General features: G+C 53.3%; 54 protein-coding genes and 1 pseudogene (2 of these 55 cut by a window edge). 34 read left to right on the top strand and 21 right to left on the bottom strand.

Annotation, left to right across the window (positions count from 1 at the left end; all coding sequences use genetic code 11):
• The 5 genes from ACZ51B_RS16620 to ACZ51B_RS16600 all read right to left on the bottom strand — a co-directional run.
• A protein-coding gene (locus ACZ51B_RS16620) for a transporter substrate-binding domain-containing protein (protein ID WP_464294463.1) crosses the window boundary here: on the bottom strand, nt 1–714 show its 5' portion. 1,236 nt of this gene lie to the left of the window's left edge; only the first 714 of its 1,950 coding nucleotides appear in the window; the start codon lies at nt 712–714; its stop codon lies beyond the left edge, outside the window.
• Between the two features lie 363 nt (nt 715–1,077).
• Nucleotides 1,078–2,031 carry a galactofuranose ABC transporter, permease protein YjfF gene (gene yjfF / locus ACZ51B_RS16615; RefSeq protein ID WP_464294462.1) on the bottom strand — a complete coding sequence of 318 codons (954 nt, stop codon included), beginning with the start codon at nt 2,029–2,031 and terminating at the stop codon, nt 1,078–1,080.
• Complete coding sequence (locus ACZ51B_RS16610) at nt 2,028–3,014, bottom strand: ABC transporter permease (protein ID WP_464294461.1); 987 nt, start codon at nt 3,012–3,014, stop codon at nt 2,028–2,030. Before ACZ51B_RS16610 ends, yjfF begins: the two co-directional genes overlap by 4 nt.
• Nucleotides 3,001–4,536: a sugar ABC transporter ATP-binding protein gene (locus tag ACZ51B_RS16605; protein WP_464294460.1), complete on the bottom strand. Its 1,536-nt coding sequence runs from the start codon at nt 4,534–4,536 to the stop codon at nt 3,001–3,003. The genes ACZ51B_RS16610 and ACZ51B_RS16605 overlap by 14 nt, the downstream gene beginning before the upstream one ends.
• Nucleotides 4,536–5,537, bottom strand: coding sequence for an ABC transporter substrate-binding protein (locus ACZ51B_RS16600; RefSeq protein ID WP_464294459.1), 1,002 nt, complete (start codon nt 5,535–5,537; stop codon nt 4,536–4,538). Before ACZ51B_RS16600 ends, ACZ51B_RS16605 begins: the two co-directional genes overlap by 1 nt.
• Before the next feature lie 152 nt (nt 5,538–5,689).
• On the opposite strand from ACZ51B_RS16600, the gene ACZ51B_RS16595 reads away from it, so the two are divergent.
• From ACZ51B_RS16595 to ACZ51B_RS16575, 5 genes are all read left to right on the top strand, one after another.
• Nucleotides 5,690–6,631, top strand: a complete 942-nt coding sequence (locus ACZ51B_RS16595; protein ID WP_464294458.1) for an ArsR/SmtB family transcription factor — start codon at nt 5,690–5,692, stop codon at nt 6,629–6,631.
• A 112-nt stretch (nt 6,632–6,743) separates the two neighbouring features.
• A complete protein-coding gene (locus tag ACZ51B_RS16590) occupies nt 6,744–8,996 on the top strand; it encodes an alpha-L-arabinofuranosidase C-terminal domain-containing protein (RefSeq protein ID WP_464294457.1) in 2,253 nt (750 codons plus the stop codon).
• Nucleotides 8,997–9,195: 199 nt separating this feature from the next.
• A complete protein-coding gene (locus ACZ51B_RS16585; RefSeq protein WP_464294456.1) occupies nt 9,196–10,992 on the top strand; it encodes a chorismate-binding protein in 1,797 nt (598 codons plus the stop codon).
• A gap of 5 nt (nt 10,993–10,997) precedes the next feature.
• The gene (locus ACZ51B_RS16580; RefSeq protein WP_464294455.1) at nt 10,998–11,774 is read left to right on the top strand and encodes a DUF2231 domain-containing protein; all 777 of its coding nucleotides are present in this window, start codon (nt 10,998–11,000) and stop codon (nt 11,772–11,774) included.
• An 84-nt stretch (nt 11,775–11,858) separates the two neighbouring features.
• Complete coding sequence (locus ACZ51B_RS16575; RefSeq protein WP_464294454.1) at nt 11,859–12,539, top strand: phosphonatase-like hydrolase; 681 nt, start codon at nt 11,859–11,861, stop codon at nt 12,537–12,539.
• Here the strand turns inward: ACZ51B_RS16575 and ACZ51B_RS16570 are convergent.
• Both ACZ51B_RS16570 and ACZ51B_RS16565 read right to left on the bottom strand, forming a co-directional pair.
• Nucleotides 12,536–13,855, bottom strand: coding sequence for an MFS transporter (locus tag ACZ51B_RS16570; RefSeq protein WP_464294453.1), 1,320 nt, complete (start codon nt 13,853–13,855; stop codon nt 12,536–12,538). The genes ACZ51B_RS16575 and ACZ51B_RS16570 overlap by 4 nt on opposite strands.
• 267 nt (nt 13,856–14,122) lie before the next feature.
• Nucleotides 14,123–15,406, bottom strand: a complete 1,284-nt coding sequence (locus ACZ51B_RS16565) for a helix-turn-helix domain-containing protein (RefSeq protein ID WP_464294452.1) — start codon at nt 15,404–15,406, stop codon at nt 14,123–14,125.
• Nucleotides 15,407–15,587: 181 nt separating this feature from the next.
• On the opposite strand from ACZ51B_RS16565, the gene ACZ51B_RS16560 reads away from it, so the two are divergent.
• Genes ACZ51B_RS16560 through mnhG form a run of 9 tightly spaced genes read left to right on the top strand, consistent with a single transcriptional unit; the run spans nt 15,588 to nt 24,251 of the window.
• Nucleotides 15,588–16,853, top strand: coding sequence for a GNAT family N-acetyltransferase (locus ACZ51B_RS16560; protein WP_464294451.1), 1,266 nt, complete (start codon nt 15,588–15,590; stop codon nt 16,851–16,853).
• A gap of 40 nt (nt 16,854–16,893) precedes the next feature.
• The gene (locus tag ACZ51B_RS16555; protein WP_464294450.1) at nt 16,894–18,720 is read left to right on the top strand and encodes a CocE/NonD family hydrolase; all 1,827 of its coding nucleotides are present in this window, start codon (nt 16,894–16,896) and stop codon (nt 18,718–18,720) included.
• A gap of 49 nt (nt 18,721–18,769) precedes the next feature.
• Entirely contained in the window at nt 18,770–20,938 is a 2,169-nt protein-coding gene (gene mbhE / locus ACZ51B_RS16550; protein ID WP_464294449.1) for a hydrogen gas-evolving membrane-bound hydrogenase subunit E, read from the top strand.
• Nucleotides 20,935–21,330, top strand: a complete 396-nt coding sequence (locus ACZ51B_RS16545; protein ID WP_464297194.1) for an MnhB domain-containing protein — start codon at nt 20,935–20,937, stop codon at nt 21,328–21,330. The genes mbhE and ACZ51B_RS16545 overlap by 4 nt, the downstream gene beginning before the upstream one ends.
• Entirely contained in the window at nt 21,330–21,677 is a 348-nt protein-coding gene (locus ACZ51B_RS16540) for an NADH-quinone oxidoreductase subunit K (protein ID WP_464294448.1), read from the top strand. Before ACZ51B_RS16545 ends, ACZ51B_RS16540 begins: the two co-directional genes overlap by 1 nt.
• Nucleotides 21,674–23,146, top strand: a complete 1,473-nt coding sequence (locus tag ACZ51B_RS16535; protein ID WP_464294447.1) for a proton-conducting transporter transmembrane domain-containing protein — start codon at nt 21,674–21,676, stop codon at nt 23,144–23,146. Before ACZ51B_RS16540 ends, ACZ51B_RS16535 begins: the two co-directional genes overlap by 4 nt.
• Nucleotides 23,143–23,625, top strand: a complete 483-nt coding sequence (locus tag ACZ51B_RS16530; protein ID WP_464294446.1) for a Na+/H+ antiporter subunit E — start codon at nt 23,143–23,145, stop codon at nt 23,623–23,625. Before ACZ51B_RS16535 ends, ACZ51B_RS16530 begins: the two co-directional genes overlap by 4 nt.
• Nucleotides 23,622–23,912, top strand: coding sequence for an MrpF/PhaF family protein (locus tag ACZ51B_RS16525; protein ID WP_464294445.1), 291 nt, complete (start codon nt 23,622–23,624; stop codon nt 23,910–23,912). The genes ACZ51B_RS16530 and ACZ51B_RS16525 overlap by 4 nt, the downstream gene beginning before the upstream one ends.
• Complete coding sequence (mnhG, locus tag ACZ51B_RS16520) at nt 23,913–24,251, top strand: monovalent cation/H(+) antiporter subunit G (protein ID WP_464294444.1); 339 nt, start codon at nt 23,913–23,915, stop codon at nt 24,249–24,251.
• 12 nt (nt 24,252–24,263) lie between these two features.
• On the opposite strand, the gene ACZ51B_RS16515 is transcribed toward mnhG, so the two are convergent.
• Nucleotides 24,264–26,048: an ABC transporter ATP-binding protein gene (locus ACZ51B_RS16515; RefSeq protein WP_464294443.1), complete on the bottom strand. Its 1,785-nt coding sequence runs from the start codon at nt 26,046–26,048 to the stop codon at nt 24,264–24,266.
• Between the two features lie 78 nt (nt 26,049–26,126).
• Entirely contained in the window at nt 26,127–26,414 is a 288-nt protein-coding gene (locus ACZ51B_RS16510; RefSeq protein ID WP_464294442.1) for a DUF503 domain-containing protein, read from the bottom strand.
• Nucleotides 26,415–26,599: 185 nt separating this feature from the next.
• Here ACZ51B_RS16510 and ACZ51B_RS16505 point away from each other — a divergent pair.
• The 6 genes and pseudogenes from ACZ51B_RS16505 to ACZ51B_RS16480 all read left to right on the top strand — a co-directional run bounded on the left by ACZ51B_RS16505 (nt 26,600) and on the right by ACZ51B_RS16480 (nt 34,418).
• Nucleotides 26,600–27,904, top strand: a pseudogene (locus ACZ51B_RS16505) (DUF4331 family protein).
• 314 nt (nt 27,905–28,218) lie between these two features.
• Complete coding sequence (locus tag ACZ51B_RS16500) at nt 28,219–30,171, top strand: methyl-accepting chemotaxis protein (RefSeq protein ID WP_464294441.1); 1,953 nt, start codon at nt 28,219–28,221, stop codon at nt 30,169–30,171.
• A 223-nt stretch (nt 30,172–30,394) separates the two neighbouring features.
• Entirely contained in the window at nt 30,395–31,645 is a 1,251-nt protein-coding gene (locus ACZ51B_RS16495) for a DUF4331 family protein (protein WP_464294440.1), read from the top strand.
• Between the two features lie 54 nt (nt 31,646–31,699).
• Nucleotides 31,700–32,413: a choice-of-anchor J domain-containing protein gene (locus ACZ51B_RS16490; protein ID WP_464294439.1), complete on the top strand. Its 714-nt coding sequence runs from the start codon at nt 31,700–31,702 to the stop codon at nt 32,411–32,413.
• Nucleotides 32,413–33,540: a tetratricopeptide repeat protein gene (locus tag ACZ51B_RS16485; RefSeq protein ID WP_464294438.1), complete on the top strand. Its 1,128-nt coding sequence runs from the start codon at nt 32,413–32,415 to the stop codon at nt 33,538–33,540. Before ACZ51B_RS16490 ends, ACZ51B_RS16485 begins: the two co-directional genes overlap by 1 nt.
• Entirely contained in the window at nt 33,537–34,418 is an 882-nt protein-coding gene (locus ACZ51B_RS16480) for a prepilin-type N-terminal cleavage/methylation domain-containing protein (RefSeq protein ID WP_464294437.1), read from the top strand. Before ACZ51B_RS16485 ends, ACZ51B_RS16480 begins: the two co-directional genes overlap by 4 nt.
• A 6-nt stretch (nt 34,419–34,424) precedes the next feature.
• On the opposite strand, the gene ACZ51B_RS16475 is transcribed toward ACZ51B_RS16480, so the two are convergent.
• Nucleotides 34,425–35,588 carry an MFS transporter gene (locus tag ACZ51B_RS16475; RefSeq protein ID WP_464294436.1) on the bottom strand — a complete coding sequence of 388 codons (1,164 nt, stop codon included), beginning with the start codon at nt 35,586–35,588 and terminating at the stop codon, nt 34,425–34,427.
• Nucleotides 35,589–35,747: 159 nt separating this feature from the next.
• Between ACZ51B_RS16475 and erpA the strand changes: the two genes are divergently transcribed.
• The 7 genes from erpA (at nt 35,748) to ACZ51B_RS16440 (ending at nt 41,572) form a co-directional block, all read left to right on the top strand.
• The gene (erpA, locus tag ACZ51B_RS16470) at nt 35,748–36,182 is read left to right on the top strand and encodes an iron-sulfur cluster insertion protein ErpA (RefSeq protein WP_464294435.1); all 435 of its coding nucleotides are present in this window, start codon (nt 35,748–35,750) and stop codon (nt 36,180–36,182) included.
• Nucleotides 36,183–36,278: 96 nt separating this feature from the next.
• A complete protein-coding gene (locus ACZ51B_RS16465; RefSeq protein WP_464294434.1) occupies nt 36,279–36,734 on the top strand; it encodes a hypothetical protein in 456 nt (151 codons plus the stop codon).
• Entirely contained in the window at nt 36,731–37,381 is a 651-nt protein-coding gene (locus tag ACZ51B_RS16460; protein WP_464294433.1) for a DUF5612 domain-containing protein, read from the top strand. Before ACZ51B_RS16465 ends, ACZ51B_RS16460 begins: the two co-directional genes overlap by 4 nt.
• A 43-nt stretch (nt 37,382–37,424) precedes the next feature.
• Nucleotides 37,425–37,658, top strand: a complete 234-nt coding sequence (locus ACZ51B_RS16455; protein ID WP_464294432.1) for an NINE protein — start codon at nt 37,425–37,427, stop codon at nt 37,656–37,658.
• Nucleotides 37,659–37,742: 84 nt separating this feature from the next.
• Nucleotides 37,743–39,755, top strand: a complete 2,013-nt coding sequence (locus tag ACZ51B_RS16450; protein WP_464294431.1) for a M3 family metallopeptidase — start codon at nt 37,743–37,745, stop codon at nt 39,753–39,755.
• A gap of 50 nt (nt 39,756–39,805) precedes the next feature.
• Nucleotides 39,806–40,294, top strand: coding sequence for a DinB family protein (locus tag ACZ51B_RS16445; RefSeq protein WP_464294430.1), 489 nt, complete (start codon nt 39,806–39,808; stop codon nt 40,292–40,294).
• Nucleotides 40,295–40,303: 9 nt separating this feature from the next.
• Entirely contained in the window at nt 40,304–41,572 is a 1,269-nt protein-coding gene (locus ACZ51B_RS16440) for a M48 family metallopeptidase (RefSeq protein WP_464294429.1), read from the top strand.
• Here ACZ51B_RS16440 and ACZ51B_RS16435 read toward each other — a convergent pair.
• The 3 genes from ACZ51B_RS16435 to ACZ51B_RS16425 form a co-directional block, all read right to left on the bottom strand.
• Nucleotides 41,547–41,996: a hypothetical protein gene (locus ACZ51B_RS16435; protein WP_464294428.1), complete on the bottom strand. Its 450-nt coding sequence runs from the start codon at nt 41,994–41,996 to the stop codon at nt 41,547–41,549. The two genes, ACZ51B_RS16440 and ACZ51B_RS16435, sit on opposite strands and share 26 nt — an antisense overlap.
• A 323-nt stretch (nt 41,997–42,319) precedes the next feature.
• The gene (locus ACZ51B_RS16430) at nt 42,320–43,117 is read right to left on the bottom strand and encodes a prepilin-type N-terminal cleavage/methylation domain-containing protein (RefSeq protein WP_464294427.1); all 798 of its coding nucleotides are present in this window, start codon (nt 43,115–43,117) and stop codon (nt 42,320–42,322) included.
• Between the two features lie 476 nt (nt 43,118–43,593).
• Nucleotides 43,594–43,881 carry a hypothetical protein gene (locus tag ACZ51B_RS16425; RefSeq protein WP_464294426.1) on the bottom strand — a complete coding sequence of 96 codons (288 nt, stop codon included), beginning with the start codon at nt 43,879–43,881 and terminating at the stop codon, nt 43,594–43,596.
• Between the two features lie 60 nt (nt 43,882–43,941).
• Here ACZ51B_RS16425 and ACZ51B_RS16420 point away from each other — a divergent pair, with 60 nt between their 5' ends.
• On the top strand, nt 43,942–44,709 hold the full coding sequence (locus ACZ51B_RS16420) for an SIR2 family NAD-dependent protein deacylase (RefSeq protein WP_464294425.1): 768 nt from the start codon (nt 43,942–43,944) through the stop codon (nt 44,707–44,709).
• Here ACZ51B_RS16420 and msrB read toward each other — a convergent pair.
• Complete coding sequence (msrB, locus tag ACZ51B_RS16415; RefSeq protein ID WP_464294424.1) at nt 44,693–45,190, bottom strand: peptide-methionine (R)-S-oxide reductase MsrB; 498 nt, start codon at nt 45,188–45,190, stop codon at nt 44,693–44,695. The genes ACZ51B_RS16420 and msrB overlap by 17 nt on opposite strands.
• A gap of 85 nt (nt 45,191–45,275) precedes the next feature.
• Here msrB and ACZ51B_RS16410 point away from each other — a divergent pair, with 85 nt between their 5' ends.
• Genes ACZ51B_RS16410 through ACZ51B_RS16400 form a run of 3 tightly spaced genes read left to right on the top strand, consistent with a single transcriptional unit; the run spans nt 45,276 to nt 48,785 of the window.
• Nucleotides 45,276–46,616 (top strand): MFS transporter, encoded by a 1,341-nt coding sequence (locus tag ACZ51B_RS16410; protein WP_464294423.1) that lies wholly within the window; start codon nt 45,276–45,278, stop codon nt 46,614–46,616.
• Between the two features lie 8 nt (nt 46,617–46,624).
• Complete coding sequence (locus ACZ51B_RS16405; RefSeq protein WP_464294422.1) at nt 46,625–47,389, top strand: sugar phosphate isomerase/epimerase family protein; 765 nt, start codon at nt 46,625–46,627, stop codon at nt 47,387–47,389.
• A 31-nt stretch (nt 47,390–47,420) separates the two neighbouring features.
• A complete protein-coding gene (locus ACZ51B_RS16400) occupies nt 47,421–48,785 on the top strand; it encodes an HD-GYP domain-containing protein (protein WP_464294421.1) in 1,365 nt (454 codons plus the stop codon).
• A gap of 52 nt (nt 48,786–48,837) precedes the next feature.
• Here the strand turns inward: ACZ51B_RS16400 and ACZ51B_RS16395 are convergent, their stop codons facing one another.
• From ACZ51B_RS16395 to ACZ51B_RS16375, 5 genes are all read right to left on the bottom strand, one after another.
• Nucleotides 48,838–49,776: a collagen-binding domain-containing protein gene (locus ACZ51B_RS16395; protein ID WP_464294420.1), complete on the bottom strand. Its 939-nt coding sequence runs from the start codon at nt 49,774–49,776 to the stop codon at nt 48,838–48,840.
• Nucleotides 49,777–50,088: 312 nt separating this feature from the next.
• The gene (locus ACZ51B_RS16390) at nt 50,089–50,727 is read right to left on the bottom strand and encodes a GNAT family N-acetyltransferase (protein WP_464294419.1); all 639 of its coding nucleotides are present in this window, start codon (nt 50,725–50,727) and stop codon (nt 50,089–50,091) included.
• A gap of 97 nt (nt 50,728–50,824) precedes the next feature.
• Complete coding sequence (locus ACZ51B_RS16385) at nt 50,825–51,235, bottom strand: nuclear transport factor 2 family protein (protein WP_464294418.1); 411 nt, start codon at nt 51,233–51,235, stop codon at nt 50,825–50,827.
• Between the two features lie 54 nt (nt 51,236–51,289).
• On the bottom strand, nt 51,290–52,798 hold the full coding sequence (gene amaB, locus ACZ51B_RS16380; protein ID WP_464294417.1) for an L-piperidine-6-carboxylate dehydrogenase: 1,509 nt from the start codon (nt 52,796–52,798) through the stop codon (nt 51,290–51,292).
• Between the two features lie 37 nt (nt 52,799–52,835).
• Nucleotides 52,836–53,624, bottom strand: coding sequence for a glycoside hydrolase family 16 protein (locus ACZ51B_RS16375; RefSeq protein ID WP_464294416.1), 789 nt, complete (start codon nt 53,622–53,624; stop codon nt 52,836–52,838).
• 146 nt (nt 53,625–53,770) lie between these two features.
• On the opposite strand from ACZ51B_RS16375, the gene ACZ51B_RS16370 reads away from it, so the two are divergent.
• The gene (locus tag ACZ51B_RS16370; RefSeq protein ID WP_464294415.1) at nt 53,771–54,478 is read left to right on the top strand and encodes a hypothetical protein; all 708 of its coding nucleotides are present in this window, start codon (nt 53,771–53,773) and stop codon (nt 54,476–54,478) included.
• Between the two features lie 38 nt (nt 54,479–54,516).
• Entirely contained in the window at nt 54,517–55,380 is an 864-nt protein-coding gene (locus ACZ51B_RS16365) for an arylamine N-acetyltransferase (protein ID WP_464294414.1), read from the top strand.
• Here the strand turns inward: ACZ51B_RS16365 and ACZ51B_RS16360 are convergent.
• Nucleotides 55,367–56,548, bottom strand: coding sequence for a potassium/proton antiporter (locus tag ACZ51B_RS16360; RefSeq protein WP_464294413.1), 1,182 nt, complete (start codon nt 56,546–56,548; stop codon nt 55,367–55,369). The two genes, ACZ51B_RS16365 and ACZ51B_RS16360, sit on opposite strands and share 14 nt — an antisense overlap.
• A 40-nt stretch (nt 56,549–56,588) precedes the next feature.
• Between ACZ51B_RS16360 and ACZ51B_RS16355 the strand changes: the two genes are divergently transcribed.
• Nucleotides 56,589–56,924 carry a tRNA-binding protein gene (locus tag ACZ51B_RS16355; protein ID WP_464294412.1) on the top strand — a complete coding sequence of 112 codons (336 nt, stop codon included), beginning with the start codon at nt 56,589–56,591 and terminating at the stop codon, nt 56,922–56,924.
• Between the two features lie 40 nt (nt 56,925–56,964).
• Here ACZ51B_RS16355 and ACZ51B_RS16350 read toward each other — a convergent pair whose 3' ends face one another.
• Nucleotides 56,965–57,043: the end of a succinate dehydrogenase/fumarate reductase transmembrane subunit gene (locus tag ACZ51B_RS16350; RefSeq protein WP_464294411.1), read on the bottom strand. 638 nt of this gene lie beyond the right edge of the window; 79 of the gene's 717 nt are visible here — the last part of the coding sequence; the start codon falls outside the window, past its right edge — the gene reads right to left on this strand; the stop codon is at nt 56,965–56,967.

Genomic DNA, 57,043 nt, shown 5'->3' with positions numbered 1-57,043 from the left:
CGTGTTTGTGACGCCGCCGAACCATTTGTCATAAATGCGGGTGTATGTTCCGTCTTTGTGGATGATAGCGAGACCTGTATTGAGGCGTTGGATGGTTGAGGAGCTGCTGGGCATCCCGGCAAAACAGAGTTGCCTTGAAAACATTGGGTTTCCGTCTGAGGTTATGGTGGCTATTTTCTGTTCTTGTAGGAACAGGCGCCCTTGAAGGAGGGGAACTAGGGCAACATCTCCTCGGCCGGCAATTAGTTGGCGTAGTGCTTCGGGTTCGGACTTTACGGGGATGATGTTGGGGACGCCACGACTTTTTATGTAGTCGTGCATCTGGCTTCCCTCTTCTACAAGGACCTGTTTGGTTGCCAGGTCGCTTATTTTCAGTGGCTTTTTCTCGGATGACTTTTGAAAGACCGAGTAGTCCACATTGAGATAGCCTGCACCAAATCTGTATTTTTTTGCTCGTTCGTTTGAATAGAGCATTCCGGCTAGGAGATCCAAGCGGCCTGCTTCAACCTCTTCCTTGACGTTGTTCCAGGTGCCTGCGTACAGCTCTACTTTTAGGTCCACTGCTTGAGCTGCTGCACGGATTATGTCGACGTCAAATCCGGTCTCGCCGAGCTTGGGATCTTTGAATTCGTAGGGTGGGTAGTCCTGGTTGATTCCTACGCGAATGACTGAGCGAATGGTGGGTTCTGATTGGGCTTCGACGCGGGCTGACAAGAACGATAGGGAACACACCAGTACGGCAACTACCGACCGGCCCCAATGTTTATATTTCGTGCAATTGTCTGTTTGCCTCGATGCCAAAAGGGTTCCCCGTACCTCGCGCATCTGGTCTTCTTTACTTGAGTCGATTTCTCAACTCGCGTTAAGTCGATCACTTCGCCATTGAAAGTAGAGATCTCTTTTTAACATATACCCCTGAGATCTTCTAGTTTTGAATTATATGTGCAAGAAAACTACGTATTCCTGTATTTTTCAGCTTTAAGTGAGTGTACGGGATCACGCAATCTTTGGATAAGTAGGGGGCGAGGGGTTTCGTTGCCTGAAAATCTTCTTCAGGCAACGAAAGGGGACGGGTGTTTAGCCGTGGTTGGTGGCCTTTCGACCGAAGCCGCCTTCGATTCCTCTTTGGACGAGGAGGAAGACGAACATGAGGGCACCGACTACGATCTTGGTCCACCAGGAGCTGAGGGTGCCGTCGAAGGTGATGACTGTTTGGATGACGCCAAGGAGGACGACTCCGAACAGAGTGCCGATGAGATTGCCCGCACCGCCTTGGAGCAGGGTTCCTCCGATGACTACTGCGGCGATGGCGTCTAGCTCTAGGCCGGTGCCTGCGGTGGCGTTGCCAGAGGAGGTGTAGAAGCCTTGTGCCACGCCGGCTAGAGCGGCGCAGAATCCGCTGATGGCGTAGATGCCGATTTTGACGTTTCTGACCGGGAGACCCATCAACAGGGCTGATGCTTCGTTGCCGCCGATGGCGTAGATGGATCTACCGAAGGGGCGGTAGTGGAGGACGTAACCTGCTACGAGTGCTACTCCGAGCATGAGTGCTGGGAGGAACATTTGCTGGCTGCCGAGATCGGAGTAGAGCTTTTGGCTTGCTAGGTCTATGGATTCCAGGCTTATGATGAAGCCTGCGCCGCGGGCCATGAACATGCCGGCCAGTGTTACTAGGAAGGGAGGGATCTTGTACTTCCCTATGACGTAGCCCATCCCAGATCCGAATAGTGTTCCCACGGCAAGGCTGATCGCGATGGCGACCGGGGGTGAGACGTGTCGTTTGTCGATAAGACTTGCGACAAAGATGCTGGTGAAGCCGATGACGGCTCCGACGGAGAGATCGATGCCACCGCTTAGAATCACGAAGGTCATTCCGATGGATGCGATGCCTAGGAAGGCGTTGTCTCGCAGGAGGTTGATAAAGAGGTCTTTACCAAAGAAGCCTGGGTAGCGCATGGAAGCGGCGACCACGACGAGCAGGAAGACTGCGATGGTGGCAAAGAGTGAGATGTTTCGGGAGAAGAACCTCATGCTGCCACCTTCTTTCGTGCGAACTGTGCTCGGAACTCAGGGGATTGGATGAGACACACGGCGAGCACTGCGAGTGCCTTCACCACGAGTGTCCATTCCACTTGTACGCCTTTTGTGAGAATTGTTGTGGTCAGGGCCTGTATCAGGAGAGCACCAAATATGGAACCGACTAGGCTCATCCGGCCTCCTGTGAGTGGCGTTCCACCGAGGACGACGGCAAGGATGGCATCGAGTTCTAGGTAGAGGCCTGCGTTGTTGGAGTCGGCGGCTTTTGTTTGAGCGCACACGACTAAGCCTGCGATGCCTGCGCAGAATGCGACGACTGTGTAGACGAAGAGCTTGGTCCCACGGACGTCGATGCCAGCGTGTCGGCTGGCGGTTGGGCTGTCACCCACGGATTCGATGAAGAGCCCCATGGCTGTTTGGCGCGTGAGGACTGTCAACAGGATGAGTAGCCCGACTACAAGCGTGAGGCTAAAGGGCATTCCGAAGAGGAAGCCTTCTCCGAAGAAGCTGAGGCCGGGGTCTGTGAAGGTGACGATTTGGCCGTTGGTGAGCAGTTGTGCGAGTCCTCGGCCTGAGACCATGAGGATGAGCGTCGCGACCATGGGTTGGACGCCTAGGTAGGCGACCAGGACACCGTTCCAGAGGCCGGACAGCGATGCTAGACCCAGCGTGGTGAGTAGGAGCATCGGCATGGAAGGGTTGCCCTTCGTTGCGATGGAAGCTGCTACGGCGCCTGCGATGGCGATGACTGCACCTACGGATAGGTCTACACCGCCGGTGGCGATCACCAAGGTCATGCCGAGGGCGACCAGCATGGTGGGCGAAGCTCGGTTGAGGACGTCGATTAGGGAGCCGTAGAGGTGCCCGCTCTTCACTTCGATGCTGAAGAAGCCTGGAGTGAAGAAGAAATTGTATAGGAGCAGGACCGCGAGGGCTATCAGCGGCCAGGCCCACTTGGGAAGGTTATTTTGCTTCATCTTCCGCCACGATCATCTGCATGATTGCTCCGACTTCGATGTTGTCCCCTTCTAGTTCGCCGATCTTCTTGCGGTCTCGTAGGACGACCACTCGGTGACTGGTTCGGGTGACCTCTTCTAGGTCTGAAGCGATTAAAAGAATGGCTAGTCCGTCTTTGCAGAGTTGGCCTGTTAGGGCTTCGATCTCTGCTTTGGCACCTACATCGACGCCACGGGTTGGTTCGTCTAGGATCAGAACGTTGGGTTGCGCTGCGAGCCAGCGGGCGAGGATGACTTTTTGTTGGTTTCCTCCGCTGAGTTTGCCGATGGGTGTCTCTGCGCTTGGCGTTGCGATCTGGAGCGCCTTGATGTATTTGTCTGCAAGCTCATTTTGGGCGGCTTTGCTGAGGGGTCTGAGCCAGCCTCTTTTGGCTTGGAGGGCGAGCGCGATGTTTTCTCGCACCGAGAGATTGGGGATGATGCCTTCTACCTTTCGATCTTCTGGTACGAGGCCTATTCCGGCTCGGATTGCTTTTCGCGGCGAGCTTGCCTGGTAGCGGGTGCCTGCGACTGAAACTTGCCCTGTGTCTGGCTTATCGAGACCGAAGAGGAGCCTTGTTAGCTCGGTACGGCCTGAACCCAAGAGACCTGCTAAGCCGACGACTTCACCGGCTCTTACCTCGATATCGAGTGGGTTGAGCATTCTCTTCTTGCCGATGTGAGTTGCTTGAAGGCTGGGTACTTCAGAGGTTGACGTGAGTGCTTCGGAGCGGCTTTGGCCGATTTTCTCGATCTCATCTTCGGCTCTTCCGAGCATCTTGGAGATGAGCGAGATTCTCGGGAGGGTTGGGGCGTCGTAGACGCCGACCAGTTTGCCGTTGCGCAGGACGGTGAATCTGTCGGAGATGGCGTAGACCTGGTCTAGGAAGTGGCTGACGAAGACGATGCCGAGTCCTTCGTCGCGCAGTCGGCGCATGACGGTGAAGAGCTGTTCGACTTCTCCTGCGTCCAAGCTGGAGGTGGGTTCATCTAGTACCAGCACCTTGGCTTTGACTTGGAGTGCTCTTGCAATGGCGATCATTTGCTGGATTGCAATTGAGCAGGATCCGAGTCGGTCTCTTGGGTCAACGTCTAGCCCGAGTCGATTTAAAATCTGTTTACTTTCGTTGTTGAGCCTAGTCCAGTCGATCTTGCCAGCTTTCATGGGGAAGCGGCCTAGGCCGATGTTTTCGGCGACTGTTAGGTTTGGAACGAGGTTTACCTCTTGGTAAACGGTGCTGATACCCTCGATCTGCGCCTGGAGTGGCGTTCGGATATCGAGCAGTTTGCCGTCAAGGGTGATCTGGCCCTCGTCACAGGGGTGGACTCCTGTGAGGACTTTGATGAGAGTGGATTTCCCGGCTCCGTTTTCACCCATGAGGGTGTGAATTTCGCCTGCACGCAGTTCGAAGTTCACACCATCGAGGGCTTTCACTCCAGGGAATGCTTTCACGACGCCCTGCATTTGGAGCAGGGGTCGTGTTTCGTTTGCCTGATCAGCCATCAGTATTTGCGTGTCGCAATCGCTTTTTCGGCTGCTGCTTTGTCGAACTGGTCGTCCTTGACGACGATCTTCTTAGGGAGCTTCTTGCCAGCTTTTGCATCGTTCATTGCGTCGAACAACGTTGCGCCGAGGAGCGGGTTGCACTCTACTGAGCAGTTGAGCTTGCCAGCAATGAGGGCTTCCAGTGCGCCTTTGACTCCATCAATGGAAACAATGATGATGTCGGTGCCTGGTTTCAACCCAGCGGCTTCGATTGCTTGAATCGCACCGAGTGCCATGTCGTCGTTGTGAGCGTAGACACCGTTGATATTCTTGCCATCTGATTTGAGGAATGCTTCCATTACCTCGCGTCCCTTTGCACGAGTGAACTCGCCTGTTTGGGACTTGATGATTTTGACATCTGGGTTCTTGGCGAGGACATCTTGAAGGCCCTTCGTGCGGTCGATGGCGGCAGCAGAACCTGGGGTTCCCTGAAGTTCGACGATGTTGCCTTTCTTGCCGAGTTTGTCGACGAGGTAGGTTGCTGCACGTCGTCCCTCGTCTTCAAAGTCTGATCCGACGAGCGTGACATAGAGCTCTTCGTCGGAAACTTTAACACCACGGTCTGCGAGGATGACTGGAATTCCTGCAGCCTTGGCTTCCTTCAGAACGGGATCCCATCCGGTCTCCACGACTGGAGCGAGGATGATTCCATCAACTTTCTTTGCGATGAAAGCGCGAACAGCTTTGATCTGGTTCTCTTGCTTTCCTTGGGCGTCTGAGAAGGTGAGGTTAATGCCTCGCTTCTTGGCTTCATCTTGGACAGACTGGGTTTCTGCAGTTCTCCATGAACTTTCTGCACCAATCTGGGAGAAACCGATATTGAGGGACTTACCGCCAGTGGATGACTTAGAGCCCCCTGCTGCGGCACCTTCTGAGCTGCCGTTTCCGCAGCCCCACATCGTGGCCATAGCCAAAAGAGTAATCGCGCACGTGGCGAGTGAGAATAACCTGGGCTTCATTGCTGTTTCCATTCCTCCGGGAGTCTTTATCATATTCACGACTGAATGATATTACAACGATTGACCAATTCAAGGAAACCAAACGACGCAAATTAGATCGAAATGAGCCACTATAAGCATAGCGTAACTGTTATATTAACGCTTAGGAACCTATGGCCCGAACCCTCCAATTGACAGGAATTGAAAGTGTCGATACCTTACGTGCTCTGGCATCCGAAACCAGAATGCAGATCCTGACCCTTCTTACGACGAAGGATATGAATATCAATGAGTTGGTTCACGCGCTTGGCATCACTCAGCCTAGCGTGACCAAGCATGTGCAGGTTTTGGAAGACGCTGGGTTGATCACTAGTGATTACTTGCCTGGCACTCAGGGAATGCAGAAGCGGTGCCGCAAATCGTTTGATCGGTTTGTGGTTGAGATGGAAGGCACCCCAATTAGCACCCTTTTGACTGAGGACACTTCCATGCCCATTGGGCTCTACACCGCAGTGGATCCGAAACCGACTTGCGGACTGGCTAGTCCAAAGGGTTATGTGGGCGTCTTTGACGACCCGGTGGCGTTCCACTTTCCGGAGAGAGCCGAGGCTCAGATTCTGTGGATGGCGGATGGATATGTGGAGTATTACTTCCCGAACACGATCCCACTGACTTCGGATATTACGGGGTTGGAGTTGTTGATGGAGATCTGCTCGGAGACTCCGGGATATGACAACAGCTTCCCCTCTGACTTGATGGTTTGGGTGAATGGTGTGGAGTTGGGGAGTTGGCGTTCTCCGGGGGACTTTGGAGGGCGGCGCGGAAGGTTGAACCCTCAGTGGTGGCCGCCTCAGTTCACTCAGTATGGACTTCTTAAAGCTTGGTCCGTTGACAACAAGGGTTCTTATGTTGACGGCATCTCGATTTCTCAGACAAAGGTTAAGGAGCTTGGGTTAGCGCCTTGGAAGCCTACGACGGTTCGGATTGGGGTGAAGCCCGATGCCGAGTTTCGTGGCGGGTTCACCTTGTTTGGGAAAGGATTTGGAAATTATGAGCACGATCTCGTGCTGCGACTTCGGCACACGCCGCGCGAACTAGTCGGACACAGTCGTTAGGACAGCTTGCATGATGAAAATAAGCACAACCGTTACACTCGCCTCTCTCTTGAGCTGCGCTCTTGCTTCCGCGGAGGAAGTGAAGATCGTGCCCCATTTTGATAAACCAGGGGTGAAGATTAGCCCCCGACTTTATGGTGTGTTCTTTGAGGAGATCAACCATGCGGGTGATGGCGGGTTGTACGCTGAGCTGCTTCAGAACCGGAACTTGAAGGAGACTGAGGGTGGCTCGTTTAAGAATTGGACCGTAACGACCTCCTTAAGCAGCCTTGGACAGCCAGCGAAGAACAGCTCCGGTGGGATCATTTTGGGTTCTGGGGAGTCTGCCGTTAACGAAGGTTATTGGGGGATTTCTGTTGGTACGGGACAGGTTTTCAGAGTTTCTGTTGAGGGGACGGTCACCAGCGGAAAGCTGATTGCATCGTTAGTTGATGGTACTGGGAAAGTGCTGGCTAGCTCTGAGGTTAAGGCGGGCAAGGTGGCGACCCTTAAGTCTGCGACCTACTGTTCCAACGCCCGATTTGCTCTGACTGCTGTGGACGGCACTTCGACGATTACGTTTGCTTCCCTTTTCCCTAAGGAGACGTACAAGAACCGTCCGAATGGGTTACGACTTGATCTTGCCGAGCACGTTGCGGCTCTGAAACCTGCTTTCGTTCGCTTCCCTGGCGGATGCTTTGTTGAAGGTGGCAACCTTCTTCGCGATGCTTTTCGATGGAAGGAGTCGCTTGGGCCTGTTTCGTCACGGCCTGGGCATATCAATGGGACGTGGGGATATCGTTCGACGGGTGGCCTTGGTTTCCATGAGTATCTGCAGTGGTGCGAGGACATGAAGTCTGAGCCGCTGTTTGTGGTGAACTGCGGTTTGTCTCATAAAGAGATGGTTCCCTTGAATGAGCTGCAGCCTTGGATTCAGGATGCACTGGACTCGGTTGAGTATGCGAATGGTCCGGTTACCAGTAAGTGGGGAGCGCTGCGCGCGAAGAACGGGCATCCGAAGCCGTTTAACCTGAAGTTTATCGAGATTGGAAATGAGAACGGGCTTTGGGAGGGCAATGGTGGGAATCTTGCTGAGTACACCGAGCGGTATCTGCCTTTCTATAACGCATTGAAGAAAGCTTATCCTGACCTCATTTACATTGCGAATACCCGTGGCAAGTTCCCTATGGAGTTGGTGGACGACCATTACTACAACTCTCCGGACTGGTTCTGGGCGAACATTGGGCTTTACGACAAGGCTCCTCGCAATGGACCTAAGGTTTACGTTGGCGAGTATGCCGTTACCAGTGATTGCGGTCAGGGGAATCTAAAGGCCGCGCTTGCTGAGGCGGCGTTCTTGACTGGGTTGGAGCGGAACTCGGACGTTGTGGAGATGGCCTCTTATGCTCCGTTGTTTGTGAATGTGAACAACCGGGCTTGGAACCCCAATGCGATTGTGTTTGACTCGGGGCGAAGCTTTGGAACTCCTTCTTACCATGTGCAGCAGATGTACGCTCAGTATCGACCGGATGTGAATATCCCTGTTGAGTATCCGGAGATTTTGAGTGAGACGGTGAAGGGTGGTATTGGGCTTGGGACTTGGAAGACCCAGGCTGAGTATAAGGACATTGAGGTTGTTCAGGATGGCAAGTCTGTTTACAAGTCGGACTTCACTTCAGGGGCTGGGGTTTGGAAACCGGCTCAGGGTGATTGGAAGGTTGTTGATGGCACTTTCCAGCAAGCTGACCTGAAGGAAAATAACCGTGTTCTGCTTGATCTGCCGGCTTTGAAGGATGCGAGTAAGTACACGCTTCATGTGAAGGCGCGCAAGCTGAGTGGCGATGAAGGGTTCTTGATCATGGTTAAAGCCAAGGATTCTGACAACTTTGTTTGGTGGAATATTGGTGGCTGGGTCAACACTCGCACGTGTTTTGAGCGATCGGTGGCTGGCGGTCACATGACTCTTCAATCTCATGTTCCTTTCAAGATTGAGTCGAACCGGTGGTACGACATTGCTGTTGAGGTTGATGGCAACCAGTTGAAGGGTTACATTGATGGCAAGCTTGTGCAGGCTGTTGAGGATCGTGGCGCGCCGGTGCTGGCTGTGGGTGCGGGGATTAGGACTTCTTCCAACGAAGTGATTTTGAAGGTGATCAACCGGTCGGATAAGATCCAGGAGAGTTCGATTGATCTTTCGAGCTACGGCCGGGAGTTTTCGGGCGGTGAGGTGAGCGTGCTTGCTTCGGGAAGCCTTGAGGACGAGAACTCTTTGGATCGGCCAACTCGTATTGCTCCGGTTAGCAGCAAGATTAACGTTAACTCGAAGAATCTTAAGTACAAGTTTGCGCCATATTCTTTAACAATCATTAAATTGAAAGCGAAGTAGTTCTGTTTGAGAATTCACTTTGTCTTCATGTAAATCGTCGTACAATCTCGCTAGGCGAACGTGATTCGCCAACTGGTTCTGTCCACGGCCGTTCTTCACGAAACGTGCTGTTGGGAGAACAGACCCAAGTGCCTTGTGGCTAAACTCTTGTGGCTGCTCGATTTAGGTCGGGTAGCCACAGAACGTTTTTGGGTCTTGCATGTTTCTCTTTGAATCCACTTATGGCGGCTACCTTCGCACCTCTGAGATGGGTGGTGTTGGAAGTTTCGTTACGTTTGTAAAGGATTCGCCATACGGCTCGGTTTGGCTTGCGTTTGATGATCCTGTTGAGGTGCTGACGGCTTGGGAACTGGACGAGGTTTTGCCGCTTCTTGCTCAGTTGGAAGCGAGTGGGAAGTATGCGGCTGGGTATGTGGCTTACGACGCGTCTCCTGCTTTTGATGCGGCTTTAGTTTCTAAGCGAGATCCGGGGATGCCGTTGGCGGAGTTCTTTGTTTACTCTTCGCCTCCTCGGTGGTTTAAGGAGTATTGGGGTGCGCGTGGGTCTGGGTTTTATTGGGAAGCGGATATTGAGGAAGATCCGTATCGGCAGAAATTCGAGCGTGTTCACGAGCACATTGGGGCTGGAGATACTTACCAGGTCAATTTCAGCTTTCGATTGAGGGCAGAGGCTGGTGCGGCGCAAGGGTTGATTGGGGTCGATCCGGCACCTTATGCGACTTTGATGGAGACCTCGCGGCACTCGATTGTTTCGCTTTCACCTGAGTTGTTCTTTTGTCTTGGGGGCAATGCGGTTACTTGTCGACCGATGAAGGGGACGCGGCCTCGGGAAGTGGGGGCGGATGAGCGCATGGTTTTGGAGCTGAAAAGTTCCGAGAAGGAGCTGGCGGAGAATCTGATGGTGGTGGATATGATCCGCAACGACCTTGGGCGGATTGCGGAGGTTGGGTCGGTGACGACGCCTCGGTTGTTTGAGGTTGAGCGGTATGCGACGGTTCATCAGATGACGTCGACGGTTACCGCTACTGTGTCGGAGCCTATTTCGCGGGTGTTTGAGGCATTGTTCCCTTGTGCTTCTATTGTGGGTGCTCCCAAGGTCGAGACGATGCGGATTATTGAGAAGCTTGAGGAGTCTCCTCGGGGGTTGTATACGGGTTGTCTTGGATTTATTGCTCCTGGGCGTCGGGCTCGGTTTTCGGTGGCGATTCGGACGGTTACTGATTCTAAGGAGCTTGGTGAGGCCAGTTATGGGGTGGGAAGCGGGCTGGTTTGGGACTCGGAGGCTTCGTCGGAGTTTGCTGAATGCCTTTTGAAGGCTGAGGTGTTGCATCGTGCACCCACGCGGTGGGGATTGTTGGAGACGATGTTGTGGGAGCCGGATGCTGGCGTGCTGCTGTTGGACGAGCATTTGGATCGCATGGAGGCGAGTGCTCGCGAGGTTGGAGTTGAGTTTTCTCGGGTGGATGCTTCGGCTGCGGTGGATCGGGCTTGCGAGTCGTTTGGTGACGAGCCGATGCGGATGCGGTTGTTGGGTTATCCTGACGGGAGTTTTGAGTGTACGTATTCTGCCCTCGGGGTTGTGCCCACTGAGTTGACGTTTGCTGTTGCGGACTCTGCTGTTTTCTCTAGTGACCCATCTCTTCGGATTAAGAGTTCTAACCGGGCTCTGTATCGAGAGCATCTGGATCGGCATGTTGGTTGTGATGAGGTGCTTCTCTGGAACGAGTTGGGGGAGGTTACGGAGTTCTGCAATGGGAACGTCGTGATTCGGGAGGGGGATGAGTGGTTTACGCCTCCGGTGGAGTGTGGGTTGTTGCCCGGCGTTTACCGACAGTTTTTGCTTAATTCCGGTCAACTGAAGGAGAAGCGGATTTTCAAGGACGAGATCGGGAATAAATGTGAGATATTCCGAATCAACTCGGTATCCAGGCTTGTGCGTATGAAAGTCGTTTCTGGATTGGTGAACGTCGGGGATACTAGAGCGTCGCAGTTATAACCTTCATGAAAAAGCTCCTTGTTGTTTTGTTGGGCGTTGGCCTGTGTACGGGTGCCTTTGCAAGGCCCGAGTTTTACGATCTGTATAAGGCCAAGTACGGGATCAAGGACGGGTCTAAGCTGGCCGAGGCATCTTGTGCGAACTGTCACACGAGTGTTCCTTCTCGGAATGCGTATGGCAAAGAGATCGGGCTGGCGATGAAGGCTGCGAATACTCGGACGCTGAATGAGGCGATTCTGGGTTCGATTGAGGATAAGGACTCCGATGGGGACGGATGGACGAACCTTGAGGAGATCAAGGCGGATACGCTTCCTGGGGATCCGAGCAGCCATCCTAAGGGCTCGGCTCCTAAGCGCGAGGCGCCAAAGACGGCTGTCGTTGAGAAGACGGAGTTGATTCCTACCCATAGCTTCCACCCGGCGGTGGTGCACTTCCCTATTGCTCTGCTGGTGATTGGTGCGCTGCTTGAGTTTTGGGGTTGGCGGAAGAAGGATTTGTTCTATCGGAAAGCGGGCTATTTGAACCTGATTTTGGGGACGATTTCTACTGCGGTGGTTATCCCGACGGGTGTGGCGGCTTGGCTTCGGAAGGGGATGGATTTGAAGGGGGATCTGCTGATCCACGTGATTCTCGCCAGCGTGAGCGTTTTGCTGATGTTGTTGGTTCTTGGCTTGAGGAAGCGGTCGGTTCGGGAAGATTTCTTCTACTTTGGTCTGCTCCTTTTGGCTTGTATTTTGGTGAGTGCGGCCGGACATTTTGGCGGCAACATGGTGTATTCGTAGTTAGGTGAGTTGCCGGATGAGTGGCGATGTTGCTTTTTTGTGCAAGGGGCGTCGCTCTTGATCCGTTACGTTCATGCTTAAGCTGTGATACAACTCGTGATCTTTGATATTGCTGGGACAACCGTTGAGGATCCCGACGGCGTTGGCGGATGTCTCAAGGCGGCTTTAACTGCTGCCGGTGTGCCTTGGGAGCATGATGCGGTTAATGCGATCATGGGGATTCCGAAGCCTGTGGCGATTCGGATGTTGATGGAGCAGTTCGCGCCTGAGATGGTGGATGATGAGCTGATTCAGACGATCTTCTTGGACTTCCGGCAGAAGATGATTCAGTTTTACTTAGTGAATCCCGACATCAAGCCGATTGATGGGGCGGTTGAAGTGTTTGCTGAGCTCCGAAAGCGCGGGATTAAGGTGGCTTTGGACACTGGGTTTGACCGGGCTGTTGTGAATGCCCTGATGCAGCGGCTGGGATGGGATGATTCTATTCTCGACTTTACGATTGCAAGCGATGAGGTGGCCAACGGGCGTCCGCATCCCGACTTGGTGTTTGGGGCGATGAAGCTGGCTGGAGTGTCTGATGTGAAGGCGGTTGCTAAGGTTGGGGATACTCCTTCGGATCTTCAGGAAGGGACTACCGCGGGCTGTACGTTGGTGGTGGGGGTGACCTCTGGTACCCACACCGAGGAGCAGTTGAAGGGGCATCCCCATACTCATCTGATTCACTCGGTGCGGGACTTTCCTGCTTTGCTTGACGGCTTGAATTAAGCCGTCTTTGGCTTGATACTTCGGTCCTGTATCCAGTAGATGAATGCGAAGATACAGGACACGAATGCGACGGCGGCGAGCATGAGGAACGCTGCTTGCCATCCACTCTTCTCGGCGATTCTTGCTACTCCGTATCCGCTGATGATGCCGCCTACGTAGCCGACGCCGTCGATCCAGCCGCATGCTGTTGCGCTGGCTTTCTTGCCGCCCAGGTCTAGGGAGATGGCTCCTGCTAGGAGCGAGTATGGGCCGATGAGAACGAATGCGATGGCAGCTACCACGGCAACGTAGGCTGTGCTGTTCGATCCGAAATTGAGTTGTGAGAGGCTGAGGAGGGCTACGGTGCCGAGGGCAAGGCCCCCTACGATCATCGCGGAGCGGCCACCTTTGGAGAGTCTGTCACTGAGCCAGCCGACGATGAGGACTGAGATGCCACCGAACAGGGGGAAGTAGGATGCGGCTTTGCTTGCATCACCCTTGGAAAGATGTGCGACTTCGTGGAGGTAGGTTGGGGTCCACTCGTTGAATGTTTCTCGCATGAGGGTGAAGCCGAAGGATAGTACGCAGACGGTCCAGAAGATGGGGCTTGCGAGAAGGTTTTTGAGGATCTCGGCTGCGGTGAGGTCTTCTTGTGCTTCGAACCCGAGCATGGGTTCGGGGTCTTTGGGCTCTTCCAGGCCGTAGTTGGTGGGAGAGTTTCGGAGGAACAGTAGGGTTGGCACGAAGATGATGGCCATGACGCCTGCTGCTAGGAAGAAGATTTGTCGCCAGCCCCAGCCTTGGTTGATGAGTTCGCCGAAGATGTACTTGGGGACGAAATCGCCAAGGAGGTAGCTGAGACTTATCAGGCCCATGACGGTTCCGTAGCGGCCTGAGGGGAACCAGCGGGAGACTACTTTGACGAGTCCTGCCCAGCCCATGGATTGGATGAACCTGTTGGCCGACCAGGCGAAGAGGAAGATGGGGAAACTTCCGCCGAGGCCGAACATGATGGAGAAGACGATGGCTCCGGCCATGCCGATGAGGAACATTGGGTTTCCTCCAAACTTGTCTGAGAGTGTTCCTGCGAGGAATTTGCCACCGGCGTAAAAGAATGTGGCGATCGAGGTGATCATTCCGATCGTCTCCTTGGTGAAGTGGAGACTCTTGAAGTCCTCGATGATGAGGCTACGGGTGGCACTCAGGTGAGCTCGGCATACGTAGTAACCGGCGTAGCCAAAGAAGAGGAGCGCCATGGTCATTGCCTGCTTGTTGGCAAGACGTCGATCTTCTGGACTGACTGGCGTAGAAACGGTTGCTTTATCTTTGAGTGCCATCGCTGCCTTGAGAGAGCCAGTCTGCGGATAGCATGCATTTTAACAGCGGCTCAGTCCGACCTGTCGCCTCTAGTCATTGCCTAGAAACCGCTTCACCCTTTAGGCGGAAGAACCGCTGTTAAAATACTGAAATGATGCGGAGCTGTTGGCTCCTGTCACCTTTCCAATGAAATCCCCACTCTTGCTTCTAACTAACTTATAAGCTAGCGGGTTTAAGGTTCAAATATGACCTGTTTGCACGATTGTGGAACGGATCTTTACGGTTCCTTAACCTAAGGTCGCAAAATTGTGCGCTGGAGAGTACTTTGCTTCTCTGATTGCCTTTTCTAGGTGAGTTACACGTACAAGGTTGAATTCATTAAGGTGGCTCTCTTTGAGCGATTGTAGCGAGTGCGATGCTTGCTCGCTGCGGCCTTGTTGCAGAGCTAATTCACAGCGCGTCATTTCTTTGGAGATCGCGTGTTGGGTGCTCTGCGTGGGTTTTGGGAGGAGAAGGGCTTCTGCTTCGGCTGTGAGTCCGACTTCGACCATGGCCCTTGCCCACGTCGTTTCCGCTTCGCATTCGAGGTCTGGATTTTTCGTGTCGCGTGCTAGAGCGAGTGCCCTTCTCCCGTAATCCATGGCATCGGCTTTCTTCTTTGCCAGTCGGCTATAGAAGGACATGTCGGTGAGAATTTCTGCCCGGACGTCTGCTGTGCTGGCTTGGAGCAGGCAGTGCTGCAAGGTGTATAGCCCCTGGTTGGGTCTGGGGGTGGTATGGCGAAAGACGTCGGCCCGGGCGCTCCAGCGTTCGGCTAGAAGATAGCTCGCATCTCGTGGTCCCGTGCACGACTCCACGACTTTTCTGGCCTCCAGGGTTGCTTCTGGGTAGCGGTGCCAGGCGCAGAGGTACTGGGCGTAGACGAGGGTTACTTGTCGGAGTAGGTCGAGGATGCCGGGTTCTGACAATCTCCACCAGAGGGCGGACTGCAGTTGGAGCAGGCGCAATTCGGTGCCTGGTGAACCGCCATAGATGAGCGAGGATTTGATGTGGGCCAGTTCGCTCTTGAGGCTGGTGATATTGAATACGGAGCCAGTGAAACGTAACTTGCTTACTCCACTAGCTAAGACGCACTCTCGTTCATCGGGTGTGGCTTTTAGGAGATCTAGGAGCTTTTCTTCGAGTCCGGGGCTTGGGTGCGTTGTGGAGGTTTCCCAGCGGCTAATTGTGCTGGTTGCCACGCCTAGCGTCGTTGCCACTTCGCTTAGGGATAGTCTTGATTTCATCCTCATGGCCTTGAGGAGTGCTCCGCCGGAGGGTGGGCGGAAGGTGGCTCGGTCGTCATCGGCGACTCTTGCTGCGCGTGCGGCTCTTGGGACGTCGACGCTGGAAAGGATTCGGTTGAGGGTTGTGTCTGCGGCGTCGAGTGTCTTGAGGAGTGCTTCCATCTCGGGCACGCGGGGGACGCACACGCCACTTTCCCAGCGCGAGAGGGTTGAAGGTGATATGCCCGCGAGGAAAGCTGCCTGCCGGAGGGTTAGGTCTTTCGCCTCACGTAACTCTTTCAGCATCGCGGCGAGTCTCTGCTTAGTCGAGCACATAGAGACTGTATATACGGACCTTGTTAGTGAATTGTTAAGAACGTTCTGAGCACTTTTTAAGGTCGTGTAATCGTTCAAAAAATTGAGCGTCTGAAGTCCTGCATGAAAACACGCGTCACAATAAGAAAGATAGTAGAGAAGCTCAAAACAGATGCGCTTTGAAAACGCCCACAGCCCACTGAGACCGATTGTCCACGACTTGGATCTGGTTCCCGCTTATACGGTGAGCCTTCCTCTCTCGTGCCAACTTGTGGAAGGCGTGATCGCTTTTGCCTCGACTGAGTCGGCATGGCGAACTTTGCAAGAATCGGTACCGAGCCAATCCGGTGCCGTGTCTTGGGAATCGATCATGTGTTGGTGGCATTGCTTTGGAGAGGTCTGCCCCAAGACAAACATGAAGGGCGTTCCTTACATGGTCCGAGTGTCCTATGAGGGTCACGAAGTCGCGCTGTTCCCGTTTGTTCTCCAGAGTGACAAGGCACGTCCGTTTGCCGTTCGACGGCTTCGTCCGATGGGGTACTCGGGCGAGTTGGAGCCGTTTGGTCTTTTGGAAGAGCCTATGGCGCTGATCTTGCCTGGTTTTGAGGACCATGCGCTTAATGCGGTGAGCGAATTTTTGACGACGGACTCTCGGCATCTACCTTGGGACTGTTTCATTGTGCGTGCGCTTGCCGAGCACCGACCGGCGACGGCGGGCCCGCGTGGTCACCGGTGCGTGGTGACCCGCAAGGTGAAGACTGGGCCACAGATGGTTCATTTGCCGAGCAGTTGGCAGGCTTTTCGGAAGCAGTTGTCGAAATCGATGCGTGACAACCTGCCTTACTATCCGAGACTTTTGACCCGTGATGGGCACAGTTGGTCGGTGAAGATTCATCGTGCGGATGAGGGTTTGGATGCTCTGTTGGACAAGTTGATTGCGCTCCACAAGGACCGAGTGGCGAGTGAGATCAGCAATGGGCATGACGACTATTTCCAACTGGAGGCTCAGCGCCAGATGCTGTTGGAGTGTCATCGGCGGCTTCCGCTGGAGAATGCGTTTATCGCGACGCTGGAAGCGGACGGGGAGATCATTGCCGCTCAGTCTTTCTGGCGATCGGGATCTACTGTATCGGTGATGTACTCGGGCTTTGCTCCAGGGTGGGCCAAGTACAGCCCGTTGCTGGTGCTTCAGAGTGAGATCTTCAAGAATGCGATCGAGGAAGGCGTGGAGAAGCTGAATCTTCTTTATGGCACTGCGCCCTGGCAGATGCGGTGGCAGCCTGCTACTGAGTCTTTTGAAGTGCGGCTTTTGGGTAACCGGATTCACTTGATGTCTTGCGTGCGCTGCGGAATCTATGCCGTGCAGCGTGAGTTGTCTTTGATGCGTCGGCGTCAGAAGAACCGCGAGGTCATGGCTAGGATTCGACCTCAAAAGTAGCATACTGTGCTCAAGACCCAGTTCTTGGTCCGGTAACTCCATGAATAGCTTTCTAGGTTTCAAGCAGTTCGGCATGCTGTTGTTGCTGTCGTCGTCTTCCGTCGTTCACGCCCAGGACGACGAGAACAAGCCGGTGAGTGCTTTGTACGACAAGTTCGAGTACAGCATCCCTATGCGAGATGGCGTCAAGTTGCACACCGTCGCTTATGTTCCCAAGGACAAGGCTGGCAAGCATCCGATTTTGATGGAGCGCACGCCGTATAGTGCGGGGCCTTATGGTCCGGGCAGCTTTGCACAGTTTGGTGGCAGCCCCAAGTTTCGAGAGGCGGGTTACATCTTTGCTTATCAGGACGTGCGTGGGCAGTATATGAGCGAAGGCACGTTTGTGAATGTGCGGCCGATGCTGAAAGCTGGAGAAACCGGCATTGACGAGAGCACGGATACTTACGACACGATCGACTTTCTGGTGAAGAACGTGCCTAACAACAACGGCAATGTTGGGCTGTGGGGCATTTCCTATCCGGGGTTTTATGCGGCTGCGGGTGCGATCAATACCCATCCTGCATTGAAAGCGGTTTCGCCTCAGGCACCCGTGAGTGAGTGGTTCATTGGAGATGACGTTCACCACAATGGGGCGTTCTTCCTGCAAGACAATTTTGATTTCAGCCTTGACTTCGACAATCCGCGGAGCGGACCTGAGAAGGAGCACAAGGGGATTGAGATTGACCGTCAGGGACGATCGGCTTATGAGTTCTTTTTGAAAGCAGGAACATTGACTCAGTTGGAGGCTAAGTATCTGCATGGACAGATACCGTATTGGTTAGAGCTTTACGAGCACGGCAATTACGATTCGTACTGGAAGTCGCGAAGCATTCTGGACAAGATGAAGAATGTGAAGTGCGCGGTTCTTACCGTTGGTGGGCTGTTTGATGCGGAGGATATGTATGGCGCATTGAACATGTTCCAATACACGGGGAGGCAGAACAAGGGAATTCCGAATTACCTTGTGATGGGTCCTTGGTATCACGGGATGTGGGCTTCTGGCGATGGGCAGTCTTTTGGTGGGGTCAACTTTGGATCGAACACTTCTCGGTTCTTCCAGGACGAGATTGAGTTTCCTTTCTTTGACAAGTATCTGCGCGGGCAGAACATTGCTTCTCCTGCCAAGGCGACTATCTTCCAGACCGGGAAGAACGTTTGGCGTAAGTTTGAGCAGTGGCCGCCGAAGGGACTGGGCAAGATGGAGTGGTACCTCCAGGCAAACAAGGGGCTCTCTACGGCTCAGCCCAAGAAGAGTGGCGCGGACAGCTATGTGAATGATCCGGCTGCGCCGACGCCTTACATCAAGAATTTGAAGGCTACTCAGCGACCGGCTGAGTACATGCTGGCTGACCAGCGGTGGGCGGCGAGTCGGTCGGACGTGCTTACTTATGAAGGGCCTGTTTTGAAGCAGGACGTGACCGTGGGTGGCGCTGTTGATGTTGATTTCTGGGTTTCAACTACTGGTACGGATAGCGACTTTGTGGTGAAGGTGATTGACGTTTGGGCGAATGGCAACCAGCAGCTTTTGCGCGGGGACATTATGCGGGGCAAGTTCCGGAACAGCTATGAGAAGCCCGAGCCGTTTGTGCCTGGGAAGCCGACTCGGTTGCACTTTAAGATGAACGATGTGTTGCACACGTTCCAGAAGGGGCACAAGATCATGGTTCAGGTGCAGAGTTCTTGGTTCCCTCTGGTTGATCGCAACCCGAACAAGTTTGTGGACATCTACAAGGCGAAGCCCGAGGATTTCCAGAAGGCTACGATTCGCGTGTATCACGATCCTAAGATGCCTTCAAAGATCGTTTTCGGGACGCTGCCGCAGTAAGGGGGACCGTCGGGCCGCTTCCACGTATTTCTAGGAGTAAAATCCGGTCATGGGAGCACGCGAGCAATTCCTGCTCTCAGCAGCAGTGGGGATACCCTTTGGTTTCTCACTGCTGGCTCCATTTCTCACCCGATTGTGGGGATCTCGGGCGGCGTATGTTCTTGCGGTTGCCCCGATTGCGGTCTTTGCGATTATTCTCCAGCTCCCTTCGTTTGGAGTCTGTTTTCCCTGGGTACCCGACATTGGCCTTTATATAGGCTTTAAGGTGGATGCTCTTTCTCGCACTTTTGCACTTTTGGCGAGTGGAGTGGGGGCTGGGATTTTGGTTTTCAGTGCTGGCTACATGCAGTCTGCTCCGAAGCTTGGGCGGTTTTATGCCCTTTTGATGCTTTTCATGGGGGCGATGCTTGGGTTGGTTTTGGCAAACACTGCTCTGAACCTGTTTGTATTTTGGGAGCTCACGAGTTGGAGTTCGTATCTGTTGATCGGTACGAATCATGAGTCTGCTACGGCGCGCCGTTCGGCTCTGGTGGCGTTGGGGATTACGTCTGTCGGTGGGTTCGCACTGTTGCTGGCGGCTTGCGTGATTGGGTCTGGATCTTTGGATTTGTACCGTCCGGGAGCCGAGCTTTCGCTGGTGAGTGGGCTCCTGCTGGTGGCGGCTTGGACGAAGTCGGCGCAGGTGCCTTTGCATAGTTGGTTGCCGGGGGCGATGAGTGCTCCGACTCCTGTGAGCGCCTATTTGCATTCGGCTACGATGGTCCAGGCGGGTGTTTACCTTGTTGCTCGTATGTCTCCGATACTTGGCGGCTGGTTTCCTGAGGCTTGCCAGTGGCTGGGGTGTTTGACTGCGATTGCGGGGACGGTCATGATGGTTCGGCAGACGGATCTGAAGCGGATCTTGGCCTACACCACTTTGAGCGCGCTGGGGTTGTTGTTTGCGGTGGCTTCTGGCGGGACCACGGAAGCTTTGCTGGTGTTCCTGGTGGCTCACGGGCTTTATAAGGCTGGGTTGTTTATGGTCGCTGGGACCGTGGACCATGAGACGGGCACGAGGAATATTCGAGAGCTTTCTGGCCTCCGGAAGGCGATGCCTTTCACTTTTGCGGGGGCTTGTCTGTGTGGTTTTGCTGCGGCGAGCTTGCCTCCTAGTTTGAGTTTTGTTGGGAAGGAGCTTCTTCATGGGCTTTCGGGCTTGCCGATTGTGTTGGCGGGAATTGCTGCTGGTGCTGGCGGAGTTTTGGGGAGCTGGATGGTTGTTCGGAAGCCGTTCTTTGGGGAGCCATCTCATGATTGCCATGATGGGGCGGTTTCCATGTGGCTGCCCATCGGTGTTTGTGGGCTGGTCGGACTGGGTGCGGCTTTTGTGGATCGGCGGATTGTGGAAGCGCTTTCTGCTTTATTGCATGGACCGGCGGTTTATTTGATCACCTTGGGGCTTGGGTTTGGGCTTATTGTGGTTTGGGAGCGGTCACTTTCCAAGTTGGATGCGCCCGTATCGAGTTCTGACCGTGTGTTGGATGGGTTGTGTCGGTTGTCATTGGAATTTGCACCTCGATTTTCACGGGTGATTCAGAACGGACTGTTGAGCAGCTATGCGCGGTCGGTTTTGGCTGCGACGTGTTTGTTGGTTGCGATTAGCGTGTATCGGTGGCAGCCGGTTCTTTCGCTGGACAGTGGGTTGAAGCCGGAGTTGCTGGAGGGGGTGGTGATTGTGGTTACGATTCTCTCTGCTTTTGCGACGCTTGTTATCGTGAAGCGAATTTCGGCGGTGGCTTGTATCTCGGTAGTGGGGATGGGGATCGCGACGCTTTATTCGCTTTATGGGGCGCCGGATCTTGCTATGACCCAGATTGCGGTTGAGACTTTGACACTGATCTTATTCATCACGGCTTTCTATCACTTCCCTAAGGTGGTGGCGCGTAGGAATAAGCGGCGACGGTTGCAGGATGGGGTGGTTGCGGTAGCCGTTGGGGTGCTGATGATGTTCTTGAGTTTGGCGGCTAGCAACCTCCATCCTTCGGGTGAGCTGAGTCGGTTCTTTTCTGAGAATGCTCTTCCGGTGGCGCAGGGGCAAAACGTGGTCAACGTAATCCTTGTCGATTTCCGGGCGCTGGACACGATGGGGGAGATCACTGTTATGGCGGTGGCCGGGCTTGGCGTTTATGCTCTTTTGAAGAAGAAGGGCAGCGTGAAGGCTGAGGAGGAAGGGTCATAGGCTCCGTTATCATCTCCACCACGGCGAAGTTCCTGTTGCCTGTGTTTCTTCTGTTCTCTGTTTTCCTTTTGTGGCGTGGGCACAATGCGCCGGGCGGTGGGTTTACGGGTGGCCTTGTTGCCAGCGGTGGATTGGTTTTGTATGCGATGGCCAACGGGAGTAAGGAGACTCGACGGTTGCTGAGGCTTGATCTTAAAGCGACGCTGGGGATTGGGCTTTTGATGGCTCTTGCGGCGGGGCTGATCGGGATTCTGAACGGTGGGTTTTATAAGGCTACTTGGGTCCACGTTGGGGCGCTTCATTTGGGGACGCCGTTGTTGTTTGACATCGGGGTCTATCTGGTGGTGGCGAGTTCTGTCCTGACGATTGTGTTGGCGCGGGAGGAGTTTTAATGTCGTTCCTCATGTCGCTGCTGATTGGGGTGTTGTTTGGGACGGGCGTTTACCTGTTGCAGAGGCGGAATTTTGTGCGAATGCTGCTTGGGTTGTCGCTTGTTGGGAACGGGGCAAATCTGCTTATCTTCACGGCAATTGGGTTGACACGTTCACGTGCGCCAATTGTTCCGGATGGGTCCTCAGTTCCAAAAGCTCCTTTTGCGGATCCGGTTGCTCAGGCGTTGATTTTGACAGCGATTGTGATCTCGTTTGCGGTGATCGCTTTTTCTTTGGCTTTGACTGCTCGGACGTATGAAGAGACTGGAACGGATAGTTCGGATGATCTCAGGAGCACGGACGAGTGAACAGTTTGCTCGCGATGCCTTTGGTGGTGCCGATGTGTACGGCGGCGCTTTGCATGGTTGCTTGGAACAAGTTGACGTTGCAACGGGTTGTTTGCGGGGTTGGGTCTTTGCTGTTGGTTGTGGTTGCAACTGTTTTGTTCCTTCGTGTTCTGCATGAGGGACCGCTGGTGTTTACGGCTGGCGGTTGGAAGCCACCTTTTGGGATTGTTCTTTATGCGGATCTGGCGTCGGCACTTATGGTCTTAGCCGCCAGTTTGGTTGGACTGATTTCCGTTGGGCAGACATTGATAGATCAACCAAGGGCTAGTGAGCGGTTCGGGGTTTATGCCTTGATGCCTGTGCTGATGATGGGAGTGTGCGGGTCGTTTTTGGCGGGTGACCTGTTCAACCTCTTTGTATGGTTCGAGGTGCTTTTGATCTCCTCGTTTGTGCTGCTGGCTATGGGGAATGAGCGGCCTCAGCTGGAGGGGGCGATGAAGTATGTGGTTCTCAACCTGATTGCTAGCTCTCTGTTTTTGAGTGCATTGGGTCTGCTTTATGGGACGCTGGGGAGTCTGAATATGGCCGACCTGGCTTTGAAGGTGGGGGCATCGCACAATCCGGGATTTCTGACTACGCTGAGTGTGCTTTTCCTGATTAGCTTTTCGGTTAAGGCTGGGCTGTTTCCTTTTGCGTTTTGGTTGCCTGCAAGTTATCACACACCTTCGCCAACAGTGAGTGCCTTGTTTGGGGCTTTGTTGACTAAGGTGGGGGTGTTTGCGATTTTGAGAACCTTCACGCTGATCTTTGTGACGGATCCGGTGTTCACGAGCAACATGCTGATGGTGTTTGCTTGTCTCACGATGGTTGTGGGTGGGGTTGCTGCTTTGGCGCAGGACAACGTGAGGCGGCTCCTCAGTTTTGTGTTGATGAGTCACATTGGGACGTTGGTGTTTGGGGTGGCTCTTGGAACTCCGCTGGGGATTCAGGGGATGCTGGTCTACATGGTTCACGAGATGTTTGCTTTGAGCGGGCTTTATCTCGTTTCCGGGTTGTTGGAGAGTCGGCAGGGGATGGCGTTGCTCAGTCGGATGGGGGGCGAGTATAGTGCTTCGCCTTTGCTGGCGGCGTTGTTTTTGCTCCCGGCTCTGGCGATGGTTGGGGTGCCTCCGTTGAGTGGGTTTTACGGGAAGGTTGCTTTGTTGCAGGCGGGTGGGGTGAGTGTGCCGACTGTGGTTTTGTTGGTCTCGAGTTTCCTTACGCTGCTTGCGATGGTGAAGATCTGGAACATGGCGTTTTGGCGGGCCAATCCTGATGGAAGGGTTCTGGGCAGGCTGTCAGTTAACTCTGTTCCAGCATTTTGTGCGGTGTTCTTGGGGTTGATGTTGGCGGTGTTTGCCAACTCAGTAACTGTTGTTGGGAAGAGTGCTGCTGAAGAGTTGAGTGACCGATCTGTGGCGATTCGTCATGTGTTAGGGAGGGAGCGGTGATCTTTAACTTGATCTTGATGCTTTTGTGGGCGGCGCTCTTTGACAACTTCACTCCGACGAATCTGTTTGTGGGCTTTGGTGTCGGATATGGGATCTTGGCACTGCTTTCTCGGTTTGGAGTTCCTTCGCTTGCGACCTACGTTGTGCGTGTTGTTCGCGTGGTCAAGTTTGGGTTCTTCTATCTTTGGGAGCTGATTGTTTCTAACTTTAGGCTGGCGGTTGACATATTGACTCCGGGGTTTCGGTCTCGGCCTGCGATTGTGGCGGTGCCTCTGGATGAGCTGACTGATACGGATGCGGAGATCACACTTCTTGCAAACCTCATAACGCTGACACCTGGCACTCTTACGGTAGATATATCACCTGACAATCGCATTCTTTATGTGCATACGATGAGCGTGCCTGGGGATGATTTGGAGCTGTTTCGGCGGCAGATTAAGCACGACTTTGAGCGTCGGGTGATTGAGGTGCTGCATTGAACCCTACGCTTTATGCGGCTTCTAGCGTGTGTTTAGTGCTGCTTAGTTTTGGGTTTGTGTTTAGTAGCTACCGGATTGTGGTTGGGCCCACTCTGCCGGATCGGGTGGTTGCTTTGGACACTTTGGGAATCCTCATTTTGGGGATCTTGATGGTTTCTACCATTCGCATAAGTGACCCGGCTTTGTTGGATGTTGCGATTGTTTTGGCTTTGGTGGGTTTCATGGGGACCATCGCGTTTGCTCGGTTCTTGGAGAAGCTTTCTAAGGATGAGGAGGGGGCACAGTAGATGGTGGTTGTCACGTCTATCTTGATGGTTCTGGGGTCTTTCTTTATGCTTCTGGGGGCGCTTGCTATTGTTCGATATCCGGATGTGCTGATGCGGATGCAGGGCGCAACGAAGGCCTCGACGCTGGGGGTTGGGGCTTTGGCGATTGCGGTGGCTACTCACTTTGATCGAACCGACATTACGGTTCGATCTTTGGTGGTGATTTTGTTTGTGTTTGCAACGGCACCTGCGGGTGCGCATGCCATTGCCCGGGCGGCACATAACGCGAAGGTGAGCCTGTGGAAGAAGACGTCTGTGGATGAGCTGGCTGAGGCGAAAGAGCGCTCAGGGCAGGCCTGAGTGCTCTTTCGTTTAGATGGCTGCCAGTTCGTATAGTTCGGCGTACTTGCCGGATTTGCCGAGGAGTTCGGCGTGGGTGCCCAGTTCGGCGATTCGGCCTTCTGCTAGGACGGCGATTTGGTCTGCGTCTTGGATTGTGGAGAGTCGGTGGGCGATGACGAGTGTTGTTCGGCCCTTCATGAGGCGGTCCAGGGCTTCCTTGACTAAGGCTTCTGAGATGTTGTCTAGTGCTGATGTAGCTTCGTCTAGGATAAGGATCTTGGGATCCTTGAGCATGGCTCGGGCGATGGCGACGCGTTGGCGCTGGCCACCGGAGAGGGTGATGCCACGCTCGCCGACCATGGTTTCGTAGCCTTGGGGGAAGCCTTTGACGAACTCTTCGACATTGGCATCACGGGCTGCTTGCTCCACTTCTTGGTCGGTGGCTGTGAGTTTGCCGTAGCGGATGTTGTCTCGGAGCGTGCCGTTGAACAGGATCGGCTCTTGGGGAACAATGCCAACGTGCTCTCGGAGAGCTTCTCTTCGGATGTTTGTAATGGGGACTCCGTCGATCAGAATCTGCCCGGCCTGGGGTTCATAGAAGCGATAGAGGAGGGACGCCAGAGTGCTTTTGCCAGCGCCGCTGGGACCGACGATTGCGGTTACTTTGCCTGCTTTGATCGTCAGGTTGAGTGAGCGCATGACGGGCACATCGGCTACGTATCCGAACTTGATGTCGACGAACTCGACTGCGCCGGTGCCGATTGGGAAGTCGGTGGCATTGGGGACGTCGGGTTGCTCGGGGGATGTGTCGAGGATGCTGAAGATTCGCTCACCTGCTCCGACTGCGCGTTGCAGGCGGGTGTAGAGGGATGCGATTTGGGCCATGGGGCCGCTGATGATGAAGATGGCGGTGATGAAGCCGAAGAGGTCGCCCATCTTCATGGTGCCCGAGATGACTCCTCGTCCGCCGTACCATCCAACTCCGATGATCATGAGCATGAAGCCGGTACCTGCGACCGTGCCCATCATGCCTTCCCACCGGGAGCTTTTCATGCCTAGGCGGAACACTTCGCCGAGTCGGAAGGTTGCTCGCTCGTCTTCGTACTGTTCGCGCGCGAAGGCTTTGACGAGTCGGATGTTGGCGATGGCTTCGGTCATGCTCCCCATGGCGTTGGAGAGGGCGTCGAGGCCTTTTCGGGTGAGTTGTCTGAGCGCTCTTCCGAAGAAGACGAAGAAGCACATCATAAGGACCAGGAGGCTGACGACCACAAGGGAGAGACGCCAGTTCATGGTGACGGCGACAACGATGCCGCCGAAGAGTGTGATGAGCTGTCCGCCGAACTTGACCAGGTCGTCTGTGAGGGTGGTTTGCAGCAGACTTACGTCGTTGGAGAGGTAGCTGGTGAGATCTCCAGAACGTGTTTTATCGAAGTAGGCGACGGGAAGTCGTTGCAGGTGGGCGAACAGTTTGAGTCGGACCTCGGTGACGATGCGGTTACCTGCGAAGGCTGAGATGATGTACTGGACGTAGCCAAGGAGACCGCCGAATACGATCAAACCTAAAAGGAGCAGGACCTCGGAGTCGAGAGTCGATACGCTTCCGGTGGAACTGACTTTATCGACAGTGCCACGAACCAGGATTGGGACCGACAGTTGGATCGCTGTGCTGAAGAGCATGAGCACTGCCGAGATGCTTAGGATCTTGCGGTAAGGGATTGCGAGTTGCAAGAGCCTTTTGACGGCTGACCAGGAGATCTTTCGCTTTAAATCTTCATCGTTGCCGCCCATTGAGGCGCGATCATTGGATCTTCTCATTGATATGTAACTAAGTTCTACCTAGTTCTGAGGGTTGCTGATCCACATCGGCGCGAATGCCCAATGAATTGCGGTGGATTAGGTGCGCTGAATATCCTTGAGTGCCGCTTCGACCACGACTTCGGGCGTCGCGTCTAGGACATCCACTACGTGCTGGAGTTGGCTTTCTGCTTGCTGTGCGTTGTTGGAGACGGTTGCAACTCCTAGGGTGGCGACGTTCCAGAGATCGTTGTCGTCTACCTCGGAAATGGCTACTTGAAAGTCTCTCCGGATTTTCTCCATGAGGCTACGGAGAACGCGGCGCTTGTCTTTGAGTGAGAAACATCCATCAAGGCGGAGCGATAGCTCTAGGGTTCCAACGATCACTCAACCATGATATCCAGCTTCCGGATGTGTGGCAGGGCGGATGGTCCTAGGGGTGTGTTTCCAATGTTCATGTTCTGTTCAGGTTCGACACATGGTTGTTTCAGCTTCGGAATAGAAATTGAGACTCGTGCTGTGCTGCGTGTGGATCCTGTGATTCTTACCGGTCGGCTCAATAGGAGTTGAATATGTTTCTAAAACCAAAAGCTATGGTTCTGCTTGCATTGGCGCTGCCAATTGCACTCTTGAGCCGTGGTCATGCCTCTGACCACGCTGACACGCCTGCGATTGCGGCAAACCCTGGGACGGACATTACGGATGTGTTCCTTTTTCCGAGTCCTGAGAATAAGGACAACGTTGTGATGGTGATGAATGTTCACCCGCTGATTGGCCCTGGTCAATCGGGCACGGTCTCTTTTGATCCGAACGTGCTGTATCAGTTCAAGCTGGATAGCAAGGGCAATGGTGTGGAGGACAAGGTCATCCAGGTCAAGTTCTCCGGGACGGGTGCTGGGCAGACTGTTTCTGTTGCGGGTCCGCTTAAGCCGAGCACGACAGGTTCTTTCAATGTGTTGGAAAAGCCTTATGCGACGACCGGATTATTGAATCAGGCGTTCTCGCCTACTCCTGGCATGAAGGTGTTTGCGGGTCCACGCGAGGATCCATTCTTCTTTGATCTGGAGCAGTTCTTCAACATCTTCCCAGACCGAGCCACCCCTCTGACTGGGCAGAACATCGCGAACCCTAACCAGCCTCAATCCACCACATGGAGAGCGAGCGGCCAGGCTGTGGACTTCCTTTCGAACGGTGGTTACAACGTTCTCTCGATTGTCGTTGAGTTGCCGCGGGCGATGCTCACTCAGTAATCCCGGATGAAAACTATGAATAAAAACTTTAGAAATTTCGGCGTGTTGTTCGTTATCGCTGCGCTGGCAGGGTGCGGTGGATCGAGCTCTTCCAATGGAGGTTCGAAGATCATTGGTCTTTGGACAACCACGAGTACGGCGACTCGTGGAGGCACCTACGAGCAGATTGATCGATTGGCTCGTCCGGTTGTGAATGAAGTGTTCGCGACTGTTGCCAACAATCGGCATGAGATCAATGACCGACTGAGTCCTGACAGCGATAAGTTTGAGTTGGCTCAGGATATCGACTCGTTCTTGACCTCGCCAGCTGGTCGATCTCAGCAGATTCGAGACGTGGTGAAGGCGGTGCTCGTGCCTGATGAGTTGAAGGCTGACCTTTCTCAGAATGACTCGGCGGCTTATCTGGGTTATGAGACCAAGGGCGCTACGGGCGGCAAGTTTGGCGGTCGAAAGTTGACGGACGACGTGGTGGATACATCGCTGGGGATTGTGTTTGGTAGCACCATTCCGGCTCTTGGTCTTGCGCCAGATGACGGTAAGGAGATTCCGACGCTTACGAGCGACCATGTTGGTGCTGAGGGCAAGCACTTTACCAATACGTTCCCTTATTTGGGCTCGCCTCGCTAACGGCTTGTTTGGCGCACGCATAACTCTGAGCCACCGACGGGTGGCTCATTTCTTTTTAGAGCATTCACCGCTTACGTTTCTGTATCTCGATACATGTAGATCCTAGTACTTAGCTCAATGCGACCGTAAGCACTTTAAGAATATCAAAGATTGCCAGTTTTATTGCAGGCTATCGATATAGGGATTTGCCGCATCAAATACGCGTAAGAAATGCGTATAAATGAAGGATCTGAGTTCGATTTGCACTTGTTGGCTCCTGAGGAATTGATTGTCCGCTCTCGATAATTGCCCTCGTATTCCTTTGGGATGTGCAAATGAAGAATTTTCTAATCAACTTAAAGATGAGCCACAAACTTCTTGTTGGCTTCGGTGCTTGTCTTGCACTGATGGCTGCTATTGGGCTTGTTGCCCTTTCTGGCTTTAGCGGGCTTAACACCAAGCTGGACAACATCACCTCTGATGCGGTCCCCGGTATCGTTGCGATCGACCAGTTTGATAGTGCTGCGGTGTCCTTTAGGATTCGACAGTTTCGACTTGCTGGGCATATTGATCCTAAGAAGGTGGCCGAGATTGACAGCCAGCTATCAGAAGGCACGGGGATAGCTGATAAAGCACTTAAGGATTACGAAGGGCAAATCAATACCAAAGATGACTTAGAGAATTTCAATACACTCAAGGCGTTGTGGACCAAGTATTTGGCAGCTTGGGAGAAAGTGCGTAACAAGGCGAAAGATGTTGAAGCTGATAATCGATTCAGCACAGTGGAAGCCGCTATTACACCCATCTTTAAGGATGAACTTCGCCCACAGATTGACAAGATGAAGAAGTGGAATCTTGACTTTGTGGCCCAAGCGCAAAAAGATGCTCACGCTACGGTTCGTTCAAAGACGAGTTCCGTGTATTCCATCCTTGTCATCGCGTTCGTCTTGGCTGTTTCGTTCGGAGTAACGCTCAACAAGATTATCGTTCGGTCGATTCGAGAGCTGTCTCAAAAGCTGGAGTCGATCACAGCACATTCAGTTTCGGATCTTAAGGCTGGTGTTACCGCTTTCTCTGAGGGAGACCTCACAAAGCATGCTCATTCCGTGACCACCCCGATCGAGAACATTAGCAAGGATGAGCTTGGGCAGATGTCTGCCACGTTTAACAAGATGCTCAGCATGATGGCTGAGACGATTCAGGCTTATAACGATTCACGAAAGTCGCTTGGACAGCTCATTGGGAAGGTAGCTCAGAGTTCTACCGAAGTGTCGGCGACTAGTCAGACGATTGCTGCAGCGGGTGAAGAGAGCAGTGCGACTTCTTCGGAGATTGCAAACGGAAGCGAGAAGCTTGCTGTGAGCGCCACTGAGGCATCGGCCGAGATGAACAAGCTTGCCAAGCAGGTTGAGATGGTTGGCAAGAGCAGCGAGAACCAGAAGGATCTTGTTGAAGCCGCTTCCGCAACGATTGATGAAGCCACTCAGGGCATCTTCACTGTGAGCAACGTTGCTAAGGACATGTCTGCGACGGCTGTTTCTGGAAACCAGGCGGTGACTGAGACGATTGAGGCTATGCAGCGAGTGAAGACCAAGGTCAGTTACTCGGCTGCTAAGGTTCAGGATCTTGATGAAGCTGGTCAGCGGATCGGTGAGATCGTTAAAGTCATTGAAGGGATTGCCGAGCAGACTAACCTTCTGGCACTCAACGCAGCTATTGAAGCTGCGCGTGCTGGTGAGCATGGTCGAGGCTTTGCGGTTGTTGCTGATGAAGTGCGAAAGCTGGCTGAGCAGGCTGGTGGCGCTACTAAGGAGATCGCCACGCTTATTGATGGAGTGAGATCTACCGTTAACCAGACTGTGGATGCGATCCGAAGCACTACTGACGAAGTGGAAGAGGGAGCTGCAAGAAGCACCCATGCCGGGAATGCTCTTCAGGAGATTGTTCAGGCTGCTGGCGAGGTTGCTCAGCATGCTGATTCGGTTTCCAAGCTCATGGCTGATGCCAGCAAGGGGATGGGGTTTGTCTCTAATGCGGCTACTGAGAACTTGCAGGTTGTGTCTGAGATGACCACTGTTACTGATCTGATGGTTGGCTCCATTGAGGGAGTTGCTGCTATCAGCGAGGAGTCTGCGGCGGGTGCTCAGCAGCTGAGTGCGAGCATTGAACATGTCGGTGCAGCGGCTCAGTCTTTGGCTCATATGAGCCAAGATCTTCAGGAGCTTGTTGGAAGCTTTAAGCTTGAAGATGAGCTTTCCTCAAAGGCTCATTTGAAGATTGCCGCCTAGTAGGGGCAGTTCATTCATGAAGGGGCAGCCTTAGGAGGCTGCCCCTTTTTGTGTTTATGGGCACTTGTTTGACCTTGTTTTTTTGAACATGTCGTTCGCATTCATGAACCGTTCATGTTTCTCACATTTAGGTTTCAGGAGCGACCTCCAAATTGATTACGTTGTTCGCCGGAGAGCCAGAAGTGCCATGCGGCGAAACACCCATTCAGTTAGGAGTTGATATATGTTCTTTAAACCAAAAACTGCTGCACTTATCGCCTTGGCATCCCTTGCGGCGCCAGCGGTGTTTATTGGCACCAGTCGTGCATCCGACCACGCAGACACACCTGCCATCGCTGCTAGCCCAGGTCTGGACCTGAGCGACGTTTTCATGTTCCCAAGTGCGGATAACAAAGACAATGTTGTTCTCGCCATGAACGTTCATCCACTGATCACGCCTGGTCAGGTGAACAACGTTTCCTTCGATCCCAACGTGCTGTATCAGTTCAAGATTGACAACACGGGCGACTACAAGGAAGACCTCGTTATTCAGGCTCGCTTCAGCGGAACGGGTGCGAACCAGAAGGTTTGGATCAGCGGTCCTATGAAGCCTTCGATGGTTGGAACTCAGAGTGTTCAGGAAACCCCTTACGCTACTTCTGGAATGTTCAACACGACATTCTCACCTGCTGCTGGAGTGAAGGTATTTGCGGGTCCACGCGAAGATCCGTTCTTCTTTGACCTCGAGCAGTTCTTCAACATCTTCCCAGATCGGGCCACTCCTCTGACCCTTCAGAACGTTCCTAATCCGAACGCGCCTCAAGCAAATGGATTCCGACCGAAGGGACAGGCTGTTGACTTCCTTTCCAACGGTGGTTACAACGTGCTTTCGATCGTTGTGGAAGTGCCTCGCAAGATGCTCTTGAGCAATGTTGCAGGAACGAAGAACGGCAAGCGAAACAACGTGATTTCACTGTGGTGCACGACTAGCGCGCCTAACGGCAATGTGTTCAACCAGGTGGACCGACTTTGCCGACCTGCGATCAACGAAGTATTTGCAACTGTTGCTAATAACCGACACAAGATCAACGATGAGGCTACTCCTTCGGACGACATGCTCAACCTGAAGAACGACATGGATAGCTTCCTTCAGTTCCCTGCTGGACGTTCCAAGCCTATTCGAGATGTTATTGAGGCCGTTCTGGTACCCGACGTGCTTAAGGCAGACCTTAGCTCTCAGGACCAAGCTTCCTATCTTGGCTATGAGACTGGCGGTGCGACTGGTGGCAAGTTCGGTGGACGAAAGCTGTCCGACGATGTCATCGACATCTCTTTGAATGCGATCTTTGGAAACACGATTCCGGCTCTTGGACTTGCTCCAGATGATGGCAACGAGATCCCCAGCTTCACCAGCGACAACGTTGGACCAGAAGGCAAGCACTTCCTCCCTTCGTTCCCTTACCTCGGAAATCCGATTCGATCCGGCGGCATCTAAAGCAACCACGGAGGCTCAACTGAGCCTCCACGAACTTAACTTTTGGAGAAAACAATGCGAACTCATACATTAGCTCTTACATTCATCGTTGCAGCGGTTTCTGCTGGTGCACAGGCTGAGGACTTTGCCAACGTGAACCACCTGTTCACCACTGGTGACTGGGTTCAGTACAACATGAGCAACCCACAGGATGCGGGCCATTCGGATCCCTGGGGACAGGGTGATGCGAGCGTTTTCAGTGCTTACACGGGCGCTCCAGACAGCTACATCTCGGCTAACTATACGGCAGCAGGAAACGCAAACTCAAACAATCAAGGAACCATCAGCGCATGGCTATTCGCTCCAACTCGAACCTGGAGCAACGGGGACACGATCTCCTTTGCGACACGCACAGCAGGAGATTCTTTCTATGCAGATCGACTCCAAGTACGCCTCAGCACTTCCGGCTCAAGCGTGAATGTCGGTTGGAACGAGTTCACGGTCGGGAACTTCGACAACCTGCTTCTGGACATCAATCCAACGCTTGAAGATCGCGGTTACCCACACGACTGGACCGTCTATACGGCAACGATCTCGGGTCTCAGCCAGCCAAGTTTTGGTCGGATTGGTTTCCGCTACTTCGTTGAGAATGGTGGCGCTGGCGGTGTGAACTCGAACATCGTTGGAATTGACGACTACAACGTGAAGGCCGTCCCAGAGCCAGCTTCCATGGCTGCTCTTGGCTTGGGCGTTGCTGCTCTCATTCGACGAAGGAGAATGGCAAGATAATGAACACGGGCAGAGCTCTCTTCGGCGCGGGTTGCGTTGTGGGTGGATGGATGTTATTCATCGCTTTCCATGCGGCTCCTGCAAAGGCTGTTTCGCTGCATACAGAACCAACTGTTCATGCGGCATACGACCCGACAGCAATTGATAGCGCGATCGCTTTCCATAAGGAGCGAGTCAAGCGCGATCCTAAAGGTCCTATCGGTTGGGCGATGCTAAGCGATGCTTGGCTGGCTCGAAGCCGAGAATCGGACTCTGATGCTGCTGCTTGGCAGGCCGAAGAGGCTGCCCGTAAATCCCTCGCTCTCAGAGAGCGAGGAAACAGCCATGGCATTGTTTGTCTGGTTGAGAGCCTTCTGGAGCAGCACCGGTTCCAGGACGCTATCCAAGTTTTGGAGAACTACCACGTGCGGAGTCGCATCTATGCGGATGTTCTGATCGAGGTCGGTCGATATGACGATGCGGAGAAGGTTCTTAGCAAACTCAATGTGGCTGAGGATCCATCCGTTAAGGCTGCTGTTGCGAGACTGGCGGCTGCTCGTGGCGATCACGATGCATCGATCACTTCGTTGCAGGCTTCGCAAGGGTTGCTACTTAGCAATGCTGGCGTTCCAAACACCACCATCGCTTGGTTCAACGTGAAGTTGGGTGATGAGTATCGAAAGCATGGGGAAGACGATAAGGCTGAGAGTCTGTATCGGCAAGCTCTTGCAATGCATCCACGGAACTATAAGGCCAACCTTGCGATGGCTAAATTGATGCTGAGCCGTAAGGATTGGAATAAGAGCATCGAATTTAGCATGGCTGCCTTGAAGATTGCGGATTCGATGGATGCCAAGAGCATGTTGGGAGATGCTTATAAGGGGCTGGGGAATGACGAAGAGTCTAGCAAGTGGTATGCGCAGTGCTTTGAAAGCTATCAGAAGGAAGTTGCTTTGTTTGATAAGCTTGGCAAGGGTGGACCTTTGCATGTTCGGCCGATTGATCGGCAGTTTGCGATGTTCTGTGCTGAGCACAAGATGTTCGTCAAGGACGGTCTTGTTGCTGCAAAGCGAGATCTTGCTAATCGTCCTGACCCACACGCTCACGAAACACTTGCGACCTTGCAAGCCCTGGTGTCGAAATCATGAAACGCGCTTTTACATTGATCGAACTCTTAGTAGTGATTGCTATTATTGCCATCTTGGCAGCGATTTTGTTCCCTGTATTTGCGCAGGCGAAGCAAGCGGCAAAGAAGGCTAGTTGTCTTACGAACATGCGCCAGCTGGGTATTGGCGCGGGCATGTACGAGTCGGACAATGATGGGGCTCTTTACCATCACCATGAGGATTGGGTTCTGGATGACGGAACTCTCACTAAGGAACTCCCGGCCGATGTGTCGGGGTGCCTTGGGGGTGGTGAGGGGAACAGTCAGGCTGAGAAGCCTTGGGCGCTGTTCTTCCAACCGTATCTGAAGAATCGACAGATCCTGTTCTGCCCAACTGAGAGCGCTGTGCGGTCGAAGAATCTTTCGACGGACATCGCCGGCTATAACGGTGGGATTGATCAGATTGGGACTGAGTGTGCGGTGGACCCTGCTGGTGAGCAGTGCCAGGCAGATAAGAACAATTGGAGCATGTGGAGTTATGCTCTGAACTCGATCTTTACCCATAAGTCGTGTCGGTATGCAAAGGAAGGGGTGCTTTCGGGGTTTGCTACTGAGAGCGTGCTCGCTTCGCTGAATGATCCTAACGTGATCATGTTCTCCGAGCGGAACACGGAAGGGCTGACGGATCCTAAGAGTGGGTTCTACTATGTTCCGCAGGACGACTACGACACTTGGTCGGGCGAGGCGGCTTTGATCAAGTGGGGCACGGGAAGCCGGCCTAATGAGGGCTGGTTGAATGTGAATCGGCACGGGAATGGGTCCGATTACATTTATGCCGACACCCATGCGCGGTTTATGCCTTGGGGCAAGGCTCGTTTGGATCAGTATCCGGATCATGTGGTTCGCAAGCCGGTACAGTGAGTCTCTTTAGTGGCCTGTGGGTACGGCTTTGCTGAACCTGCCGGCCAACATCACCACCAAGCAGAGGGCGGCTATTGAGCCGAAGGCGATTCGCAAAGAGGTTTGTGATGCCAGGAAACCGATGGCAGGTGGTCCGAGCAGGAAGCCGCTGTAGCCGCAGGTTGTCACTGCGGTTAGACCCAAGCCTGGGCTGACACCTGGCACCTTGCCTGCCGCTTTGAATATGATCGGGACGAGGTTGGCAAGGCCCACTCCCACAAATAGGGCACCTGCAATGGCGACGGCAGGTATCGGGAGCACTACGGCTGAGAGGATGCCGAGCGTTGCCAGGGCCGCACTTGCAACGAGCACCTTTCTCATTCCGAATCGATGGATCCAGCTGTCACCGACGAATCGGGCGGCGAACATGGCAAATTGGGATAGGCCGAAGGCTGCGGCGGCTAGGGAGGTCGTGACCTTGAGATCGGTGCGAAGGTAGACGGCGAGCCAGTCCCAGACGGCGCCTTCGCTGATGAAGGAACAGAAGACCAGGGCGCCGAGGATGAGGATGGGACCCTTGGGGAGGGCGAACTTGGGGCCGTCTTCTTGTTGGTCCTCGCTGGCGGGGAGCATTCGAGGCGTCACTGCGATGAGCAGGCTTGCTAGGGCGATGGACCAGCCTATCGAGAATATACAAGGGTTAATCCCTAGTTTTAGGGCTAGGGCTGCGCCCGCGCCACCTGCGAATCCTCCTACGCTGAACCAGCCGTGGACTGCGGAGAGGATGGGCTTGTCGTACCTATGTTGGACAGCCAAGGAGTGGGCGTTCATGCTGACGTCCATCTGTCCGTTGGAGGCTCCCATGAGATAGAGGATGCCGATGAGTCCCCATAGCGAGGGGGATGAGACGACGAACGGCATGACCACGGCCAATGCGAGACCTGCGATGATGGCCACTTTGCGGCTTCCGAATCGGTGGATCAGGGCACCTGCGAATGGCATGGTGGTGACTGCTCCGATGGCGCTGGCGAGTAGGGCGAAACCGAGTGATCTGGGGTCGAGGGCCAGTCTTTCTTTGACTACGGGAATGTAGGGGGCCCATCCGCCTAGCAGTGCGCCGTCTACGAAGAAGAAAGTAGAGACGGCCCAGCGGGCTGCGCGCAGGGTTCGGATGTCGATACTCGGGCCCATGAAGCTTGGAAGGTACCCAGAGTTTGGGCTTTCGTTGCTGGCTTCCTAGCAATACGGCCAGAAAAAAGCCGTTAGAAAAAGCGAACCCGTGAGATAACCGATACGTATTACAAGAATAGTCTCCGAATCTAATATACTGAGGCCTAGGAAAGAAATTAAATGGCACTGCAAGAGGACCTGAACACAGCTCAGACAACGTCTCCGATCACTCTCACCGAGCGAGCAGCTCAAGAGTTGAAGAATCTCTTAACCGAAAACGGCAAGGAAAAGTCTTCCCTGCGCGTTTGGGTGGCGGGCGGCGGTTGTTCCGGCCTCACCTACGGCATGGCTTTGGACGACAACGACGCTGAAGAGGACGACCAAGTTCTTAGCGATCAGGGCGTGAAGATCCTGGTTGATAGCTTGAGTCTTCGATATATGAACGGCTCCGTGGTCGATTATGTTGACGAAGTTCTTGGTGGTGGATTCAAGATTGAGAATCCGAACGCGACCAAGTCTTGCGGATGCGGCTCTTCCTTCGCTGCTGGCGAAGAGGGCATGGAAGGTCTCGACACTCGACAGGGTGGCGGTTGCGGCGGTTGCGGCTGCAAGTAAGCGGTTTCTAACCGTCAAGTTATTGCGATGGGCACGAACTCAGCTTGAGTTCGTGCCCATCGTGTTTTTCGCGGTAGCCTAAGGGGCATGCCGGATATGTCGACCACTAAGGACTTGGCCATTATCCTTGCTGGGATCGTGGCGCTTACCACTTTCTTGAGTGGTGTGATTGAGTATGCGCGGCAGAGCAACTTAAAGCGCGCTGAGCACTTTGTGCAGATGCGGCGGCGGTTTCTTGAGACCCCGCTGTTCCAGTCGATCTTGTTCGAGCTTTCAACCGATTCTGAGCGGCTGGCTGAAATCCCTATTCAAGACAGGCGCAACTTCCTTGGGTTTATGGAGGAGGTGGCTTTGATGGTGAATTCCAAGTTGATCCGCAAGGATGTGGCTCACTACATGTTTGGCTATTACGTGCTGCTGGCTGATAGCAGCGTCTATCTGTGGGCCGGGTTGAATAAGGATGATCGATATTGGTCGCTTTTCTGCAGTTTCGCGGCAGAGATGAGGACGCTTCAACAAGACATGTATAACATCTCTGAGCTCAAGATATGAACAGCATTGGCATCACGGTGGTCGCTAAGGATCGACCTGGTCTGCTTCGAGACGTGGCAACTTGCATTGCTAGCGTGGGTGGCAATATTGACTCGGTGAACAACAACAGCGGGGTGCAGGCTGAGGTTCACTTGGAGATCAGCAACATTGATGACCAGGACGCTCTTCGTGCTGCGATTATGCAAGTGGAGGGGGTTGAGTCTTTTGAGATTGCTGCCTCGTTCGGGTCGATTTTTGGAAAGCGCGTGATCGTGATGGGTGGTGGTGCGCAGGTTGCTCAGGTGGTACTTGGAGCTGTGTCTGAGGCGGATCGGCATAACATTCGGGGCGAACGTATTAGTGTGGACACCATTCCGATTGTGGGTGAGCATACGCTGGCCGATGCGGTGAGGGCGGTGGCTCGGTTGCCGCGAGCTAAGATCCTGGTTCTTGCCGGCAGCATCATGGGTGGCGAGATCACGCAGGCTGTGCGGGAGTTGCGTAACGTTCATGGCATCCCTGTAATTTCCCTGGCGATGGTGGGGAGCGTGGTGGATGAAGTTGACCTTGTTATCACCGATCCTGTGCAGGCTGGCGTGATGTCTGTGATGGCGATTGCGAATACGGCAGCATTCACTCTGGATAGGCTTAAGCAAAGAAAGTTGTAAGCATAACACTCGCAAATTCAACAGGAGTGCTATGATTCATCTCATGGCAAGCGAGAAAAAGATTCCAGCTGCACTCTTGGGCATTCTTTTGGGTGGTCTTGGCGCTCACAAATTTTATCTGGGATATACCAAGACGGGCATTATTCAGTTGGCGATGTCCGTTGTGACTTGTGGTGGTCTCGGAATCATTGGTCTGATCGAGGGGATTATCTATCTGACCAAGTCCGACGAAGAGTTTGACAACACCTACGTCAACGGCGAGAAACTCTGGTTTTAACCCATCTTTGAAGCAGGATCCAGTATTTGCTGGAGCCTGCTTCATCCTTTAAACAATTAGCCTACAAATAGAGTAAGAAGGGATATGAATTCCTTGCTTCGTTCGGCAATGATGGCCGGGCTCGCAGTCCTTGCTCCTTCCCTTTTCTCCCAAGAGATCCCCAAGCCGATTCAGGAATCGATTGCTCGCGCTGATAAGGCGATTGCGGCGATTGTTGCGGTTCCTGATAAATCTCGGACGTTTGCTAACACGGTGGGAGCGATTGACGATCTGATTGATCGTTTGCAAACCGAGACTTCCCTGTTCGTTTTTCTCTCCAACGTTTCTCCGGACGCGCAGACACGCGATGCTGCACGGATTGCGGATGAAGCGATTTCGAACTACAGCATTGGAGTTGGCAAGCGTGAGGACCTTTACAAGGCGGTCAAGGCTTATGCAGATACTCATCCGAAACTTTCGGGTGAACAGGCTCGGTTTCTAGAATTTACGCTTCGGGACTATCGGCGCGCTGGGATGGGATTGAGTAAGGCCGAGCGAACGGAGTCGTTGAATCTGGAGCAAGAGATTGCTCGGCTGAGTATCCAATTCAATAAGAACGTTGCGGATGACGAGACGACACTCACCTTTACCAAGGAGGAGTTGCGGGGCGTGCCTGACAAGCAATTGGCGGGCTGGCCTACTAGCGGGAATCTATATCTGATCCCTCTTGGTGAGTCTAGTTTCAATGCGGTGAACACCTATGCCAAGAGCGAGATGACTCGTAAGAAGGCTTGGCTGGCGTATAAACGGCGTGGTGGGCAACGCAACGTAGAGGTTCTTGAGAAGATCATCAAGTTGCGGGATCGGGACGCTAAGATCTTGGGTTACGCATCGACTGCTGCTTTTGAGACCGAGGTTAAGATGGCGAAAACCCCTGAGACGGTGTTGAAGTTCTACTCGGACCTGAAGCCCATTGTGCGGAAGAAGTCACTGGCTGACTACCAAGAGTTTCTTGCCTTGAAGAGGGAGATCACCAAGAACCCCAAGGTGAATATCTATCCTTGGGATCAGCTCTATCTTAAGAATCTGATTCAGCAAAGGAAATACTCCGTGGATGGGTCGAAGGTGAGCGAGTATTTCCCCATGGAGAAGGTGGTGCAGGGGCTATTTGGGGTGACCCAGTCTTTGTATGGCATCACTTATAAAGATGTTACGGCGGGCGGCGGGCATGATGGGAATAAGCTGTGGCATCCTGACGTGAAGTATTACGAAGTAGTTGATACTGCTACTAACAAGACGTTGGGGCATTTCTACCTTGATCTCTATCCTCGGCCTAATAAGTATTCGCACGCTGCGTGCTGGTCGCTTGTTAATCGAAAGGTGTTGGCGGATGGCAGCGTTCAGCTTCCCGTTGCGGCTTTGGTCTGCAACTTTGCCAAGCCTTCGGCCGATGCTCCTAGCCTGTTGCCTCATGACGAAGTGGTGACGTTCTTCCACGAGTTTGGACACTGTCTTCACAATCTCCTGACTGAGGCGACCATGAGCCGATTTGCAGGGGCGAGTGTTGAACAGGACTTTGTTGAGGCACCTTCTCAGATGTTTGAGAACTGGGTCTGGAACAAGGATGTGCTGAAGACTTTTGCTCGTCACTACAAGACGAATGAGCCAATGCCAGAGAGTCTTTTGAAGGGGATGCTGGCTGCCAGAAACCTTGGCAGTGGATTGGAGGCAGAGCATCAGTTTTACTATGGCGTGGTGGATATGAAGTACCACACGGCTCCCAACGGCGAGGTTGATACCACGAAGGTCGCGTTGGACACGATGGGTGAAGTGGAGTTGTATAAAGGCGTTCCTGGCAGTCTGTTTCAGGCTTCGTTTACCCACTTGGTTGGGTATCAGGCGGGCTACTACGCCTATCAGTGGTCGCTGGTTTATGCTCAGGATATGTTCCAGCGGTTTGAAGAACTTGGGTTGTTGAGTCCTAAGGCTGGAGCGTATTACCGAGAGAAGATTCTGTCGAAGGGAGGCACTCTGGATGCGACTGAGATGCTGAAGAGTTACCTAGGCAGAGAGCCAAAGCTCGACGCGTTCTTACGGCACCTTGGTATGAGTAAATAGCTCAACAAACGTCCCGGCTCGAGGACTGGAGCCGGGGTATGGTTTGGGAGATGGTGCTGCGTTCCGAATATGCTCGAAACTATCTCTTCACTGCTTTGCAGTCCGGGCCAGAGTTGTTGACTCTTGCCTCGAAGAATCTCTCTGATGTCGAAGCAGACCATCGTGGGGATCCTGACCGGTTTACGATTCGCGAGGTGATTGCTCATCTTGCCGATTGGGAGCCGATCTTTCTTTCCCGCATGGAGCGAATGCTTAATGAAGATTTTCCTTTTATCCCAGGTCTAGACCCAAGCGATTTGGCGCGCGACAACCACTATGCGGTGTTGAATCCCCAGGAGCAGCTTCAGAGGTTTGCGGCGGGGCGTGCGGCTAATATTGCCTTCCTTCGGTCCATCACACCAGAGCAGATGGAGCGTGCTGCTGATCGTCCAGAGATTGGAATGATGACGATTGCTGATGTGGCGATGCTGATGCCATTGCACGATATCTACCATCTCAAGCAGGTCTCCGAACTAAGAAGCTCGTTTCGCGCTCAATAGAGTAGACCCATGAAGTTGTGCCCCGTCTGTCGAATTCAGAACCGCGATGATGCCGTTGCCTGCTGGGAGTGTGGGCAGGGGTTTGTCGACGATGTCATCACGATGGCGCGAGCAAGGATGGCTCAGGGGCTGAATGGCGAAGCGAAGACGCTTTATCGGAAAGTGCTCCAGCAAGACAGTACTAGCCGCGAGGCGATTCTCACTCTGATTCGATATCAGATGATTCATGAGGTGCCGGAACTGGAGGCGCTCCTGATTCAACATGTGATTCGGTCTCCTTGGGATTATGAGGCGATTCAGATTTTGATTGATCTGAATCCGGTTGCAGCGCAGAAGCTAACTGGTGTGATTGTGGAGGCTCGAGCGGGGACTCCTGAGGCTCCTCCGCGGATGGGGCTTCCCATCCAGGCTGTGTCCCACTTTATGGATGAGCTGTTTCTCAACAGTTGGTCGAAGCAGGCGTACATTGTGCGGGCTGTTGAGAGTGATCGTCAGATATGGGCGGACGGCGAGTTTAAGCGCCAGATGCTTCTAAACTCGGTGAAGACGGGGCCGGCTCAGATGCCGAAGCTATGGGATCTCAATGTTCTGGCAGCACAGCGGCTTGGGATGAACCCTGTGGATCTGTATGTTGTCTCTGAACCCCGGGTGACTGCTTACACTGGCGGGAGTCAGGAGTGTTTCATTTGTATCACCACTGGGCTTCTAGATAGGTTGACGGACCAGGAGATCATGGCTGTGATTGGGCACGAGCTCGGGCATATCTTCTTTAAGAATGTCCAGTTTCAGAACGTGATTCGGGACTTCTTGATTGCTCTTAATACAGGGGACAAGGCTGCTGAGGGCATGATTTACGGTCTCGGTGGGGCGGCGTACTCGGCGGCGACTTTGCACAACGAGCAGGCTATCCAGACCCGGCTGATGAAGGGGCAAGAGATTTTCAGCAGCATGCTTCAGTGGCAGCAGTTCTCGGAATACACGGCTGATCGGATCGCGATCATCGCTTGTGGGTCGGTGGATGCGCTTATTTCTGGTTTGGTGAAGACCCTTGGGATTGGGTTGGAAAGTGTGAGCAACCGCTTCGGAACCGCGTTTGATTTGGAGGGCTATCTCAGTCAGTATGACGAGGCGCAGCTGATTCGTCAGAAGGCGAATGAAGCTGAGCGTTTCGCCACACACCCTGAGGATGCCGTACGGCTTCGGGCACTGCAGGCCTGGAAACTCACTGATTGGCCTGGGCGGTTCGAGATGCCTACGATAGGATCTGGTACGACTTAGGCGGAGTTCCCGTGATTTCACCTTTGCGAATGCTCTGGAAGAGTTGTTCGGAGTTGATCTTTGTTTCGGGATTTGTGAGGAGATCGCACATGTTCGCTATGGGGAAGATCACATAGGCGCGATCTCTCGAGACGATGCCTGGGGCCTCGTCGTCTTCGAAGGAGACCAGAACCCATTCCCAGCCGGCGACCTTGCAAAGGGTATCTGCCCACACTGTGCCCAGTCCATCCGCGATTTCGTAGAACTGATCCTCTGTGAGCTTGCTTACCTTTTTGCGCACTTCGGCGATTTTGGCTGCTACTAGCTGCTGGATCTCCTCGACCGAGGTGCTGGGTTTGGCACCGAGCAACTGAATGCCTTGCCGAGAGCAGTCTTGAATCTGCTTGAGGATTTCGCTGGGGAGTGGAGTGTCGCCTTTGTTCATTACAGTGGAGGAGTTCAGTGTACTGCCTTACTGTTGAGCAAAAACGTGGAAAGCGCCTCTAAGCCGTTGCTTGGAGGCGCTTCTCAGCTACTTTGTAGAGGGACCGGGAGGTCCGGGGGGCAGCGTTGCATTCGGTCCGCCAGGAGTGGGGGCACCCGGCGTTGGTTTGCCTGCGCTCGCGTCTCTAGGAGGTCTTTCCCCGCCACCCGGGGATGGCACATAGTCGTCCTGTCCGCTCATGGCCTTACAGCCGCAGAGTGTTACTAGGATAAAAGCGGGCCAGAGGACCACAACATGTTTGAGTTTGAGGTTCTTCAAAACTATCATGGCCAATTCCCGTTGCTGCCACCGCAAGTCACGTCCAGACCATCGTGCTCTGGGATGATGTCATGCCAATTACCACTCCAGCGCGAGTTCATATAGTCTTTATCTGAAGCGTTGAAATAGGGCCAACATCGATACCCTGGGAGGATCGCATTGTGCTTTCCATCGGCCGTTCGATTGGCTTGTGCTCCCTTGGCATGGCCGTCGCAGTAGATGAGCGTCGAGAACTTGTTGTGCCGATGGGCCATTTCATTTGATCCATCGCCTACGGCACACCAATCCCACTGGCCACCTGCCGAGTTACAGTTATCGCGTTCGTACAGAACCACCGTGATAGCTGGGAAAGCAACTTTCGAAGCATTCACTGCATAGGTAAAACCGTATGGGCCGGATTGCCACCAGTTCCATCCCATGTTGGAAGGCATCGTGTAGGACCGCTGCACAATTCCATAGTCTCGTGTTTTCACCTTTGGCGAGTAGATATCGGAGGGGCAGCTAATGAGACCAGTGTTCTTGATATACGGTTGAAGTAATCGGTCCCAAGTCAGGTTGTCGTTGATGAAATCTGGCCCAGGAACTGGACCGCAGAACGGTGGACAATAAGCATCATCCGCGTCGTTCATATACAACATTTGTGAAATACCGACCTGCTTTGCATCGGAAAGACACTGTGTTTTCTTTGCGGCTGCTTTAGCCTGAGCGAATACTGGAAAGAGTATAGCGGCAAGAATCGCGATAATGGCTATCACGACTAAGAGTTCTATAAGCGTAAATGCGTCTTTCTTTGACTTTGACATAACTTCCTCGTGATGTCGTAACAACATACAATCCTAGAATAAAGTAGGTTTTCTGAATAGACCAGTATAATGGAGAATATTATTCTCAGAATGCGACATAAGACATCGAGGACAATAATTTTTTTCGATGATTTGTGACTTTCATTAAGGATGAAAAGAACTCATATCGGAATACTATAGATGATTACCTATATATTAACTACAGTGACAAACAATGGGTGAATTCACTGATTTAGTCGCGGGTGTCACCGAAGTGCGTGGATGATCCACGAGTAACTCTTGGCGATAACTGCCGGTAGTGTGCAACCGTTCCATGCGTACTCTGAGGACCTACAATAGGAAAGGGCAAGGGGTGAACTCTTGAAGTCATAGCCTTGAGCTGGCAGTTGAATCGAAAACTACGGCTACAGTTTTCGATTCTAGCTACTGAGTTTAACCACAAAGTAGAGTTCACAAAGATCGTCTATATTCGCTGGTCATGGTCGCTGCATTGAGTTGGGGTCTTCTCCTGCTCGGAGGGAGATCTCGGCTCCTTCTAGACCTAATGCAAGACACTCGAATAGGTTGCGGACACATTGTCCGATACGGTCCCCTTTGATTCTCTCTTCGACAATGGCATCCACGAGCATTCTTGCTTTCTCGGCAGATTGTTGACGGGGTTCTTCACCTTCTAGATCGTTGGGATCATCAAAGCGGTAGGGGGCCAGTATTCGGATGATCGAGTCGGTAATCTCAAGGCACCGAGGCGCCTCGAGATCGAGCACGATATTTCGAATACGTAATGCAATTGTCAAAGCGTGAGGCAAATTCAAAGGGAGATTAAAATGGCGAATCATGAGACACTGCCCGATAACTTGAGATCACTTCTACCACGATTTCGGGGTCGTGTGTTTTTCTTAACAGGCGCAGGCGTATCGGCAGCGAGTGGAATACAGACTTTTCGCGGCGATGAAGGGCTCTATAAAGGCCTTGATCCGTACCAACTAGCCAGTCCAGAGGGATTTGCTGCTGACCCCGTGACGGTATGGAACTGGTATCTGATGAGGATTCATCGAGGAAAGCATGCTGAGCCCAATGCGGGCCATTTAGCTTTGGCTCGGATGGAGACGTTGGCCGCTGAGTTTCACATGGTGACGTCCAATGTGGATCATCTGCACATGAAAGCTGGATCTCAGAAGGTTTACCGGGTTCATGGCAACGTACTGGAGATGCGCTGTACGGAATGCCGACGAATTACTCCTGTTGACCCTCATGCTATTCCGGAGGAGATCGATGCTGAGACGATTTTTCGGTGTGAACTGGATGGTGCTCTGCTTCGCCCGAATGTTGTGTGGTTTGGGGAGAGGGCTAATCCGCAGGTCTTCGATATTGTCAATCGGCATCTTCCTGACGCGGATGTGTTGATCGAGGCGGGGATGAGTGGAATGGTTGATTACGGAATGACTCAGTTGGCTGCTCGGATGGGGATTCCGGTTCTTCGCATTAATCCCGAGGGCGAGGGCGGCACTGGGATCTACATTTGGAGAGAGCGATCTGAGGTTGCTCTCCCCTTACTTGTTGAGGAAGCGGCTGCCGCTACTTTGTCTTCTTGAAGATGAGACACTCTGAGTTGATGCAGTAGCGGAGACCGGTTGGTTTTGGGCCGTCGTCGAAGACGTGGCCCAAGTGTCCGTCACATTTGGAGCATCGCACTTCGTCGCGATCCATACCGAAGCTTTTGTCTTTGAGAATCCAGACTGCGTCTTTGGTAGCCGGTTTCCAGTAGGATGGCCAACCGGTTCCTGAATCGAATTTTTCAGCTGAGGTGAACAGCTTGTTGCCGCATCCGACGCAGAAGTAGTCGCCTTTAACATGGTTGTTGTGGAACTTGCCCGAGAAGGCTGCCTCTGTACCTGCGGCGCGGAGGATATCGTATTGAGCGGGAGTCAGGAGCTTCTTCCATTCTGCGTCTGACTTCACGACCTTGTCTTTTCGCTTGGGGCTTTGGCTACTGGTGTGCTGTTGAGCAGTGGCGCACGCCCACAAACATCCTAGGATAAGCAAGCTACTGAATGCCATCAACGACTTACGCATATCTTATCTAACGCATAAAGCTTGCTCTCTGGTTCAGGTTATGCGATACTACGTCGATCATTTTCGGGCAAGGAGGCTTGAAACGTTGGCAACTGTTTCTTCACATCAAAGACGATTACTGGACATGACCGGCTATCAGTGGACTGTGTTGTTCGCTGCATGGCTCGGCTGGGGCTTTGACGTTTTTGATGGACTGCTTTTTAACTATGTGGCACCTAACTGCGTGCCGACGCTATTGGGATTGAAACCCGGTACTCCTGAGGCACAATCGGCCACCCTTACTTGGACTGGAATCCTCACTTCCCTGCTTCTCGTTGGTTGGGGTGTGGGTGGGATTTTGTTCGGAAAGATTGCGGATCGGATAGGGCGGACCAAGACGCTACTTCTTACGATGGCTCTCTATTCGATGGGGACTGCTCTGTGCTCCGTTGCTCCTAATATCACGTTCCTTTTCATCTTTAGGATCCTCGCGAGTTTGGGGATCGGTGGCGAGTGGGCCGCGGGGGCTGCGATGGTGGCTGAGGTGGTCCCTGAGAAGCGGAGAGTCGAGGCTGGCGCTCTTCTTTATACATCTGCTCCGTTTGGGCTATTTCTGGCGACGACTGTTGTGCACCAGGTTCAGGGCGTGATGTTCAAGAGCAACCCTGAAGTGGGCTGGCGATATGTGTTCCTGTTTGGTTTGTTGCCTGCTGCGGTTGCGTTCCTGGTTCGGATGTTTGTGAAGGAGCCTGAGCGATGGAAAGACGTTGCGGCGAACTCCATCAAGCCGAAGATCGCCGAGCTGTTTACTCCTGAAATGCTTCGTACGACCTTGAGTGGGTTTGGGCTGGCGTTGGTTGCGATTATTACTTGGTGGAGTTGCAATGCGTTTATCCCGGTGATTGCCACGAATCTTGCCAAGCAGGCCGCTCAGATCAAGGGTTTGGATAAGATGTCGACCCAGGTGTTGGTTGAGCATTGGAAGGCGATGGGGACGAACAACTTCAACCTAGGTGGGCTGATTGGGACGTTGCTGACGGTTCCTGCTGCTAAATACTTAGGTCGCCGAACGATGTTTGGGATTTACTTCCTGCTTTCTGGGCTTTCTATTATGCTCGCGTTCGGGCTTGACCTTTCGGGCGAGCAGCGGTTGGCGATGTACTTCCCGATTGGGTTGAGCATTTTTGGGGTGTTTGGGAGCTTTACTTACTACTTGCCGGAGCTGTATCCGACTCGGTTAAGAGCGACTGGGGCTGGATTTTGTTATAACGCGGGACGGTTTATTGCGGCGGCTGGTCCGTTTATCGTGGGAAGTATTGCTGCTCGGGGCGTGAACGGGCTGTCATCGGCACTGTCGGTTCTTTTCTGGGTGGGTGCTGTGCCTTTGATTGGGCTTCTCATTGTGCCGTTTGTTATCGAAACCAAGGGTCGTGCTTTGAGCGACTAGGAGTATTCATGAAACCGATTTCTATCCAACTCTATACCGTTCGTGAACTGACCAAGGATGGCAACCACTTAGACGTACTTCGTCAGATCGCTGATATTGGATACAAGGGTGTTGAGGGGCATGGCTTTGGGATGTCGAACACTGAGTTTCGGAAGGTTGTGGAAGATCTCGGGATGTCTGTTTCTTCTTACTTCGGCCCGACGCCGAAACCGGACACGGTTCAGGAGTTTATTGACAGCGCGAAGGAGTTGGGTGTGGTGGACACAGTATCAGGCTTTTGGATTCCTGATTTCGAAAGTGTCGAGGCGATTCAGCGGACCGCGGATCAGGTGAATGCGGTTTTGCCCAAGATTCTTGAAGCTGGCCTCAGCTTTAGTCTTCATAACCATTGGTTTGAGTTTCAGATGGTTGATGGGCAGTTGGCGATTGACCGTTTGCTTGGACTGTGCCCGGGGCTTACTTTGGAGATTGACATCTACTGGGCGGCGGCTTTCGGTGAGAATTCTCCTGCTGAGATGGTTAGGAAGCATCGGGCGGTTGCTCCACTTTTGCATGTTAAGGACGGGCCTCTGGTGCAAGGTCAGCCGCATGTGGCTGTTGGATCTGGGAAGATGGACATTTCTGGCACCCTTGCTGAGGTGGATCCGGCGGTCACTCATTGGTACATTGTCGAGCTCGACGAGTGTGCGACCGATATGATGCAGGCTGTATCAGAAAGCTATCGCTATCTGGTGGGCAGCGGGTTGGCATCGGGGAACAAGTTAGTCCAGTAAGAGCGCTGCTAAGTGCGGAATAAGAGCCTTTGTGGATGCACCTCGACAGCAGTCTGAGCCAAGAGCTGGAGAAGTTCTGGCTGCGCTTAGCTACGCCTTAGACATGGTCGAGGGTCAGAACCGTGGACATGCGGTTAGGACCTGGATGATATGCCGCCAGATTGCTCTGCAATTACAGCTTTCTGAACAGCAGGTGTCTGCACTTTTCTATGCGAGTCTTCTGAAAGATAGCGGCTGCTCGAACAACTCAGCTCGCATCCAGATGATCTTGGGCGGAGATGAGATTGAAGCCAAGAGAGAGGTGAAGTTTGTCGACTGGACCAACCCCGTTGAATCTGCCAAGTATGCGTTAAAACACTTGAGTTTTGAGGGAGGAGTTAAGAAGAACTTGCACCGCTTCCGGGCGTTGGCTGGTCCTCCCAGGCGATTCATGGATGAGGTGACCAACGCCCGATGCACCCGAGGCGCTCTGGTTGCTAAGTATCTGGGATTTGGGCAAGAAACGGCGGATGCCATCGCTCACTTGGATGAGCACTGGGACGGGAAAGGCTCGCCCGATCATCTGAAAGGTGACCAGATTCCGATTCTGGCTCGAATTCTGTGCCTTGCACAGACGCTTGAGATTTTTGTGACCACTTATGGAGTGACCGCAGGATTTGAGATCCTTCGGCGACGAAGTGGGAGGTGGTTTGATCCATCAGTAGTTACTGCTACTTTGAAGATAGAATTGGATGCAGAGTTCTGGGAGCAGCACGCGAGACATGGGGCTGGTGAAGAGGTTTCGATTGATGCCCCCCTTAGCGCATTGGAGTTGCAAATCGCCGACTTGGACAAGCTGTGTGAAGCGTTTGCCACGATTGTTGATGCTAAGTCGTCGTTTACTGCCGAGCATTCGACGCGGGTTACGGAGTATGCGTTGGCGTTGGCTCGTTGGTTTAACTTCGGTCCTGACCAGATCCAAACCTTGCGGCGGGCCGCCCTTTTGCATGACATTGGGAAGCTAGGCGTTTCTAACTCTATTCTCGATAAACCGGGGCGATTGGATGATGCGGAATTGGCTTCCATGCGTCTGCATCCTCGTTTTACTTACGAAATCCTCAAACCGATCAAAGGGTTCGAGCGGGTTACTCAGATAGCGGCGGCGCATCATGAGCGGTTAGATGGGAAAGGTTATTGGCTGGGTCTTGGTGCGGAGCACCTTGATCTCGATATGCGGATCGTTAGTGCTGCCGATGTGTTTGATGCACTTTCTGCGAAGCGGCCGTATCGAGATGCGTTGCCTTTTGAGAAGGTGATGGAGATCATGTGGAAGGATGCTGGCTCGGCGCTGGATCCCGAATGCGTTAAAGGTCTTCAAGAGATCTACAGTAATGAGCAGTTGGCCCAGGCGGCATAAAAAAGGGACCCCACATCAGTGGAGTCCCAAACGAATGGTCAAGTTAGAAGCTTTAGGCTTTCTTAGAAGATCGTCGTCGTAGGAGACCGAGTGTTAGACCGCCAAGAGCAACCATGGTTGCTGGCTCTGGAACTGGGTTAGGGCCTGGGATTTCGCCATTGAAGCTAATCTTGTTGCCTGCGTGGATCTCGACGCTGCCGTTTACGTTCCACGTGTTGGCGATGAGCGTTCCGTCGATATTCTGGCTCTGGGTGAGAGCAGCCGATGGAGCCAAGATGGAGCCGTGAAGTGCTCGGCTGCCGATGTTGACAGTCGTAGCCTGCTGGAAGTTCCAGAGGATCTTGCTGTAGTCTCCATTGTTGTTAACGGTGAGTCCGAAATCGCTTACGTTACCAGTGACGTTGATGACCAAGGTGTTGGAGCCCAGATTGCTGATGTCCAATGTTCGGTTGGCTGCTAGATCTGAACCTGCGATGGTGAAATACTTGGTGCTACCTGCATAGGTGGAAGCGTCCAGGTGCAGGTTGTTAGGGTCCGATACATTGATTGCATTTCCGCCCTTACTGAAGAGGAGAGACGACTGTGCGAGCGAGTAGGTCTTCTGTGTTGCGAAGTAGGAAGTGTCTACACCTGCGCCCTGAGTGAGCGTGCCGCCGCCGTTCAGGTTGTAGCCACCTGGGTATGAACCGTGGACGTAGAGGTTTGCACCGCTGTTTACGCTTGGGTGATTGGTTACAGTGACGTTACCGCCAACGTATGCACCAATTTTGTTGAGACTGCCAAGTACGCCATAGTTAGGGCCGAGCGTTACGTTGTACTCAGTGTTCCAGTTTCCGCCTATTGCGACAGCTCCATCAGCGTGACCGCCAGGAGTGTTTGCATTTCCGAAAACGAAAGCGTTGAATGTTTTCGCGAGACCGAGGTCACCAGCGAAGGAAGCGGTTGTGAGAGCGCTTGCCAATACGATAATTGCGAATCGATATTGCTTCATAAATGTATCCAATGCGGGAGAAGGCGATCTCCTCCCCTCTAAAATCCAGATGATCTTTGGGATCTTTTAGTTCACCCGTCTCTGCCCAAACAATCGAAACGTTTCGGATCGAGTAGATCGTGCGGATAGATACTGACACGTGAATATGAAGACCTTCTACGAAGTAACCAGGGAGTTTTGCCAGGTTTTTTATTGAAAGTCTTCGAGTTACCAGCACTTAGATCAGTACATGACTGTATTGGAGATATATACAACGCCAATTCGGGTTTCTAGCATCAAGTTTGAACTGTGGCGGTGCTTTTTGGGACTGGGTTACCGTGGTAAAAAGAGTTGCAGAAGGCCTATCTGCTGGTACCCAAGCGACGGATAGAGCTTTGCCCCGGTGTGGCTGGCTAACAAGACACTTGTTTTAACGCCGTGGGCCGTGTCGTCAGCGAGCATGGTACTCATGAGTGCCCGACCGATTCCCATACGTCGGAATTCTTGCTGGACATATAAGTTTGAGACCCAGGCAGCCGCACCCACCGGGATGCTTCTCACCCAACCTACAGGTGTGTTGCCGTCGAACGCGGCGTAGAGTCGAAGCGGGGGGCTATCGCATTCGAGGTGTTCAGGAAGAGCTTGTCGTGTTCGGGCTGCTTTGGCCACTAAGTTTGCGTCTTCGAGCGTTTCCACTCGCTTCACGACCCAATTGCTCTCGAAATGCCTCGCCTGAGCCGGGTCGCAAACCATTAGCGGCTCAGTTCCCCTGAGGCGAAATCCGTGCGCTTTGACGGCATCTTTGATCTGGTCCGCGTCTTGTTCAAAGTTATGGATGACACAGAGTGCATGTTGGGACAGGTCGTTGGCGCGAATGATCTCCATCGTTTGATCAACCGAAATGCCATGAGCTATGATTTCCTGCCCACGAGGCCTGCCTTTACGACCTGGACCATCTTTAAAGACTATCAACGGTCCAATTTTTTCCACCACGTAGGGGTGGGTGAAGCTGCGGGTTAAGCAAAAACCGCTTGCAAACACATCCACCGCCTCCGCGAGGGCCATCATCTTACTGTGAGCTGCCAGGCTGTTCGATCTCGTCTGTAGCGACGAGAACATTGATTGGGTTGTAATACTCTCGGATGTGAGCGATTTGGTTTCCGTTGAGGCTGATCACCGCAATGTACTTCTGCTTGTAGGACTTACCGTTCTCTTTATAGACAGCCGTTGCCGGATACTCGCCGATGATCACGTTTGCATCGGAGGTTGAGTAAACGATGGACTCGCCCACTTGGTAGTCAGCAAAGTAGACGCCGATGTTCGTTAGGAACTTGATGACGGCATCCCGACCTTCCAGACGCTGTGTGTGATGCTGAGGAGCGTAAGGGAACTCCATCACAACATCGGGTGAGTAGATCGATGAAATCGTTGGATTTCCGATGTTAGAAAGGTGTTGGCGAAACAATTCGACTGCGGCCATTAGGCAATCGTACCAGGGTCGCTCCTGGGTGCATAGCCCCAGGAGCAATCTTGCCTAAAGATCGAATTTAATCCCTTGGGCCAAGGCAGGCTTCTCGCGGCCAAAGAATGTGGTGCTTGTTTGACGGCGCATGTATGCTTTCCATGCGTCCGAGCCCGACTCACGTCCGCCACCCGTTTCTTTCTCGCCGCCAAATGCGCCGCCGATTTCGGCTCCGCTGGTGCCGATGTTCACGTTTGCGATTCCGCAGTCGCTGTGGCGTTTGAAGAATTCTGCATCTCGAACGTCGGTTGTCATGATCGCCGAGCTGAGTCCTTGCGGTACTGCGTTATGGATTTCCAGCGCTTCCTCTAGGGTGTCGTACGGAATCACGTACGTGAGAGGTGCGAACGTCTCTTCGTGAATCGTCTCGGACTGCTTGCTTAGCTTAACGATGGCTGGATGGACGTAGAAACCTGCGGGGTAGGTTTCCGCGAGGACGCGGTGGCCTCCGACGATCTCTGTTGCCTCAGGCCGGATGCGATCGATGGCTTTTTGCATGCCATGAAAGGCGAGTTCGTCGATGAGGGGTCCGACGAGGGTTGTGGACTCAAGAGGACTTCCGATCTTGGTGGCGCCGATCTGTTTGTATGCAGTGGCAAGCGTGTCGAACACCTTGTCGAAGATGCTGCGGTGCACGATGACGCGTCTGGTGGAAGTACAGCGCTGACCGGCTGTGCCCACAGAGCCGAACAGAATGCTTGGGATCGCCACTTCGAGATCCGCGCTGGGGGTGATGATCATGGCGTTGTTGCCGCCTAGCTCTAGGAGGAGCTTGCCGAAACGGTTTGCTACCTTGGGTCCTACTGTTCTGCCCATGCGGGTCGAGCCGGTTGCGCTGATCAATGGGACTCGCTTGTCTTCTACGAGTTGGTTTCCTTGTTCGAAGGATCCGATGATGACCTGGCTAAGGCCTTCTGGAGCCCCGGCAAATCCTGCGCAGACTTCGTCTAGGATGTGCTGGCAAGCCAAGGCAGTGAGAGGTGTTTTTTCACTTGGCTTCCAGAGGCAGGAGTCGCCGCAGACGAGGGCTAGCGCTGCGTTCCACGCCCATACAGCGACAGGGAAATTGAATGCGCTGATGATGCCGACTGGGCCGAGTGGCAACCAGTTTTCTTGCATCGAGTGGTTTGGTCGCTCGCTGGCGATGGTGAGTCCATAGAGTTGTCGGCTGATTCCGACTGCGAAGTCGCAGATGTCGATCATCTCTTGGACCTCTCCTCTGCCTTCCTCCAGGATCTTGCCGCATTCTAGGGTGACCAGATGTGCCAGTTCTTCTTTTCGTTCGCGCAGCTTTTCACCAAGGAGCCGTACAAGTTCTCCGCGGCGTGGGCCTGGCACTTCTCGCCACGCGTGGAATGCTTTAACTGACTTTGCAATCTTGGCTTCGACTTGCTCCGAGGTGTCTTGTCGGAGGGTGGCTAGTTCTGATCCATCGACTGGTGTTGTGACCTTGATGTCAGATCCGCTGTGTTCCGCGAGGTTCGGAATTAGCCGATTCAGGAGATCTTGATGCGCGCTCATGTTATAGAACGTGTACCTTTTATCGGGCTGGGAAAACTCATTTCACCTGTTGATACACACGCACGTAGTCGATCTCATACTTTGTCGGGAACTTCGTGTGGGAGGGGTCTCCGCCGGTTGATCCGATTGCAAGGTTCAGCAGGAGGTAGTGCGGCTGGTGGAATGGGTTACGTCCGTCGGGATTCACCGTTTTTGAAACATCAGTGGTGTGTAAGAGCTCGCCATCTAAGTAGATCTTGATAAAGTTCTCATCCCAGTCCATTCGCCAGGTGTGGAACTTGGAGGACCACTTTGGATCTTTGTCGAAGAAGTGCTGGATGGGAGTTTTGACGGTGTTCCAGGTGCCTCCTCGCACTCCGTATGCGGTGTTCGCAAGGATCGTGTTTTGGTAGAACTCGAGCAGATCAATCTCGCCGTTGCTAGGCCAAGGTCCCTTCTCCCCGAGTGTCCAGATGGCTGGCCACAGTCCATCTTGGGTGACAATTCGGGCTCGGATTTCGAATCGACCGTAGAGCCATGTTCGTTTCCCAGCTGTCTTGATGCAACCTGAGGTGTATTCAGCTGTTTTGCGGTTGCGCTTCCAATCCTTGCTGCCTTCCTGAAAATTGGGGTTTGGAATCGTTTCGCGGAGCGCTTCGATGATGAGCTTCCCTTTCTCGCAACGTACGTTTTCCGGTTGATACCACTGGAGTTCCTGGTTCCTTACAAAACCGACCTCGTAGCCCCATGAGGTTGGATCTGGTTTTCCTGGCTTGTTGAATTCGTCGGACCAAACGAGCTTGTACTTCGGAGCGGCGAGGAGGATTGACGCAAGGAGAAGGCCCATATTTAGACTCTACCGTCTGAGCTTCACGTCCGGCATAAATTCTTGCTATGGGTATCACGTACCGAATTTATCTGATATGGCAGTACCGGTGTTAGAATCAATTCGTCTTAATCATGCTCAACGCATGTAAACATCGAGGTTTGATAGTGAAATTGATTAGAGGGATTGCCGCTTTCGGCTTGTTGACTTTCTTGGGTTCCGCATATTCAGCGCCTGTATCTCACACCATCCAGCGGAAAGCGGCGATCAAGGTATCTCTTACTGAGAGCTACCACAGGGACACCGTGACTCGGAGTGGCGAAACACCATCCGGATCTTATACCGAGAGCGGGTCGTCTGCCGACGGTCGACTTCAGTTCAGTGCTGAGATTCCTCTGAATCCTGGCGACATGCAGAAGTTTGATTCCACATCACTGTTTTCCTTGACGGTTGGCGGGTTCTCCTTCCGTGGAGCCCTTGCGGATGATCCGAACTACATCACGGGAAAGAACAATGCTCGCCTTGCTCTTACTGTTCCAACCCGAACCGGTGCCGTTCAGCAAGTTCTTGCCACTGCCCAATTGAGGTGGGAAAAGGATCGACTTTTCATTAAGGTTGAGGGCCGCACACCTTCGGTCAAATCGATTGCAGCAAGTGACTTTTTGGAACACTCTGAGGGTGTGCTGAACGCGGAGACGAAGGCGGAAATTCGGCTAGGCTGTCGATCAGTGTTGGTGAATATGCCGTTTCAAGTCAAAGTAAAGCGAAAGACCAACGCATCTGCTGGAGTTCTCTCTGAAGTGGTGAACGTGGAAGTTAAGGGCGAGACAAAGACGGAAGTAGAATTTACTGTTGTCTCAAACATCAATTCCTAAATTCACTGGCGGGGTCTAGGAAGATTTGAGCGTTTACGATGTCTCTCACTTCCCAAGTACTCGACAGGCTCGGATTCTGTGAACCTCCCCCAGCAGATCTAGAAGGCCTTTTTGCGCTCTACCGCTCCTGGTGTCTCAACGTTCCTTTTGACAACATTCGGAAGTTGATCTCGTTGAGACGTGGAGATCCGGCGCCGTTTCCTGGGACCGAGTCGGAGGATTTTCTCGCCGCTTGGCTGCTTCACGGGACCGGGGGCACCTGTTGGGCTGGATCGAACGGGCTCTATGCCTTCTTAAAGGATTGCGGATTTGACGCTTACAGGACAACAGGTTCCATGTGGGATGGTGAGTTAGATGGGCATGGCACGACCATTGTCGAGATAGAAGGAAGAAGTTGGCTTGTGGATAGTTCCGTGCTCACCATGGCACCGCTACCGCTTGTTGATGGCGAAGCGTTCTTCTATGACGATGGGATTTTTCATTCTGAAATCGACCATGAGGACCAGACCTTCTTCCTGTGGACCTACCATCCTCCATTTCCACACATGATTCCCTGCCGGATCATTGAACGAGATGTGCCGCACAGCCTTTATGTGAAGAACCACGAGCGGTCGCGAGAGTTTAGTGGTTTCAATACCAAGGTCTATGCGAGGCGCCACTTTGTGAACAAGATTGCGGTGATTTCGGGGACATCGCTGACGGTTAAGAATCGGGACGGGGTTATTACTGAGGAGCTGGATTCAGATACTTTGCTCCGAACGATGTCGGAGTTGTTTGGTTACAGCGATATGATCCTTCAAGAATTTGTCGACAGTGGCGCGCATGACCTTAACCTTGCTCCTGCTCCGGCGCGCGAGCGCCCGAAGATATTGAGGACCCCGCCTTCGCTCAAGACTCGTTGAGTTTCAGCAGCTTTGCTACCTTGGGCAAGCTGGTTCCCTGCACCAGTGCCGAAGTGAGCACGACAAAGAAGACGACATCGAACATTAGCTGGGCTTTTGGAACACCCGCAATCAGTGGATAGGTTGCTAGAACGATGGGGACTGCCCCTCGTAGGCCAGCCCAGGACACCAACACTCTCGCTTTGAATTCCAGCTTTGAAAATCCGAGCGCGATCATGGTGCCGATTGGGCGGGACACAAAGATAAGGGTGGCGGCTATGACGCAGCCCGTGAGCGCCACCGGAGGCAGGCTCTTGGGAAAGACGAGGAGACCCAGAACGATGAACATGCCGATCTGCATGAGCCATGCGAGGCTCTCGTGGAACTTCCTGAGCGCTGGGATCTCTTCGTCTTTGCAGCTTCCTAACACCAGACCTGCAACGTACACCGAAAGAAAGCCGTTTCCATGAACCAAACTTGCCGCGGCAAAGGACACTAGCACGACAGCTACAGAAACAACGGGGTAGATGGAACTCATGTCCAGGCTTACTTTGCGTATGAGGAAGATGCCTAATCTGCCTGCAAAGACGCCCACCAGCAGACCGAGAGCCATTTCGACGATGAAGCTGCCTAGCAGGTTGAGTGGTGAGACCGTGCCTAGCTTCAAATAGCTAACCAGCCCTAGGGTGAGGAACACGGCCATGGGGTCGTTGATGCCGGATTCTAGTTCCAGTAGGGACTGCACGTCTTCGCGCAGAGCCAAGCCTTGACCCTTGAGCACGCTGAATACGGCGGCGGCGTCTGTGGATGCGACGATTGAGCCAATGAGTAATGACTCACCCATACCGAAGTGGAGGCCGTAGAACGCTACCGCACCGGTGATTCCTGCAGTGATAAACACTCCAAGCGTTGCCAAAGAGATGGCTTGACCAAGCGCCGGACGCACTACTGACCAGTGGGTGCTGATCCCGCCTGAGAAAAGGATGAAGGCTAAAGCAACGATGCCAATGTGCTGCGTGAGGGCTGCGTCGTCGAAATAGATTTTCCCGGGACCATCGGATCCGGCCAACATTCCGATTGAGATGAAGAGAATCAACGCTGGCACTCCCAGGATTCCCGAGGCTCTGCTCGCGAAAACAGAGACGACGAGCAGTAAGCCCACACCTAGAAGCGCCAGTTCAAAATTCATCCGCTATTCAGTATGGAGAACGTTTAGGTAGGTTTAAGGCATGGAAGCGATCAGTTGGGCGGACTTTGAGAAGGTTGAGATCCGTGTGGGGACTATTTTGGAGGCAGAGGTCTTTCCGGAGGCGCGCAAACCGGCCTACAAGTTGCTGGTGGATTTTGGCGAATTTGGCGTTCGACGGAGCAGTGCGCAGATCACCCAACAGTATCAGCCGGAAGAATTGATTGGGACGCAGGTGATTTCTGTGTTGAACTTCCCGCCCAAGAGGATTGCAGGATTTGAGTCGCAATGTTTGGTTTGCGGAGTAGACAGCGAGCCGGGCCGAGTGATTTTGGTGAGGCCGGACGTTAAAGTTCCGAACGGAACTAGGCTCTACTGAGGTGGTTCACGAGGCAGGTTGCCTCGTGAACTTGTAAAAGTTATCTCTGCGAGACAACGACGGACGACTTGAGGCTTGCGCTGACTGGCTGCTTTTCAGCATTTGGTCCGTGGATAAGG

This window comes from Fimbriimonas sp. LA-C6 (assembly GCF_055398105.1).
Note: the sequence above shows the minus strand (reverse complement) of the source record. Positions and strands in the feature narration are given on the sequence as shown.

Coding starts and splice junctions, on each gene's coding strand:
- yjfF (WP_464294462.1), bottom strand. CDS start 2,031: ATGAGGTTCTTCTCCCGAAACATCTCACTCTTTGCCACCATCGCAGTC.
- ACZ51B_RS16610 (WP_464294461.1), bottom strand. CDS start 3,014: ATGAAGCAAAATAACCTTCCCAAGTGGGCCTGGCCGCTGATAGCCCTC.
- ACZ51B_RS16605 (WP_464294460.1), bottom strand. CDS start 4,536: ATGGCTGATCAGGCAAACGAAACACGACCCCTGCTCCAAATGCAGGGC.
- ACZ51B_RS16600 (WP_464294459.1), bottom strand. CDS start 5,537: ATGAAGCCCAGGTTATTCTCACTCGCCACGTGCGCGATTACTCTTTTG.
- ACZ51B_RS16595 (WP_464294458.1), top strand. CDS start 5,690: ATGGCCCGAACCCTCCAATTGACAGGAATTGAAAGTGTCGATACCTTA.
- ACZ51B_RS16585 (WP_464294456.1), top strand. CDS start 9,196: ATGTTTCTCTTTGAATCCACTTATGGCGGCTACCTTCGCACCTCTGAG.
- ACZ51B_RS16580 (WP_464294455.1), top strand. CDS start 10,998: ATGAAAAAGCTCCTTGTTGTTTTGTTGGGCGTTGGCCTGTGTACGGGT.
- ACZ51B_RS16570 (WP_464294453.1), bottom strand. CDS start 13,855: ATGGCACTCAAAGATAAAGCAACCGTTTCTACGCCAGTCAGTCCAGAA.
- ACZ51B_RS16565 (WP_464294452.1), bottom strand. CDS start 15,406: ATGCTGAAAGAGTTACGTGAGGCGAAAGACCTAACCCTCCGGCAGGCA.
- ACZ51B_RS16560 (WP_464294451.1), top strand. CDS start 15,588: ATGCGCTTTGAAAACGCCCACAGCCCACTGAGACCGATTGTCCACGAC.
- ACZ51B_RS16555 (WP_464294450.1), top strand. CDS start 16,894: ATGAATAGCTTTCTAGGTTTCAAGCAGTTCGGCATGCTGTTGTTGCTG.
- mbhE (WP_464294449.1), top strand. CDS start 18,770: ATGGGAGCACGCGAGCAATTCCTGCTCTCAGCAGCAGTGGGGATACCC.
- ACZ51B_RS16540 (WP_464294448.1), top strand. CDS start 21,330: ATGTCGTTCCTCATGTCGCTGCTGATTGGGGTGTTGTTTGGGACGGGC.
- mnhG (WP_464294444.1), top strand. CDS start 23,913: ATGGTGGTTGTCACGTCTATCTTGATGGTTCTGGGGTCTTTCTTTATG.
- ACZ51B_RS16515 (WP_464294443.1), bottom strand. CDS start 26,048: ATGAGAAGATCCAATGATCGCGCCTCAATGGGCGGCAACGATGAAGAT.
- ACZ51B_RS16500 (WP_464294441.1), top strand. CDS start 28,219: ATGAAGAATTTTCTAATCAACTTAAAGATGAGCCACAAACTTCTTGTT.
- ACZ51B_RS16495 (WP_464294440.1), top strand. CDS start 30,395: ATGTTCTTTAAACCAAAAACTGCTGCACTTATCGCCTTGGCATCCCTT.
- ACZ51B_RS16490 (WP_464294439.1), top strand. CDS start 31,700: ATGCGAACTCATACATTAGCTCTTACATTCATCGTTGCAGCGGTTTCT.
- ACZ51B_RS16485 (WP_464294438.1), top strand. CDS start 32,413: ATGAACACGGGCAGAGCTCTCTTCGGCGCGGGTTGCGTTGTGGGTGGA.
- ACZ51B_RS16480 (WP_464294437.1), top strand. CDS start 33,537: ATGAAACGCGCTTTTACATTGATCGAACTCTTAGTAGTGATTGCTATT.
- ACZ51B_RS16475 (WP_464294436.1), bottom strand. CDS start 35,588: ATGGGCCCGAGTATCGACATCCGAACCCTGCGCGCAGCCCGCTGGGCC.
- erpA (WP_464294435.1), top strand. CDS start 35,748: ATGGCACTGCAAGAGGACCTGAACACAGCTCAGACAACGTCTCCGATC.
- ACZ51B_RS16465 (WP_464294434.1), top strand. CDS start 36,279: ATGTCGACCACTAAGGACTTGGCCATTATCCTTGCTGGGATCGTGGCG.
- ACZ51B_RS16460 (WP_464294433.1), top strand. CDS start 36,731: ATGAACAGCATTGGCATCACGGTGGTCGCTAAGGATCGACCTGGTCTG.
- ACZ51B_RS16455 (WP_464294432.1), top strand. CDS start 37,425: ATGGCAAGCGAGAAAAAGATTCCAGCTGCACTCTTGGGCATTCTTTTG.
- ACZ51B_RS16450 (WP_464294431.1), top strand. CDS start 37,743: ATGAATTCCTTGCTTCGTTCGGCAATGATGGCCGGGCTCGCAGTCCTT.
- ACZ51B_RS16445 (WP_464294430.1), top strand. CDS start 39,806: ATGGTGCTGCGTTCCGAATATGCTCGAAACTATCTCTTCACTGCTTTG.
- ACZ51B_RS16440 (WP_464294429.1), top strand. CDS start 40,304: ATGAAGTTGTGCCCCGTCTGTCGAATTCAGAACCGCGATGATGCCGTT.
- ACZ51B_RS16435 (WP_464294428.1), bottom strand. CDS start 41,996: ATGAACAAAGGCGACACTCCACTCCCCAGCGAAATCCTCAAGCAGATT.
- ACZ51B_RS16430 (WP_464294427.1), bottom strand. CDS start 43,117: ATGTCAAAGTCAAAGAAAGACGCATTTACGCTTATAGAACTCTTAGTC.
- ACZ51B_RS16420 (WP_464294425.1), top strand. CDS start 43,942: ATGGCGAATCATGAGACACTGCCCGATAACTTGAGATCACTTCTACCA.
- msrB (WP_464294424.1), bottom strand. CDS start 45,190: ATGCGTAAGTCGTTGATGGCATTCAGTAGCTTGCTTATCCTAGGATGT.
- ACZ51B_RS16405 (WP_464294422.1), top strand. CDS start 46,625: ATGAAACCGATTTCTATCCAACTCTATACCGTTCGTGAACTGACCAAG.
- ACZ51B_RS16395 (WP_464294420.1), bottom strand. CDS start 49,776: ATGAAGCAATATCGATTCGCAATTATCGTATTGGCAAGCGCTCTCACA.
- ACZ51B_RS16385 (WP_464294418.1), bottom strand. CDS start 51,235: ATGGCCGCAGTCGAATTGTTTCGCCAACACCTTTCTAACATCGGAAAT.
- amaB (WP_464294417.1), bottom strand. CDS start 52,798: ATGAGCGCGCATCAAGATCTCCTGAATCGGCTAATTCCGAACCTCGCG.
- ACZ51B_RS16375 (WP_464294416.1), bottom strand. CDS start 53,624: ATGGGCCTTCTCCTTGCGTCAATCCTCCTCGCCGCTCCGAAGTACAAG.
- ACZ51B_RS16365 (WP_464294414.1), top strand. CDS start 54,517: ATGTCTCTCACTTCCCAAGTACTCGACAGGCTCGGATTCTGTGAACCT.
- ACZ51B_RS16360 (WP_464294413.1), bottom strand. CDS start 56,548: ATGAATTTTGAACTGGCGCTTCTAGGTGTGGGCTTACTGCTCGTCGTC.
- ACZ51B_RS16355 (WP_464294412.1), top strand. CDS start 56,589: ATGGAAGCGATCAGTTGGGCGGACTTTGAGAAGGTTGAGATCCGTGTG.